Annotated in this window: 60 protein-coding genes, 1 other RNA gene and 3 pseudogenes (1 of these 64 only partly in view); 37 read left to right on the top strand and 27 right to left on the bottom strand. The window is 33.4% G+C overall.

What is annotated here, in order from left to right; genetic code table 11:
- Together ACQ0RB_RS08365 and glgB are read right to left on the bottom strand one after the other, a co-directional pair.
- A protein-coding gene (locus ACQ0RB_RS08365) for a glycoside hydrolase family 31 protein (RefSeq protein ID WP_430497768.1) crosses the window boundary here: on the bottom strand, positions 1-2,211 show its 5' portion. 195 nt of this gene lie to the left of the window's left edge; 2,211 of the gene's 2,406 nt are visible here — the first part of the coding sequence; the start codon lies at positions 2,209-2,211; its stop codon lies off the left edge, out of view.
- Positions 2,212-2,306: 95 nt separating this feature from the next.
- On the bottom strand, positions 2,307-4,220 hold the full coding sequence (glgB, locus tag ACQ0RB_RS08360) for a 1,4-alpha-glucan branching protein GlgB (RefSeq protein ID WP_430497766.1): 1,914 nt from the start codon (positions 4,218-4,220) through the stop codon (positions 2,307-2,309).
- Positions 4,221-4,344: 124 nt separating this feature from the next.
- On the opposite strand from glgB, the gene msrB reads away from it, so the two are divergent.
- Both msrB and ACQ0RB_RS08350 read left to right on the top strand, forming a co-directional pair.
- Positions 4,345-4,833, top strand: coding sequence for a peptide-methionine (R)-S-oxide reductase MsrB (gene msrB, locus ACQ0RB_RS08355; protein WP_430497764.1), 489 nt, complete (start codon positions 4,345-4,347; stop codon positions 4,831-4,833).
- Positions 4,834-4,869: 36 nt separating this feature from the next.
- Positions 4,870-5,400, top strand: a complete 531-nt coding sequence (locus ACQ0RB_RS08350; RefSeq protein WP_430497762.1) for a DUF1572 family protein — start codon at positions 4,870-4,872, stop codon at positions 5,398-5,400.
- Here ACQ0RB_RS08350 and ACQ0RB_RS08345 read toward each other — a convergent pair.
- On the bottom strand, positions 5,397-6,701 hold the full coding sequence (locus ACQ0RB_RS08345) for an NAD(P)/FAD-dependent oxidoreductase (RefSeq protein WP_129760766.1): 1,305 nt from the start codon (positions 6,699-6,701) through the stop codon (positions 5,397-5,399). The two genes, ACQ0RB_RS08350 and ACQ0RB_RS08345, sit on opposite strands and share 4 nt — an antisense overlap.
- A gap of 116 nt (positions 6,702-6,817) precedes the next feature.
- Here ACQ0RB_RS08345 and lpdA point away from each other — a divergent pair, with 116 nt between their 5' ends.
- Positions 6,818-8,194 carry a dihydrolipoyl dehydrogenase gene (lpdA, locus tag ACQ0RB_RS08340; RefSeq protein ID WP_430497760.1) on the top strand — a complete coding sequence of 459 codons (1,377 nt, stop codon included), beginning with the start codon at positions 6,818-6,820 and terminating at the stop codon, positions 8,192-8,194.
- Between the two features lie 53 nt (positions 8,195-8,247).
- Here lpdA and ACQ0RB_RS08335 read toward each other — a convergent pair whose 3' ends face one another.
- The 5 genes from ACQ0RB_RS08335 to ACQ0RB_RS08315 form a co-directional block, all read right to left on the bottom strand.
- Positions 8,248-8,679: a hypothetical protein gene (locus ACQ0RB_RS08335; RefSeq protein ID WP_430497758.1), complete on the bottom strand. Its 432-nt coding sequence runs from the start codon at positions 8,677-8,679 to the stop codon at positions 8,248-8,250.
- A 76-nt stretch (positions 8,680-8,755) separates the two neighbouring features.
- Positions 8,756-9,265, bottom strand: coding sequence for a hypothetical protein (locus tag ACQ0RB_RS08330; protein ID WP_430497756.1), 510 nt, complete (start codon positions 9,263-9,265; stop codon positions 8,756-8,758).
- Between the two features lie 107 nt (positions 9,266-9,372).
- Positions 9,373-9,792 (bottom strand): type II 3-dehydroquinate dehydratase, encoded by a 420-nt coding sequence (aroQ, locus tag ACQ0RB_RS08325; protein ID WP_134200010.1) that lies wholly within the window; start codon positions 9,790-9,792, stop codon positions 9,373-9,375.
- 78 nt (positions 9,793-9,870) lie between these two features.
- Entirely contained in the window at positions 9,871-10,416 is a 546-nt protein-coding gene (locus ACQ0RB_RS08320) for a hypothetical protein (protein WP_134200013.1), read from the bottom strand.
- A 156-nt stretch (positions 10,417-10,572) separates the two neighbouring features.
- A complete protein-coding gene (locus ACQ0RB_RS08315; RefSeq protein WP_430497754.1) occupies positions 10,573-11,115 on the bottom strand; it encodes a hypothetical protein in 543 nt (180 codons plus the stop codon).
- 221 nt (positions 11,116-11,336) lie between these two features.
- Between ACQ0RB_RS08315 and xerD the strand changes: the two genes are divergently transcribed.
- Together xerD and ACQ0RB_RS08305 are read left to right on the top strand one after the other, a co-directional pair.
- The gene (gene xerD, locus ACQ0RB_RS08310; protein WP_134200015.1) at positions 11,337-12,248 is read left to right on the top strand and encodes a site-specific tyrosine recombinase XerD; all 912 of its coding nucleotides are present in this window, start codon (positions 11,337-11,339) and stop codon (positions 12,246-12,248) included.
- A gap of 97 nt (positions 12,249-12,345) precedes the next feature.
- On the top strand, positions 12,346-13,506 hold the full coding sequence (locus ACQ0RB_RS08305) for a sensor histidine kinase (RefSeq protein ID WP_430497751.1): 1,161 nt from the start codon (positions 12,346-12,348) through the stop codon (positions 13,504-13,506).
- A gap of 50 nt (positions 13,507-13,556) precedes the next feature.
- Here the strand turns inward: ACQ0RB_RS08305 and rny are convergent, their stop codons facing one another.
- The 4 genes from rny to ACQ0RB_RS08285 all read right to left on the bottom strand — a co-directional run bounded on the left by rny (position 13,557) and on the right by ACQ0RB_RS08285 (position 15,954).
- The gene (rny, locus tag ACQ0RB_RS08300) at positions 13,557-15,134 is read right to left on the bottom strand and encodes a ribonuclease Y (protein ID WP_129760757.1); all 1,578 of its coding nucleotides are present in this window, start codon (positions 15,132-15,134) and stop codon (positions 13,557-13,559) included.
- A 54-nt stretch (positions 15,135-15,188) separates the two neighbouring features.
- Positions 15,189-15,296, bottom strand: a non-coding RNA gene (gene ssrS, locus ACQ0RB_RS08295) — 6S RNA.
- A 56-nt stretch (positions 15,297-15,352) separates the two neighbouring features.
- Positions 15,353-15,646, bottom strand: coding sequence for a cell division protein ZapA (locus ACQ0RB_RS08290; protein ID WP_129760756.1), 294 nt, complete (start codon positions 15,644-15,646; stop codon positions 15,353-15,355).
- Between the two features lie 17 nt (positions 15,647-15,663).
- Positions 15,664-15,954 (bottom strand): hypothetical protein, encoded by a 291-nt coding sequence (locus ACQ0RB_RS08285; RefSeq protein WP_129760755.1) that lies wholly within the window; start codon positions 15,952-15,954, stop codon positions 15,664-15,666.
- Between the two features lie 181 nt (positions 15,955-16,135).
- Here ACQ0RB_RS08285 and ACQ0RB_RS08280 point away from each other — a divergent pair, with 181 nt between their 5' ends.
- From ACQ0RB_RS08280 to ACQ0RB_RS08270, 3 genes are read left to right on the top strand one after another with little or no spacing between them, the layout of a single operon-like run.
- The gene (locus tag ACQ0RB_RS08280; RefSeq protein ID WP_430497748.1) at positions 16,136-17,827 is read left to right on the top strand and encodes a M23 family metallopeptidase; all 1,692 of its coding nucleotides are present in this window, start codon (positions 16,136-16,138) and stop codon (positions 17,825-17,827) included.
- Positions 17,828-17,881: 54 nt separating this feature from the next.
- A complete protein-coding gene (locus tag ACQ0RB_RS08275; protein ID WP_430497964.1) occupies positions 17,882-20,305 on the top strand; it encodes a TonB-dependent receptor in 2,424 nt (807 codons plus the stop codon).
- A 6-nt stretch (positions 20,306-20,311) separates the two neighbouring features.
- A complete protein-coding gene (locus ACQ0RB_RS08270; RefSeq protein WP_430497747.1) occupies positions 20,312-20,935 on the top strand; it encodes a hypothetical protein in 624 nt (207 codons plus the stop codon).
- 48 nt (positions 20,936-20,983) lie between these two features.
- Here the strand turns inward: ACQ0RB_RS08270 and ACQ0RB_RS08265 are convergent, their stop codons facing one another.
- Positions 20,984-21,724, bottom strand: a complete 741-nt coding sequence (locus ACQ0RB_RS08265; RefSeq protein ID WP_134200026.1) for a DUF6263 family protein — start codon at positions 21,722-21,724, stop codon at positions 20,984-20,986.
- A gap of 160 nt (positions 21,725-21,884) precedes the next feature.
- Here ACQ0RB_RS08265 and ACQ0RB_RS08260 point away from each other — a divergent pair, with 160 nt between their 5' ends.
- The 4 genes from ACQ0RB_RS08260 (at position 21,885) to ACQ0RB_RS08245 (ending at position 24,243) form a co-directional block, all read left to right on the top strand.
- The gene (locus ACQ0RB_RS08260) at positions 21,885-22,286 is read left to right on the top strand and encodes a hypothetical protein (RefSeq protein ID WP_343797605.1); all 402 of its coding nucleotides are present in this window, start codon (positions 21,885-21,887) and stop codon (positions 22,284-22,286) included.
- Between the two features lie 199 nt (positions 22,287-22,485).
- Positions 22,486-23,085, top strand: coding sequence for a hypothetical protein (locus ACQ0RB_RS08255; protein WP_430497745.1), 600 nt, complete (start codon positions 22,486-22,488; stop codon positions 23,083-23,085).
- A 168-nt stretch (positions 23,086-23,253) separates the two neighbouring features.
- A complete protein-coding gene (locus ACQ0RB_RS08250) occupies positions 23,254-23,718 on the top strand; it encodes a hypothetical protein (protein ID WP_430497743.1) in 465 nt (154 codons plus the stop codon).
- A 63-nt stretch (positions 23,719-23,781) separates the two neighbouring features.
- The gene (locus ACQ0RB_RS08245; RefSeq protein ID WP_430497741.1) at positions 23,782-24,243 is read left to right on the top strand and encodes a hypothetical protein; all 462 of its coding nucleotides are present in this window, start codon (positions 23,782-23,784) and stop codon (positions 24,241-24,243) included.
- A 26-nt stretch (positions 24,244-24,269) separates the two neighbouring features.
- Here ACQ0RB_RS08245 and ACQ0RB_RS08240 read toward each other — a convergent pair whose 3' ends face one another.
- Together ACQ0RB_RS08240 and ACQ0RB_RS08235 are read right to left on the bottom strand one after the other, a co-directional pair.
- The gene (locus ACQ0RB_RS08240; protein WP_430497739.1) at positions 24,270-24,896 is read right to left on the bottom strand and encodes a CHAP domain-containing protein; all 627 of its coding nucleotides are present in this window, start codon (positions 24,894-24,896) and stop codon (positions 24,270-24,272) included.
- Positions 24,886-26,031 carry a cysteine desulfurase family protein gene (locus ACQ0RB_RS08235; RefSeq protein ID WP_430497737.1) on the bottom strand — a complete coding sequence of 382 codons (1,146 nt, stop codon included), beginning with the start codon at positions 26,029-26,031 and terminating at the stop codon, positions 24,886-24,888. The genes ACQ0RB_RS08240 and ACQ0RB_RS08235 overlap by 11 nt, the downstream gene beginning before the upstream one ends.
- A gap of 89 nt (positions 26,032-26,120) precedes the next feature.
- On the opposite strand from ACQ0RB_RS08235, the gene ACQ0RB_RS08230 reads away from it, so the two are divergent.
- Positions 26,121-27,053, top strand: a complete 933-nt coding sequence (locus tag ACQ0RB_RS08230; protein WP_430497736.1) for a hypothetical protein — start codon at positions 26,121-26,123, stop codon at positions 27,051-27,053.
- Here ACQ0RB_RS08230 and ACQ0RB_RS08225 read toward each other — a convergent pair.
- Complete coding sequence (locus ACQ0RB_RS08225; RefSeq protein WP_134200036.1) at positions 27,050-27,601, bottom strand: Smr/MutS family protein; 552 nt, start codon at positions 27,599-27,601, stop codon at positions 27,050-27,052. The genes ACQ0RB_RS08230 and ACQ0RB_RS08225 overlap by 4 nt on opposite strands.
- Complete coding sequence (locus ACQ0RB_RS08220) at positions 27,598-27,807, bottom strand: hypothetical protein (protein WP_430497735.1); 210 nt, start codon at positions 27,805-27,807, stop codon at positions 27,598-27,600. Before ACQ0RB_RS08220 ends, ACQ0RB_RS08225 begins: the two co-directional genes overlap by 4 nt.
- Positions 27,808-27,956: 149 nt before the next feature.
- Here ACQ0RB_RS08220 and ACQ0RB_RS08215 point away from each other — a divergent pair, with 149 nt between their 5' ends.
- The 4 genes from ACQ0RB_RS08215 to ACQ0RB_RS08200 all read left to right on the top strand — a co-directional run bounded on the left by ACQ0RB_RS08215 (position 27,957) and on the right by ACQ0RB_RS08200 (position 29,330).
- Positions 27,957-28,238 (top strand): DUF2752 domain-containing protein, encoded by a 282-nt coding sequence (locus tag ACQ0RB_RS08215; protein ID WP_129760746.1) that lies wholly within the window; start codon positions 27,957-27,959, stop codon positions 28,236-28,238.
- A gap of 14 nt (positions 28,239-28,252) precedes the next feature.
- Positions 28,253-28,585: a CCC motif membrane protein gene (locus ACQ0RB_RS08210; protein WP_430497733.1), complete on the top strand. Its 333-nt coding sequence runs from the start codon at positions 28,253-28,255 to the stop codon at positions 28,583-28,585.
- Between the two features lie 69 nt (positions 28,586-28,654).
- The gene (locus tag ACQ0RB_RS08205; RefSeq protein WP_129760744.1) at positions 28,655-28,930 is read left to right on the top strand and encodes a CD225/dispanin family protein; all 276 of its coding nucleotides are present in this window, start codon (positions 28,655-28,657) and stop codon (positions 28,928-28,930) included.
- A 49-nt stretch (positions 28,931-28,979) separates the two neighbouring features.
- Entirely contained in the window at positions 28,980-29,330 is a 351-nt protein-coding gene (locus ACQ0RB_RS08200) for a DUF2752 domain-containing protein (protein ID WP_430497731.1), read from the top strand.
- A gap of 53 nt (positions 29,331-29,383) precedes the next feature.
- Here ACQ0RB_RS08200 and ACQ0RB_RS08195 read toward each other — a convergent pair whose 3' ends face one another.
- On the bottom strand, positions 29,384-29,833 hold the full coding sequence (locus ACQ0RB_RS08195; protein ID WP_131507327.1) for a DUF5362 family protein: 450 nt from the start codon (positions 29,831-29,833) through the stop codon (positions 29,384-29,386).
- A 4-nt stretch (positions 29,834-29,837) separates the two neighbouring features.
- Positions 29,838-31,081 (bottom strand): annotated as a pseudogene (gene rocD / locus ACQ0RB_RS08190) (ornithine--oxo-acid transaminase).
- Between the two features lie 239 nt (positions 31,082-31,320).
- On the opposite strand from rocD, the gene rlmD reads away from it, so the two are divergent.
- From rlmD to ACQ0RB_RS08165, 5 genes are read left to right on the top strand one after another with little or no spacing between them, the layout of a single operon-like run.
- Positions 31,321-32,772 (top strand): 23S rRNA (uracil(1939)-C(5))-methyltransferase RlmD, encoded by a 1,452-nt coding sequence (rlmD, locus tag ACQ0RB_RS08185; RefSeq protein ID WP_430497729.1) that lies wholly within the window; start codon positions 31,321-31,323, stop codon positions 32,770-32,772.
- Between the two features lie 51 nt (positions 32,773-32,823).
- A complete protein-coding gene (locus tag ACQ0RB_RS08180) occupies positions 32,824-33,348 on the top strand; it encodes a DUF6452 family protein (RefSeq protein ID WP_262733001.1) in 525 nt (174 codons plus the stop codon).
- Positions 33,314-34,069 carry a DUF6048 family protein gene (locus ACQ0RB_RS08175; protein ID WP_165353694.1) on the top strand — a complete coding sequence of 252 codons (756 nt, stop codon included), beginning with the start codon at positions 33,314-33,316 and terminating at the stop codon, positions 34,067-34,069. Before ACQ0RB_RS08180 ends, ACQ0RB_RS08175 begins: the two co-directional genes overlap by 35 nt.
- Before the next feature lie 37 nt (positions 34,070-34,106).
- Positions 34,107-34,631: a DinB family protein gene (locus ACQ0RB_RS08170; RefSeq protein ID WP_430497726.1), complete on the top strand. Its 525-nt coding sequence runs from the start codon at positions 34,107-34,109 to the stop codon at positions 34,629-34,631.
- Between the two features lie 18 nt (positions 34,632-34,649).
- Positions 34,650-35,117: a hypothetical protein gene (locus ACQ0RB_RS08165; RefSeq protein WP_129760737.1), complete on the top strand. Its 468-nt coding sequence runs from the start codon at positions 34,650-34,652 to the stop codon at positions 35,115-35,117.
- Here the strand turns inward: ACQ0RB_RS08165 and ACQ0RB_RS08160 are convergent.
- The gene (locus ACQ0RB_RS08160; protein ID WP_430497724.1) at positions 35,114-36,271 is read right to left on the bottom strand and encodes a THUMP domain-containing class I SAM-dependent RNA methyltransferase; all 1,158 of its coding nucleotides are present in this window, start codon (positions 36,269-36,271) and stop codon (positions 35,114-35,116) included. The genes ACQ0RB_RS08165 and ACQ0RB_RS08160 overlap by 4 nt on opposite strands.
- 99 nt (positions 36,272-36,370) lie before the next feature.
- Between ACQ0RB_RS08160 and ACQ0RB_RS08155 the strand changes: the two genes are divergently transcribed.
- Both ACQ0RB_RS08155 and ACQ0RB_RS08150 read left to right on the top strand, forming a co-directional pair.
- Positions 36,371-37,039 carry a ZIP family metal transporter gene (locus ACQ0RB_RS08155; RefSeq protein ID WP_131507344.1) on the top strand — a complete coding sequence of 223 codons (669 nt, stop codon included), beginning with the start codon at positions 36,371-36,373 and terminating at the stop codon, positions 37,037-37,039.
- Between the two features lie 5 nt (positions 37,040-37,044).
- Positions 37,045-37,473: a DUF4268 domain-containing protein gene (locus ACQ0RB_RS08150; RefSeq protein WP_430497721.1), complete on the top strand. Its 429-nt coding sequence runs from the start codon at positions 37,045-37,047 to the stop codon at positions 37,471-37,473.
- Position 37,474: 1 nt separating this feature from the next.
- Here the strand turns inward: ACQ0RB_RS08150 and ACQ0RB_RS08145 are convergent, their stop codons facing one another.
- From ACQ0RB_RS08145 to ACQ0RB_RS08135, 3 genes and pseudogenes are all read right to left on the bottom strand, one after another.
- Positions 37,475-37,963 carry a GNAT family N-acetyltransferase gene (locus ACQ0RB_RS08145; protein ID WP_430497719.1) on the bottom strand — a complete coding sequence of 163 codons (489 nt, stop codon included), beginning with the start codon at positions 37,961-37,963 and terminating at the stop codon, positions 37,475-37,477.
- Between the two features lie 10 nt (positions 37,964-37,973).
- Positions 37,974-38,603 (bottom strand): PAQR family membrane homeostasis protein TrhA, encoded by a 630-nt coding sequence (gene trhA, locus ACQ0RB_RS08140; RefSeq protein WP_430497717.1) that lies wholly within the window; start codon positions 38,601-38,603, stop codon positions 37,974-37,976.
- Positions 38,600-39,288: pseudogene (locus ACQ0RB_RS08135) on the bottom strand (DUF4294 domain-containing protein). The gene trhA and the pseudogene ACQ0RB_RS08135 overlap by 4 nt, the downstream one beginning before the upstream one ends.
- Before the next feature lie 130 nt (positions 39,289-39,418).
- On the opposite strand from ACQ0RB_RS08135, the gene ACQ0RB_RS08130 reads away from it, so the two are divergent.
- From ACQ0RB_RS08130 to ACQ0RB_RS08085, 10 genes and pseudogenes are all read left to right on the top strand, one after another.
- Positions 39,419-40,507 carry a M42 family metallopeptidase gene (locus tag ACQ0RB_RS08130; RefSeq protein ID WP_430497716.1) on the top strand — a complete coding sequence of 363 codons (1,089 nt, stop codon included), beginning with the start codon at positions 39,419-39,421 and terminating at the stop codon, positions 40,505-40,507.
- A gap of 152 nt (positions 40,508-40,659) precedes the next feature.
- Entirely contained in the window at positions 40,660-41,217 is a 558-nt protein-coding gene (locus ACQ0RB_RS08125) for an NUDIX hydrolase (protein WP_430497714.1), read from the top strand.
- Between the two features lie 21 nt (positions 41,218-41,238).
- Positions 41,239-41,916, top strand: a complete 678-nt coding sequence (locus ACQ0RB_RS08120; RefSeq protein ID WP_430497712.1) for a PrsW family intramembrane metalloprotease — start codon at positions 41,239-41,241, stop codon at positions 41,914-41,916.
- A gap of 36 nt (positions 41,917-41,952) precedes the next feature.
- Positions 41,953-43,872: a DUF294 nucleotidyltransferase-like domain-containing protein gene (locus ACQ0RB_RS08115; protein ID WP_129760727.1), complete on the top strand. Its 1,920-nt coding sequence runs from the start codon at positions 41,953-41,955 to the stop codon at positions 43,870-43,872.
- A complete protein-coding gene (locus ACQ0RB_RS08110; protein ID WP_430497711.1) occupies positions 43,872-44,534 on the top strand; it encodes a 3'-5' exonuclease in 663 nt (220 codons plus the stop codon). The genes ACQ0RB_RS08115 and ACQ0RB_RS08110 overlap by 1 nt, the downstream gene beginning before the upstream one ends.
- A gap of 75 nt (positions 44,535-44,609) precedes the next feature.
- Positions 44,610-45,092 (top strand): biotin/lipoyl-containing protein, encoded by a 483-nt coding sequence (locus tag ACQ0RB_RS08105; RefSeq protein ID WP_430497709.1) that lies wholly within the window; start codon positions 44,610-44,612, stop codon positions 45,090-45,092.
- Between the two features lie 142 nt (positions 45,093-45,234).
- Entirely contained in the window at positions 45,235-46,704 is a 1,470-nt protein-coding gene (accC, locus tag ACQ0RB_RS08100) for an acetyl-CoA carboxylase biotin carboxylase subunit (RefSeq protein WP_430497962.1), read from the top strand.
- A 268-nt stretch (positions 46,705-46,972) separates the two neighbouring features.
- Entirely contained in the window at positions 46,973-47,275 is a 303-nt protein-coding gene (locus tag ACQ0RB_RS08095; protein ID WP_191860097.1) for a GIY-YIG nuclease family protein, read from the top strand.
- A 274-nt stretch (positions 47,276-47,549) separates the two neighbouring features.
- On the top strand, positions 47,550-49,091 hold the full coding sequence (locus ACQ0RB_RS08090; RefSeq protein ID WP_335975167.1) for an acyl-CoA carboxylase subunit beta: 1,542 nt from the start codon (positions 47,550-47,552) through the stop codon (positions 49,089-49,091).
- 42 nt (positions 49,092-49,133) lie between these two features.
- Positions 49,134-49,693 (top strand): annotated as a pseudogene (locus tag ACQ0RB_RS08085) (DUF1579 domain-containing protein).
- Positions 49,694-49,749: 56 nt separating this feature from the next.
- On the opposite strand, the gene ACQ0RB_RS08080 reads toward ACQ0RB_RS08085, so the two are convergent.
- From ACQ0RB_RS08080 to ACQ0RB_RS08070, 3 genes are all read right to left on the bottom strand, one after another.
- A complete protein-coding gene (locus tag ACQ0RB_RS08080) occupies positions 49,750-52,308 on the bottom strand; it encodes a T9SS type A sorting domain-containing protein (protein WP_430497706.1) in 2,559 nt (852 codons plus the stop codon).
- Positions 52,309-52,424: 116 nt separating this feature from the next.
- The gene (locus ACQ0RB_RS08075; RefSeq protein WP_430497704.1) at positions 52,425-53,108 is read right to left on the bottom strand and encodes a helix-turn-helix transcriptional regulator; all 684 of its coding nucleotides are present in this window, start codon (positions 53,106-53,108) and stop codon (positions 52,425-52,427) included.
- The gene (locus tag ACQ0RB_RS08070; RefSeq protein ID WP_430497702.1) at positions 53,083-53,943 is read right to left on the bottom strand and encodes a hypothetical protein; all 861 of its coding nucleotides are present in this window, start codon (positions 53,941-53,943) and stop codon (positions 53,083-53,085) included. Before ACQ0RB_RS08070 ends, ACQ0RB_RS08075 begins: the two co-directional genes overlap by 26 nt.
- 273 nt (positions 53,944-54,216) lie before the next feature.
- On the opposite strand from ACQ0RB_RS08070, the gene ACQ0RB_RS08065 reads away from it, so the two are divergent.
- The 3 genes from ACQ0RB_RS08065 (at position 54,217) to ACQ0RB_RS08055 (ending at position 56,717) form a co-directional block, all read left to right on the top strand.
- Positions 54,217-55,428, top strand: coding sequence for a multidrug effflux MFS transporter (locus tag ACQ0RB_RS08065; protein WP_430497700.1), 1,212 nt, complete (start codon positions 54,217-54,219; stop codon positions 55,426-55,428).
- Between the two features lie 72 nt (positions 55,429-55,500).
- Positions 55,501-56,280 carry a S1/P1 nuclease gene (locus ACQ0RB_RS08060; RefSeq protein ID WP_430497698.1) on the top strand — a complete coding sequence of 260 codons (780 nt, stop codon included), beginning with the start codon at positions 55,501-55,503 and terminating at the stop codon, positions 56,278-56,280.
- 152 nt (positions 56,281-56,432) lie between these two features.
- On the top strand, positions 56,433-56,717 hold the full coding sequence (locus ACQ0RB_RS08055; RefSeq protein WP_430497696.1) for a helix-turn-helix domain-containing protein: 285 nt from the start codon (positions 56,433-56,435) through the stop codon (positions 56,715-56,717).
- 274 nt (positions 56,718-56,991) lie between these two features.
- On the opposite strand, the gene ACQ0RB_RS08050 is transcribed toward ACQ0RB_RS08055, so the two are convergent.
- Positions 56,992-57,297 (bottom strand): GIY-YIG nuclease family protein, encoded by a 306-nt coding sequence (locus ACQ0RB_RS08050; RefSeq protein ID WP_129760718.1) that lies wholly within the window; start codon positions 57,295-57,297, stop codon positions 56,992-56,994.
- Positions 57,298-57,348 lie beyond the last annotated feature (51 nt).

Raw genomic sequence — 57,348 nt, 5'->3', positions numbered from 1 at the left:
AATAAGTTGATTTGGCTTTCCTGTTAACTTAAACGTTCTAAAACTATAACGTCCTTTTATGTAGTCGTAACCATCATGCGCATCATCATAAAACAGAGAATCTTCTTTACCTTCTTTATAATATACATCTAATACTACTTGGTCTATTTCTTTTTCGTCTACATACTGCTGAACAGGGTATTTTGGGATAATTGCTCCTTCTTTTACAAAAATTGGCATACTATCAATATCAGCATCAACCCACATTTCCTTTCCTCCATTAACAATTTCATTTGTCCAGAAATTGAACCATTTTCCTCTAGGTACAAACATGCGTCTGCCTCTTGCATTTTGTTCTAAAATTGGACAAACCAATATTTTTTCACCAAAAATAAACTCGTCATTTCTGTAATGTGTGTGAACGTCTTCTTGATCAAACAACATTAATGATTTTAACATTGGAATCCCTTCTTCAACATACTGCCAAAATGTAGTATATAAATATGGAAGTAATTGGTAGCGAAGTTCAATAAACTTTCTAACAATATCTGTTACGTCTTCATCAAAAGCCCATGGTTCTTGATCGCCATGATCACCAGAAGAATGTACTCTACAAAATGGGTGAAATACTCCTAACTGAATCCAACGAGTAAAAAGCTCACCTTGTGGCTGTTCTGCAAATCCACCTATATCGCTACCAGCAAATGAAAAACCAGACATTGCCATACGTTGTGCTTGTATGTTTGCTATCCATAAATGCTCCCATGTTGCAACGTTATCACCTGTCCAAGTTGATGTATATCTTTGAGTTCCTGAATAGGCTGCTCTTGTAATTACAAATGGTCGTTTTGGATAAGAGTACTTTTTTAATCCTTGATATGTAGCTCTCGCCATTTGCATACCATAAATGTTATGCGCTTTTCTGTGGCTACAAGGGTTACCATCATAATCGTGTCTTACATCGTTAGGGAAAGTTTTATTAGGAACTTCCATAACTGCAGGCTCGTTCATATCGTTCCAAACTCCTTTTACACCAATGTCTTCAACAAGCTCTTTGAATAAACCTGACCACCATTCTCTAACTTCAGGATTTGTAAAATCAGGGAAATAACATTCCCCAGGCCATACTTTACCTTTCATGTATGGTCCATCAGCACGTTTACAGAAGTAATCTTTATCTAAAGCTTCTTTAAACACACTGTATTCCATATCTATTTTAATTCCTGGATCAATGATAACAACAGTTTTAAAACCATCGTCTGATAGTTCTTTAACCATTTTTTTAGGATCAGGAAAATAGTCTTTATTCCAAGTAAAACATCTAAAACCATCCATATAATCAATATCTAAATAGATAGCGTCACATGGTATTCTTAACTCTCTAAATTTTTGGGTGATTTCTTTTACCTTACTTTCTGGATAATAACTCCATTTACATTGGTGAAAACCTAAGGCCCAAAGTGGTGGCAATTGATGTGGTTTTCCTGTTAAATCTGTATAATTAGCAACAACATCGCTCATTTGAGGACCATAAATGAAATAGTAGTTCATTTCGCCTCCTTGAGCCCAAAAACTAGTGACGTTGCGTCTTTCATTAGCAAAGTCAAAAAATGACCTAAAGGTATTGTCAAAGAAAATTCCGTAGGCTTTTTTATTGTGCAATGCTGTATAAAACGGTATTGTTTTATAGATTGGGTCTGTATTTTTACCATAAGCGTAAGAATCAGTTACCCAATTTTCAAAACGTTTTCCTTTAAGGTTAAGCTTTGCAGGTTTATCTCCAAGACCAAAGTAACTTTCACCATCATGAGAGGCTTTGCTCATTTTTACAATATTGCCTCCAAACTCATAGCTTTCTTCCCAATGAAACCCTAATTCGTCTTCGTTTATCAAACTTCCATCAATAGCATCAAACAATGACACTCTAAGGTCTAGTTTTGAAATTTCACAAATTAGTTTTGAAGTTGTGACTTTATAAACTTCCTTCTCCTCTTCAATCTCAAGTTTATTATATCCTCTACTTGCATATTTAGTTATAGCATAGGAAAAATCGTTTTCAAAATTGCCTGTTGTTGTAAACCTAAATCTCAACACACTATCTCTAACCACTGTTAATTCTAAAACAACATCATTATCGGTTTTAAAATACAAGGTATCAACATCTTTGCTATACGAAACAATTTTTGAAGGAAATAAGTTTCCTTTATATTCTAATTCAGTATTTACAATCATAAGTCAAGGTTAATATACATAACAAAAAAACGTATAAGTTACCACATATAAAACATTAGTTTATAAGAATTATTAACTATAACGTTTTCGAAAATTTATTTTGAATATTTAAACGCCACCATACCTAAAGGCGGAATAGTAATCTTTACAGAATGCTTTCTATACTGCCAATCTTTTTTCTCTGACTTAAGCGTTTTGTTTTGATATTCACCTGTACCATTGTATGACTTTAAATCACTATTGAAGATTTCTTTAAGTGTCCCTTGTTTGGGTAATCCTATCCTGTAATTTTCCCTAGGAATTGGCGTCATATTACACACCACAATAATGTTATCTTTTACTAGCTTACCTTTTCTTATATAGACAAGTACCGAGTTTTCAGAATCGTTATAATCTATCCATTCAAAACCGTCGTTTGAAAATTGCTTTTGGTGTAAAGCAGGTTCACCTTTGTACAGTGCATTCAAGTCTTTTATAAGCGTTTGAATACCTTTATGAACATCATATTGTAATAAATGCCAATCTAAACTTTGTTGAAAATTCCATTCTTCGCTTTGCCCAAATTCGGCTCCTTGAAACAGCAAGTTTGCTCCAGGATGTGTAAACATGTAACTATACAGCAATCGTAAATTTGCAAAGCGTTGCCATTCGTCTCCTGGCATTCTACCTAGTAAAGAACGTTTACCATACACAACTTCGTCATGTGATAAAGGCAGCATAAAATTCTCTGAAAATGCATAGGTCATTGAAAACGTTAAATCATTTTGATGATGCTTTCTATAAATAGGTTCTTTTGCAAAATATTGAAGTGTATCGTGCATCCAACCCATCATCCATTTCATACCAAATCCTAAACCTCCTAAAAAAGTTGGTTTTGATACCATTGGATATGCTGTAGATTCTTCTGCAATGGTTTGTACATCAGGAAACAAACTATAAACGGCTTCATTCATTTCTTTCATAAAATCAATAGCCTCAAGGTTTTCTCTACCTCCAAACTTATTGGGTTCCCACTCTCCTTCTTCTCTTGAATAGTCTAAAAACAACATAGATGCTACAGCATCAACCCTTAAACCATCTGCATGATAATGATCTAACCAAAAAATAGCGTTACTAATTAGAAACGATTTTACTTCATTACGACCATAGTTAAAAATTAGGCTTTTCCAATCAGGATGATAGCCTTTTCGCTTATCAGGATGTTCGTACAAATGTGAGCCTTCAAAAAAACCGAGTCCGTGAGCATCTTCTGGGAAATGTGATGGTACCCAATCTAGAATAATTCCTATATCATTTTGATGAAGTTTATCTACCAGAAGTTTAAACTCTTCAGGATACCCAAAACGCGATGTTGGTGCAAAATATCCTGTAATTTGATATCCCCAACTTGGGTCATAAGGATATTCCATTACTGGCATTAACTCTACATGTGTAAAGTTCATGTCCTTTACATAGCTTACCAACTCGTCAGCTAATTCTCGATAAGACAAAAACCGATTGTGTTCTAGCTTTCGTTTCCAAGATCCTAAATGCACCTCGTATACTGAAAATGGAGCATCCAAAGCATTATTAGCTTTACGCTTTTTCATCCATTTGGCATCATCCCAAGTATAATTTTCATCATCCCAAACTATTGAAGCTGTTTTTGGAGGATGTTCGCATCGTCTTGCGTAAGGGTCAGCTTTTTCAGTTATTATATCAGCATTATTACTATGTATTTTATACTTATACACACTGCCTTTCCCAACATTGGGTATAAAGCCTTCCCATATTCCGCTAGAATCCCAACGTACATTAAGTTGGTGTTGTTCATCTTCCCAAAAGTTAAAATCACCTATAACCGAAACAGCCTTAGCGCTTGGAGCCCAAACAGCAAAATACGTCCCTTTTACTCCATTTAAAGTAGTAATGTGAGAGCCAAACTTTTCATAAAGTCTGTAATGCTTTCCTGCTTTGAAAAGACCAATATCAAATTCTGTAAACAAACTATGGGCTATTACCTTTTCCATATTGAGAATTAAACACTAAATGTACATAATTAAATACACTGTAAAAGTATTATTTCTTTTAAATAAATGTAATTTTAAGCTAATGGTCTCGACCAAGACCATAAAAAATTGAAAATTTAGAATTATGAAAAAGCTCTTTTTATTATTTGTTGTAGGAATGTTGTTTAGCTGCAATACTGTAGCGCAAAAAACAAAAACCACAAAAAAGGACGTTTACAAAGTGAACAAAACTGATGAAGAATGGAGACGCGTTTTAACTGATGAACAATTTTATGTTTTAAGAGAAAAAGGCACTGAAAGACCTCACACAGGCAAGTACAATTTACACTTTGAGAAAGGAACTTATGCTTGTGCAGCTTGTGATGCTCAATTATTTGAAAGCGGAGATAAGTTTATGTCAGATTGTGGTTGGCCTAGTTTTGACAATGCCATTGAAGGTACTATAAAATACAAAGAAGATCGCTCTTTAGGAATGGTTCGCACCGAAATACTATGCGCCAATTGTGGAGGACATTTAGGACACATTTTTAACGATGGACCTACTGAAACAGGAAAGCGTTTTTGTGTAAACTCAGCGAGTTTAAACTTTGACGCTAAAGCTGAAAAAAATTAGCACCTAGTCATTGACATAAGTGTTATCTTTACACTTATGGAAAACACAATAATTTCTGGCGTAATCAAACAGTTTGAATACTACAAAACTGCTGCTGACAAAACATTTGACCAACTATCTTTTGACGATATGAATTGGCAACCCAATGATACTTCAAATAGTATTTCTATAATTGTTAAACACATGGTAGGAAATATGTTGAGTAGGTGGACCAATTTTTTAACAGAAGATGGTGAAAAAGATTGGAGGCATCGCGAACAAGAATTTGTGGCAACTTACACAACTAAAAACGATGTATTGCAAGCATGGGAAATGGGTTGGGACTGTTTGTTTGACGCTATACAACCACTTAAAGATTCTGATTTAGAACGTATAGTTTACATTAGAAATGAAAAGCATACTGTAGCTGAGGCTATCTTTAGGCAATTAGGACATTACCCTTATCACATCGGTCAAATTGCTTACATAGGAAAATTGCTAAAAGAGAATCATTGGAAATCATTATCTATTCCCAAAGGGCAATCTGAAGCATTTAACAAAGAAAAATTCAACAAAAACAGAAATTAACTTTTTTTCACTTCAGATTTTACAATGTGATGTTTTTTATAAGGCCTAATAATTAGTCGTGCTTCCCTATCAAAACGAATGTAATTATACACCCAGTTTATAAAAACAATTGCTCTGTTTCTAAATCCTATTAAAAAGAATAAGTGAACAAACATCCAAACAAACCATGCAAACACACCTTGAAATTTAAACGACTCTAAATCTACAACCGCTTTATTACGGCCTACTGTTGCCATTGATCCTTTATCGTTATACTTAAACGGTTTCATGGGTTTACAATCTATTAATCTCACCAAGTTATCTCCAAGTTGTTTTCCTTGTTGAATAGCAGGTTGAGCCATCATAGGATAACCTTGCGGAAAATCTTCGGTTTGCATACAAGCAATATCACCTACAGCAAAAATGCTATCAAACCCTTTTACTTGGTTAAATTCGTTTACCACTATTCTATTACCTCTTGTAATGTAATCTTGAGCGTCTAATCCTTTTATAGTAGCACCTTTAACACCTGCAGCCCAAACAACAGTTGCAGTTTCAAAAGTAACATCGGTATTTGTGGTTACCGTTTTGCCATCATATCCTGTAACTCTTAAATCCTTCCAGATGTTAACACCTAGTTCTTCAAGAAAATCTTCAGCTTTTTTAGAAGCCTTTTCACTCATTTCTTTCAACACTCTGTCACCAGACTGCACAAGATTTATTTGTGCTAAACGCGTATCTAAATCAGGATAATCTTTAGGTAAAATGCCTTTCTTTATTTCGGCTAAAGCACCAGCTAACTCCACTCCTGTTGGTCCTGCTCCTACAATTACAAAATTCATTAAAGCATTACGCTCATCAAGGTCTGATGTGAGTAACGCATCTTCAAAATTTTCTAAAATTAAGCTTCTAAGGTTAAGCGATTGCGGTATGCTTTTCATAGCCATACTATGCTTTTCAATCGATTGGTTACCAAAATAATTGGTTTCAGAACCTGTTGCAATAACTAGATAATCGAACTTTAAATCTCCAATATCAGACTTAACTATTTTATTTTCGGCATCAATCTCCTTCACATTTGCCATTCTAAAGAAAATATTAGGAAAATTCTTCAATATTTTTCGCAATGGATATGCAATAGAATCAGGTTCTAATCCACCTGTAGAGACTTGATATAGTAAAGGCTGAAACGTGTGATAATTGTGTTTATCCAATAAAACAACTTGTGCTTCTTTTTTTGATAATCTTCTGGCAAGAGAAATGCCTGCAAATCCACCACCAATAATAACAATGCGAGGATAACTCACTCTAGGTATATTCATAAAGCTTAACTTTCAATACAAAGGTAGCAAAACATATAATTTTTTGTTAGCTAAATTCATATTTCAATTTAGGTTTTGTAAATTCGTAGCTTCAAAATAAGACAAAACAAATTCTCATGAGTAAATACGATATTATTGTTCTTGGAAGTGGTCCTGGAGGCTACGTAACTGCTATTAGAGCTTCTCAATTAGGTTTTAAAACTGCAATTGTTGAAAAAGAAAGTCTAGGTGGTGTGTGCTTAAATTGGGGTTGTATTCCAACAAAAGCATTGTTAAAATCTGCACAAGTATTTGAATACTTAAAACATGCTGAAGATTACGGATTATCAGTTAAAGATGCTGATAAAGATTTTGATGCTGTTGTAAAACGTAGTCGTGGTGTAGCAGATGGTATGAGCAAAGGTGTTCAGTTTTTAATGAAAAAGAACAAAATTGACGTTATTGAAGGGTATGGAAAAGTAAAACCTGGAAAGAAAGTTGAAGTTGACGGTAAAGACTACAGTGCTGACCATATTGTAATAGCAACTGGAGCACGTTCTAGAGAGTTACCTAGCTTACCACAAGATGGTAAAAAAGTAATAGGTTACCGCGAAGCAATGAGCTTAAAAGAGCAACCTAAAAAGATGATTGTTGTAGGTTCTGGAGCTATAGGTGTTGAGTTTGCTTACTTTTACAACTCTATGGGAACTGAAGTAACTATAGTTGAGTACTTACCTAATATTGTTCCTGTTGAAGATCAAGACGTATCTAAACAACTAGAACGTAGCTTTAAGAAAAGTGGTATTAAAATCATGACTTCAGCCGAAGTAACTAAAGTTGACACTTCAGGAAAAGGTGTTAAGGCTACTGTAAAAACATCTAAAGGAGAAGAAGTTCTTGAAGCTGATGTAGTATTATCTGCAGTAGGAATTAAAACCAATATTGAAAACATAGGATTAGAAGACGTAGGTATTGTTGTTGATAGAGATAAAATTTTAGTAAATGATTTCTACCAAACCAATATACCTGGTTATTACGCTATTGGAGACGTTACTCCTGGTCAAGCATTAGCTCACGTAGCCTCTGCTGAAGGAATTCTTTGTGTTGAAAAAATTGCAGGAATGCATGTTGAAGCTTTAGACTACGGAAACATTCCTGGTTGTACATATTGTACTCCAGAAATTGCTAGCGTTGGTTTAACCGAAAAACAAGCTAAAGATCAAGGTATCGATATTAAAGTTGGAAAATTCCCGTTCTCAGCTTCTGGTAAGGCAAGTGCTGGTGGAAATAAAGAAGGCTTTGTAAAAGTTATTTTTGATGCCAAATATGGTGAGTGGTTAGGATGCCACATGATTGGTGCTGGCGTAACTGATATGGTTGCTGAAGTTGTTTTAGGTAGAAAACTAGAAACTACAGGTCATGAAGTATTAAAAGCAGTACATCCTCACCCAACAATGAGTGAAGCAATTATGGAAGCTGTTGCAGATGCTTATGATGAGTGTATTCATATCTAAACAAAACAAACTAATAGATATAAAAAGCAATCCTTAATTTGGGTTGCTTTTTTTTATAATACAAGTCCCATTCCTATGAACAATCCATTAGGAGCTATTTCTTCAAATCCTATGGTGTATTTCATGTGAGCATCTAATGAAGGTGTGATGTTATAAGACGCACTTATATCTGCTCTTACTTTAAATTTACTGGAGAAAAAATCAAAAAAGTAATTAAGACTAGGTCCTGCAAGTAAGCTAAAATTGTTAGCCACTTCATATTTAGCATAAATAGGAGCATTTATAAACTTAAAATCACTAAGCCCAATGTATAACACTTCAGGTTGCAAAGAAAAGGTTTCGTTAATTTCAAACTCAGTAAAAGCACCTAAATAAAACCCTGTTTCAGTTTCAGTGTTCGCTCCAAAATTAGCTTCTTCTACATTAAAAAACGTAAGGTTTAAACCTCCTTTAACTCCAAAATTCACTTCATTTTGTGAATGCATTGTAAACGTTGAAATACAAAAAAATAGTAATAGATTAAATCTCATGGTTAGTTATGTAATTGGTTAAATTATGTATCTAGAACTTAAATCTAGAGCCTAAATTAAATGAAGAACGTGATTTACCTTGATAATGTTGTGTATTAAAACCTTCATTCTCAAACTGATCAGTCATTAACAAATTAAATCGCGCATAAATATTCAAATTATCATTAACATCATATTGAACTCCAGTAGTCATGGACATGGAGTATTCTCGTGGAACTCCTGTATTATCTGTGAGAATATTAACTTTTGGACCAGCCATTACACTAAATTTATTTGTAACTCCATATTTTAAAAGAAAAGGATATTCTAAATAATTAAAATGCGGTGTAATGGTTTTATGCAGTTCTGTTCTCAAGGTCCAATTATCTCCAAGTATGTCGTATTCTGAAAAATAACTACCATAAAAGTAATTAATCCCTAAATCTGAATTCAAGACTTCGTCACTTTGTGTAAAAGAATCTACTGGTTGAGTGCTCGTTTCTTGAGCGTTAATAGTTTGAAAAAGACCAACTAATAACAGGCTAGAAATTAATCGTTTCATATGGTTGAGTATAGTATTTTACACTAATTTACAACAACATAGAATAAGTATTTCACAAAAGAACCTTAAATTATAGCTTAAAAAAAGTTAATTAACTAATCATAACTTTATAAAAAACTTTGAATACCAAGCTCATAGCTTTGCAAACCAAAACCAACTATTACACCTTTTGCATTAGGAGACACATAGGATACATGTCTAAACTCTTCCCTATCAAATGTGTTGGAAATATGAACTTCTACAACAGGAGTTTCAATGGCTTTTACAGCATCACCTATACCAACAGAAGTATGTGTATAAGCAGCAGCATTTAATACAATACCATCATAAGCACCATAACCAGCTTCATGAAGTCTATTAATAATTTCGCCTTCAATATTTGACTGAAAGTATTCTATGTTTACGTTTTTATACTTTTCTTGTATTGTATCAAAAAACTCATTAAAGGTTAAGCTACCATATATATTGGTTTCACGTTTACCTAGCAAATTTAAATTAGGTCCATTAATAATAATTAGTTTCTTCATATAGTAAAGATATTAAAAAAAGGTATAAAAAAAGCCGAAGCAACTGCTTCGGCTTTTTATAACTATTATTTCTTTTAATTAGAAATGTAAAGCAAATCCAATTCTGAATTCAAAGATTCCTTCATCAGTGAAATCTTCGTTCATTGAAAGATTGTATCTTAAACCTGGCTCAATGCTGATGTTATCAGCTACAAACCAAGCATATCCACCTTGTAATCCAACCCATAATGGAGACTCATCACCATAAACATCATCACCAGAAGCACCAGTTAAATCAACTTGTACTGGGAATTGGCTAGCGATATAGTACTTAGCACCTAACTTATAGCTGAAAGAAGAAGCTCCATCGTAATCGTTGTATCCTAAACCAACTTTTACAGCTAAATCATCCATAACAAAATAACCACCTTCAGCACCTATTGACCATATTGTAGTTCCATCTACAGATAATAAACCAAAACCTGTATTAGCACTGTGTCCATACATGTCAGCACCAAAACCAGTGTTAGCTTCAACAAGGATACTTCCTTTAGATAAAGCAGTTGATCCGTTATCAGAATCTTGAGCGTTTACATTAGATAATCCTAATACTGCAGCAGCAGCAAATAAAAATAATTTTTTCATAATTGATTAAGTTTTTTTTAATTGAGTTTGCGAAAGTATGTAGAAGTTTTTTATCTACACAACATTTTAACAAGAATTTTCTTAACCTTTTAAGTATCAGAACATAAAAAAAGCCGAAACGAATGTTTCGGCTTCATAAATACTAATTTCTTTAATTTAGAAATGTAATGCAAATCCTATTCTGAATTCAACCATACCTTCATCAGTGAAGTCTTCATTCATTGAAAGGTTATATCTTAAACCAGGTTCAATAGAAATATTATCTGCAACAAACCAAGCATAGCCACCTTGTATACCTAACCATAATGGGCTTTCGTCTCCAAAAACATCATCTCCTGAAGCACCTGTTAAATCTACTTGCACAGGAAATTGGCTATCAATGTAATATTTAGCTCCTAATTTATAACTAAAAGAAGAAGCACCATCAAAATCATTGTAACCTAATCCAACTTTTACAGCTAAATCGTCCATTACAAAATAACCTGCTTCACCTCCAATAGACCAAACAGTTATTCCATCAATTGAATATAATCCAATTCCAGTGTTAGCTGAATGTCCCCATTGACCAGCACCAAAACCAGTGTTTGCTTCAATAACCCAACTTCCTTCTGATAGTGCATTTCCACCATCATCAGAACCTTGCGCTTTAGCAGTAAATCCAAAAGCTACCATAGCAGCTAATAACATTAATTTTTTCATAATATTTAAAGTTTTTAAATTGATTATTAGCAAACTAAACACTTTTTTTTGAATTTTTCACATTTTTATCGCTAGTTATTAACAATTTTATAAACAAAAAATTTTAAAACCCTAACTAACAGCAATTTAAAAAACACGTTATTAACAATTTTTAAGAAATATACGACATATGACGTACTGATTTTGACTAATTTACAGTAAAAAAGTACTATTTTTACCCAATGAAATGGCTAAATGCACTCAACGATTATAAACATTATCTCAAAATTGAAAGAGGATTGTCTGATAACTCAATTACTAATTATGAGTATGATGTTCAAAAACTTATCATCTATTTAGAAGAAAATAACATTAATCAATCACCTGACGTAATTGATTATGATACTATACAACCATTCATTTACGAATTATCAAAATCTCTTAATGCTAGGTCACAATCGCGTTTAATATCTGGTTTGCGTAGTTTTTTTAGCTATTTGGTATTTGAAGATTACAGAACCACAAATCCTTTAGACCATATAGAGTCGCCTAAAATAGGCCGAAAACTACCAGACACTTTAAGTATTGAAGACATTGACTCGCTTATAGCTGCTATTGATATTACCAAAGAGTATAATGGAATACGAATTGGTGAACGTGATAGAACTATACTAGAAACACTTTACAGTTGCGGATTGCGTGTAAGCGAACTTACCAACCTAAAGCTGTCTGACCTTTATTTTGATGAAGGATTTATAAAAGTAACAGGTAAAGGTAATAAGCAACGGTTTGTGCCTATTGGAAAAAACACTCAAAAGTACATTAACATCTATAAAAACGAAGTGCGTACAACTATTAATGTTCAAAAAGAGTTTAAAGACACTTTATTTTTAAACAATAGAGGGAAACAGCTTACTCGTGCTATGATATTTACAATTATTAAACAGCTAGCAAAGAAAACTGGTCTTCAAAAAACTATTTCTCCACATACATTTAGACATTCGTTTGCTACTCATTTATTAGAAAATGGTGCCGATTTAAGAGCTATACAACTTATGTTAGGTCATGAAAGTATTACCACTACCGAAATTTATATGCATGTTGATAGAACTCACTTAAAAGACGTACTTACTCAGTTTCATCCAAGAAAATAACCTTCTTTTAATTTTTTTCTAAAAATCAGCCCTATCTTTGTGACCCTTTTTTAGATTATGTGTCTTAACACAAAAGCCCTTACATCAATCAAAACCTATGGAAAACAGCAAGCTACTCTACATAGAATGCTTAAATAATGATAAATACCTCGAAGAATTAATTACCGATAGTTATAAATGGCGTTTTGCTTTAGAAAACTCAAATATTGGTGTTTGGGATTGGAATGCAAAAACTAACGAAGTCTTTTATTCTGAAGAGTCTAAACAAATGATAGGCTATGAAGATTATGAAATTGGAAACACATCAGACGAATGGGACAAAAGAGTTCATCCTGAAGATAGAGAAGCCTATTACAGAGACTTTAATGCACACTTAAGAGGCGAACTTGACATCTATATAAACGAACATAGAATACGCTGTAAAGACGGAAGTTATACGTGGATTTTAGATAGAGGTAAAGTTGTTAGTAAAGATAACGATGGTAAACCTACAAGAATTATTGGTACGCACTCCAATATTACCAAACGTAAAGAAGTTGAAGAGGCATTAAAAATAAATCTTGACCTTATAACTAATCAAAACGATAGATTGCACAACTTTACTCATATTGTATCTCATAACCTACGCACACACGTTGGTAACTTTGAGAGTATTTTAGAGTTTTATGACCAAGCTAGTTCTGAAAGCGAAAAGGAAGACATGGTTAATCATTTAAAAACTATTTCAAAATCTTTAACTGAAACCATTACTGATTTAAATTCTATCATTAGTATTAAATCAAAGTCAGATACCAAAGCACTTAATCAAAGAGTAAACTTGAGAGAGGTTGCAAAAAAAGTTGTGGAAAGCTTAGTACTTGATATTAAAAAACATAATGTTTTAATAGAAAATATTATCCCTGAAACAATTTATATAAATACCAACGTAAGTTACTTAAATAGCGTTATACACAATTTAATTTCAAACAGTATTAAATACAGTAGTAAAACACGTCAACCCTTAATAACATTAAATTGCGATGTAACTATTAACACTATTCAACTTACTGTTAAGGATAATGGTATTGGTATAGATTTAAACAAACATGAAGACAAGATTTTTCAGCTTTACCAAACATTTCATGGCACACAAAGAGAAGACTCCAAAGGCATAGGTTTATATATCACAAAAACCCAAGTAGAAGCTCTTGGAGGGACTATTGAAGTTGATAGCACTCCTAACCAAGGTACTTGCTTTAAAGTCACATTAAATACATAAAAAAAGCACCATTTTAGGTGCTTTTTTTATGTTGTAATAGTTTATATATTCTATTTAGCAATATTAACTGCTCTTGTTTCTCTAATTACAGTAACTTTTACCTGACCAGGATACGTCATATCTGTTTGGATTTTTTGTGAAATCTCAAACGATAAGTTTGCTGCTTGATCATCAGATACTTTTTCACTTTCAACAATTACACGAAGCTCTCTACCTGCTTGTATTGCATAAGCCTTGTTTACTCCTGTAAATCCAAAAGCAACGTCTTCAAGGTCTTTTAATCTTTGAATATAAGAATCTAGCACTTGTCGTCTTGCTCCTGGTCTTGCTCCTGAAATAGCATCACACACCTGAATAATTGGCGATAATAAAGTAGTCATTTCTATTTCGTCGTGGTGCGCTCCAATAGCGTTACATACTTCTGGTTTTTCACCATATTTTTCAGCCCATTGCATTCCTAAGATAGCGTGAGGCGTTTCGATATCAGCTTCACTATCTGGTACTTTTCCTATATCGTGTAATAAACCAGCACGTTTAGCTAATTTTGGGTTCAAGCCTAATTCTGCAGCCATTACACCACATAACTTAGCAACTTCACGAGAGTGTTGTAATAAGTTTTGTCCGTAAGACGAACGGTACTTCATACGTCCTACAAGCTTTATAAGTTCAGGATGTAATCCATGAATTCCTAAGTCAATTACAGTACGCTTACCTACTTCAATAATCTCCTGCTCTATTTGTTTTTGCGTCTTTTTAACAACCTCTTCAATACGTGCAGGATGAATTCTACCATCAGTTACCAATTTGTGTAACGATAAACGCGCTACTTCTCGTCGCACAGAGTCAAAGCACGATAAAATGATTGCTTCAGGTGTATCATCAACAATAATCTCTACTCCTGTTGCAGCTTCAATAGCTCTAATGTTTCGACCTTCACGACCAATAATGCGTCCTTTAACGTCATCAGATTCGATATTGAAAACCGATACACAGTTATCAATAGCTTCTTCAGTACCTATACGCTGAATGGTGTTAATAATAATTTTCTTTGCTTCTTGTTGAGCGGTAAGTTTAGCTTCTTCTATTCTATCTTGAATAAATGCCATTGCATCAGTTTTAGCTTCACCTTTAAGTGACTCTACCAATTGTGCTTTAGCATCTTCAGCAGAAAGTCCTGAGATAACTTCTAATTGCTGAATTTGGCTTTTATGCGCTTTTTCGAGTTCTACTTTTTTCTTCTCTAAAAAGTCTAAACGAAAATCATAATCTTTGATTTTCGCGTCTAGTTCTTGATTGGCTTTTTTACTTTTTGAAAGCTCGTTAGATACTTGAGACTCTTTATCTCTAGTTCTTTTTTCGGCTTCAGCCATTTTTTTATCTCTAGATAAAATCACCTTTTCGTGTTCAGACTTTAGCTCGATAAACTTTTCTTTTGCCTGAAGTATTTTATCTTTTTTAATCGATTCTCCTTCGGAGTTTGCTTGCTTTATAATTGAATCCGCTTCACTTTTAGCATTCTTTATAAGCTTTGATGCGTTGCTTTTTTCTAATGATTTTGCAACTATATATCCCAGTATTACTCCTAATACTATTCCTCCAACAATTAATAAAATTGTGTTCGTTTCCATGTTTAGTTAGTGTTTATATATAAAAAAAGCCTACATCAGTTGAGCATTTTGTATAAACTCCTTAAAAACAAGTTTAGGGCTAACAAGCTGATCAAGGATCCATTCAAAGATGGCTTGCTTTTACAACTTAAACTCACCCTTTTTAAAGAATTAACGTTGAGTTTATCAAAAAAAATAACTAATGTAGGCAGTAACCTTATGTTTTATTTAAAAGAACGTTAGGCTGATAAATGTTTGTGCAATAGTTCATCAAGTGCTGATAACTTGTTTTGAACTTCTTCACTCACATTTGCCTTATCTATTTGTTTTTGCTCTACCTGAGACGCAAACTGTAACGCACACATGGCTAATACATCTTGCTTATCTCTGACAGAATAATTCTGCTCAAACTGAGAAATCATGTCTTCAATTTTCTTTGCAGCTCTTCTCAAACCTTCTTCTTGGCTTGGAGCAATCGTTAAAGGATATACTCTATTTGCTATTGAAAGCTTTATTTTAAGCTGTTCTGCCATGATTTATTTTACTAACATTATTCAGATAATTGCGCTATACAATGGTCAATATCCCTGATTAATGTATTTATTTTGAGCTTAGTTTCTCTATTATCTTCGCCACTGCCAAGTAATGAATTTGCCATTTTTAGAGCTTCATACTTTTCAACCCAAGAACTTATTTCTTCTTGTTGTTGAATATTTTTTTGTTGTTGTATTGCTAATTCTTCTGAAAGTTTAGCATTGGTTTGCCTTAAAACCTCTAGTTTGTGCAAAACCTTGCTAATTTTATTCTCTAAAGAATCTACAATATCTTCAATTTTACTCATTTACAAATTTCAATACTGTTGAAACAAAGTTAACATACCAAATCAAAAATTACAATTGTTTTACAATAAATTTTAAAATATTTAATTAATAGTATGATAAGCAATCAATATTTTATGAATAACTCTTTATGCTTTTGAAGATTACATTCAAATTAATATTTTAGCTATTATAATTCCATATATGAAATACCTTTTTTTAATCCTTTTTTGCTCGCAATTCTATAGTGCTTACGCACAATACCCTCAAGATTACTTTAGGAATCCTTTGGATATTGACCTTGTTTTATCTGGTACATTTGCTGAGTTGCGTTCTAACCACTTTCACTCAGGATTAGACATTAAAACACAACAACGCACAGGCTTAAAGGTTTATGCTGCTGCTGAAGGTTATGTGAGCAGAATTAAAATTTCACATTATGGTTATGGTAAAGCGTTGTACATTACTCATCCTAATGGATATACTACGGTTTATGCACATTTAGAGAAATTTTCGCCAAGAATTGAAGAATACATCAAGCAGTGTCAATACCAAAAAGAAACTTATGAAGTAGAGGTCTTCCCTACTCCTGACGAGCTTCCCATTACAACTGACGAAATGGTTGCTTTCTCAGGAAACTCAGGATCTTCTGGCGGACCACATTTACACTTCGAAATTAGAGATAATGCTGAAAGACCTATAAACCCAATGCTCTTTGGCATGGATGTAAAAGATTCTAAAAAGCCTTTAATTTCTGGTATTTATGCGTATCCTAAAGACGAAAATTCGCATGTGAACAATTCAAAAAAACGTGTTGAACTAAGATTAATACCAAATAAAAATGGTGATTATTCCGTTGAAAGTGTTGAAGCTTATGGAAATATTGGGTTTGGTATAGTAAGTTATGACCAATTAGATGGAGCCAATAATAAAAATGGTGTTAGTAATATTCAAACCTTTTTTAATGGCAACAAGAGTTTTGAAATGGATTTTAAGCGTTTTAGTTTTAACGAAACCAAACACATCAATCGTTATATAGATTTTGAAATCTATAAAACCAAACGCTCAAGAGTTCAAAAATTATTTGCACAATCTGGTAATACACTTAGTATGCTTAAAGATTTAGATAATAATGGGTATTTAATTGTTGAGGACAGCACCTCTTCGGTTTATAAAATAAGGGTTAAAGATTTTAAAGACAACGATGCGTGGATTACCATTCCTATTATTGGAAAAAAAGAAGTCAAAAAAGAACAAGAAGAACTCAACGATATTAAACCGTTACACTTTGCGTATGCCAACCAAGTAACTACTTTAGAAAAAGGTAATGTTTCAGTTTATATTCCTAGCAATACGTTTTACGACGACCTTCACTTAGATTTTAATGTTAGTAGCGACACACTATTAATGCATAAAGATGTGGTACCATTACTTAAAAGCTACACCATAAATTATGACATAAGTAATTATAACGATGTTGATAAAGACAAACTGTTTATTGCTGAACTTGTTGGGTATTACCAAAGACCATCTTATGTGTATACAACCCGAAAAGGAGATGTGCTTTCAGCTAGAACAAAATCACTAGGAACATTTGCTTTACAAAGCGATTTAGTAGCTCCTACTATTACTCCTGTTAATTTTACCGATGGTAAGTGGATGAGTAAATCTTCCGAATTGAAAGTAAAAATAGCCGATGATCTTTCAGGTATTAGTAATTACAGAGCTACTGTAAACGGAAAATGGATTTTAATGGAGTATGAATACAAAACAGGTGTATTAATCCATAATTTTGACGATGGTATTGTTACTGATACCGAAAATAAATTAAAAGTAATTGTTACTGATAATGTAGGAAATAGTTCTACTTTTGAAGCAACCTTTTTCAGAAAATAAAATTTACAGCATTTGAAACCACTTACCAACTATCTACTTTTGTTTTTCTTCGCCATGTCTACAATGGCTTTTTCACAAAACGCTACCATTAGAGGTGTAATATTGGATGAAAACGATACTCCTATTTATGATGTAAATATCAAAGCAGGTGATTTAGGAACAGCAACAAACATAAACGGGTTTTACGAACTAAAAATACCAGCAAACCAAGATATAACCATTGTTTTTACACATTTATCGCACAAGTCAATAACACAAACTTTTAACCTGAAAAGTGGTCAAGAACTAGAATTTAACCCAGTAATGAAAGTTGATGTAGAGCAAATAGGTGTTGTTGTAATTAACACAAATACAAGACAATCAGTAACTGGAGTAACCACAATAGCTCCCGAAATGATTAGAACCATAAAAGGTGCGCAACCAGGAGTTGAAAACATCTTAAAAACATTACCAGGTGTAAATATTTCCAATGAACTGAGTACACAATATTCAGTAAGAGGTGGAAATTTTGATGAAAACTTGGTATATGTTAACGAAATTGAAGTGTATCGTCCGTTTTTAATTCGTTCTGGTCAACAAGAAGGGTTGAGTTTTGTGAATACTGATTTGGTTCAAAATGTAGATTTTTCAGCTGGTGGTTTTCAAGCAAAGTATGGAGACAAATTATCTTCGGTATTGGATATTACATATCGAAATCCTATAAAGTTTGGTTTAAGAGCAGACTTAAGCTTACTTGGAGGAAGTATTGCTGCTGAAACTGTTAGTAAAGACTCTAAGTTTTCAGGTATTGTAGGGTTGCGCTATAGAGACAATAGTCTTTTAATAAACTCTTTAGAAACTGAAACTAATGTAGTTCCTGTTTTTGCAGATGCTCAAACCTATTTAACGTATAAGTTTTCTGATAAATTTCATTTAAATTTCCTTGGAAACCTTTCACTTAACAAATACGACTTTAAACCTCAAAATAGACAAACCAACTTTGGTACTATAGATAATCCTGTAGCTTTATTGGTGTTTTATGAAGGTCAAGAAAAAGACCGTTACCAAACCGCTTTTGGAGCATTTAAAGCTAATTATTTTGTAAATGATGACCTAACCTTAAAACTCATTTCTTCTGCATATCACACGACTGAAGAGGAATACTTTGATATTTTAGCGCAATACAGACTAGGTGAAGTCAATAGCAATATTGGTGACGAAGACTTAGGTGAAGTGGAGTTTAGCGAAGGTATTGGCTCTCAACTTACGCATGCTAGAAATAACCTTGATGCTGTAATAGTAAACGTTGAGCACAAAGGAGACTATAAAATTGATGAAGAAAGCACACTTGAGTGGTCAGCAAAGTATACTCATGAAGATATTAGAGATCGTCTAGTAGAATGGGAAGTTATTGATAGTGCAGGTTTTTCAATAAACCCACCAAATATTGATGCGTTTAACGATCAACCTTACTCGCCTTACGAAGGACCACTTGTTGCATTTCAAAATGTAAGAGCAACCAACAAAGTACTTATTGACCGCTTACAGGCCTATTTACAATACAGCAAGCGTACAAAACTAGGAGAACACGACGTGTTTTATAATGCTGGAGTACGTGTGCACAACTGGAATGTTAGTGGTGACGCTATTGAAAGTAAAAGTCATACCGTATTTAGCCCAAGAGCTCAATTTGCCATAAAACCAAATTGGGAAAAAGACATGCTATTTAGGTTTGCTGCTGGTATGTACTACCAACCTCCTTTTTACAGAGAATTAAGAGACTCTTCTGGTGTAGTACAACCAGATGTAAAAGCACAAAAATCAGTTCATTTTGTATTAGGAAACGAATACAGTTTTGAACTTTGGGACAGACCGTTTAAACTTGTATCTGAAGCCTATTACAAAAGTCTGTCTGATGTAAACCCTTACACTTTAGAAAACGTTCGTATTCGTTATAGAGCAAAAAACAATGCTAAAGCCTATGCTTATGGTCTTGACTTAAGACTTAATGGTGAGTTTGTAAAAGGTACTGAAAGCTGGTTTAGTTTTAGCTACCTTAAAACCGAAGAAAACATTGAAGACAGAGGGTATATTGCAAGACCAACAGATCAACGTTTAAAATTTGGAGTACTGTTTCAAGATTATGTCCCAAGCATTCCTGATTTAAAAATGTACCTTAATTTGGTTTATAACACAGGTGTTCCAGGAGGTTCACCAAGTTATGCTGACCCATACGACTACCAAAACAGATTGAGAGACTACAAACGTGCCGATTTAGGTATAAGCTATGTGCTTGTTGACCAAAACAAAACCTATAATAGTAGTTGGAAACGTCATTTTAAAGAACTTACCATAGGTTTTGAAATCTTTAATATGTTTGACGTACAAAACTCAATTACCAATACTTGGGTTAGAGATGTGTACAGTAAGCGTCAATATGCCATCCCAAATTACTTAACACCAAGAGTATTTAACGTAAGGTTGTCTACTCGATTTTAGAGGAATATGATGCGGAAAATATTGTTTCCAATAATAGCATTAATACTTTTATCTAGCTGCAAATCAGAAAGTAAAGAAAGAGAAAACACATTAGAAAGTAATAAAAAAACTATTTCTAAAGCATCTAAGCTAACTGAACAATACAACCTATTTGTTGAGCAATTTCCAATAATTAAAACTCCTATTAAAATAAAAGCTTGTGATGATGATTTTAGTGAGTTTATCCAATTAAACGACACAAACAACATTCTTGACAGGGAAGAATTCAATTACATCTATGGAAAAATTAAAATTAATGAAGAGTATATTGCTGTAATTACACTAGAAGAAGCTGAGTGTTTTATGCCAATATTAACAACTTTCAAGATTACTGGTGAAATAGTTAATTCAAAAGAATTGATGATTGGACGTTGTGGACCTGACCCATGTTTTGAATGTGAAGAATTAATGGAAATAGATAATGATTTAAATATTTACGTTGCATTTAATTCTCGTTATTTTAATTGTGATGAAAATGGAAACGAAATAGTAGGAACTGATAAAAAAGAAGTTATTTACAAAACAGGAAAAATCACAAAAGAAGGAATTATTGAGTTAACAAATGAAGTAAAAAAACAAAACCCTGATTAAACTATAACCAAGGTTTTTCTATTAGTACTAGGTAAAAATTTAATGCCTTTAAATTTTAGTAAATTTAGCAGTCATATCGGTTGTAGATTTTTGACCTTCAATACTCATCGTCATATTGATTTTTGATAATGTAGGCATACCAGAATCTCTATCTATATCCATAGTTCCTGTAATATCACCAGAAGCAGTACCCGAAATACTACCAGAAATATCAACTAAAACATTATTACGATTGATAGCTTTCACTTTGTATATAAAGTTAAACGTCATTGCGTTATCAACTTTAGTTTTTGTCCAAGTATCACCAACGGCAACTTCCTCTTTAGGGTAAATTACACTACCTGATTGATCTGCAAAGTCTGCAGCACCTTCAATGTCACTCGGCTCAACTCTAGTTTCTAAAATATTACCTAAATTATCACCTTTAGTTATAATTGTTGCCGATAACATAGGTTCCAATCGAGTCTTCATCATTTGTCCTGTTTCATCTAATTCATCATGTTTTTTATTTGTATCATAAGATACTGCCAATTGATCTTGTCTCATATCCATTGCCATTCTAGTAATTTTCGCATTACTTTCATAGGTATCACCAGTGACTTTAGTTATATCATACTGCATATCTATTTGCATATCATTGGTTATAATATCATCACCAATTACTTGCGACATGCTCATACTCATAGCATATTTTTGTCCTTCAACATAATTTAAACGAAGTAACACTTTTTCTTGCGCAGCACTTAGCATGCTTACACCTAACAAAAGCAGTATTAAAATTTTTTTCATCTTTATTGATTTGTGGTTAATTATTTGAAAGCTAATATAGATAAAATAAAAAGACTACTTACAGTAATGTCTTGTAACAACTTAATTGAAAAATAGTATCTTTAATCCAAGTAACTGACGGTTATACGAGACTATTACCCAACATTTGACAAAATCAACAGTGAAAAGAAAAAGATTACAGCATCATACAGATATATTTTGTGATATGTTTTATGGTTGGAGATTAACAAACGATTTAGACTCATTAATTGAATTACAAAAAGGAATTATTGAGTTTGACTTCTTAAATAAAACTCAAAAATTAAATAACGAAATTTCGGAAATTGACTTTAACATGTTTTATGAAATTTCAAAATGGTTTTTTGATGATTTAAAAAAGTACAAAATTGAAACTAAATTAATAAAAGAGGCAAAACTGAATGTAGAATTTGGAGTTGAAGTAATACTTGACAAAAAAAAATCTGGTACAATACGAAACATAAAATTAAATCTGATTTTAACCTCATGGATTTTGACTGACGAAAAAAAATATCAATCAAAAAAGGAATACAAAACTGAATAAATTAACCGAATTAGTAGTGGAAAGAAAAAAAAGCTACTAACAACAATGTATAAATGAAATAACGGAGTCCCGAGGTTTCGAGAGACTATGTTCAAATCTACTCGGAATTGTTAACGTCAGTACTTAACAGAAAATCATTAACTTTAAAACCATAACTGACGGTTATACGAGACCGTTGGCATAATTTGACCTCAATATTATGAAAAGAAAAGTTTCGATGTTTAGGCAAAATGGAAAAAATTATATCCATCTTGACGACACTGAGATTTATTACAAAAATCTTGAAAGCTTATATAGTTATATTGAAAGTGAATATGATATAAACTATATGAATTTTGCTTATGTAACTTTATGTTCTAGCACTCTTGAGGCTTCATTGAATTACATAATTTTTCATTATTACATAAACGAATTTGGACCTATAGATTACAAAAATTTTGCAGACAGCCTTATTAATATTGGATTTAAAAATAAATTGCATTCCACGCCAAACATTGTAACTGAATCTAAATACTATTTTAATTCTGATTGTTTTACAATAAAAACTCTTGAAAAGCTAATCTCATTGAGAAATAAGATATTACATAAAAAGCCTTTACTTCAATCAACCGAATTGGATTTAGAAAAGGATTTGAAGCTTGGAAAAAGGATTGAATTAAGAAACAATAATCATATTGAATTAATTACTAAAAACGAGTGTCAGAATTTCCATAAGGCGATTATGAACTTTAGAAATGAATTTATGAATCCATTTATCGAAAAAGAGTTAATAATTACTGATTTAGTTAAAGAAAAATAAAAACTATTGCCAACAACGTGTATAATTAATTGCTTCTGAAATTCCTCGCACTTTGCTATCTTGGTTTCTTAATCGGAAAATCCTCGCGGATTTTCTATTCGGTTTTAATTTGATATTTTCGTTGCTTAAGCAACGAAACTTATTACAGCCAAAACCTTTGCAAATAATTTGACCAAACCAAGAAAAATAGAATTAAATTTAGGAAGTCCAAAAAATGGATGGCTTCCGATTGGATTAAAATCTGAGGATTTTGAATTGGAATTTAATACTTCAAATATTCCTGAAAATCCGACTGACAAACTTTGCGAAACTCTGATTTTAGTAATGGACGGAATTAAAACGGAAATATGTTGGAATTTGGAACCAGAACGTTATTTCTTTGAATTAAAACAAATAGGAAAAAGAATTGAGCTAAATATCTTAAAAAGTGATGGAATTTCAGAAAGCCGAAATCTGATTTATAAACTAACTGGAGATTTTGAGTCTGTGATTTTACCAATGTATCGAAGTTTGAAAAAGTTCAATACGTTGGAATTTAACAAAGCTGATTGGAAAAAAATTGACCAATCAAAACTGAATAAATTAACCGAATTAGTAGTGGAAAGAAAAAAAGGTACTAACAACAATGTATAAATGAAATCAATGTAAATAATTATGAAAAAACAAGTTCTGATAATATTTTTACTTCTGATTTCAATGAAATCTTTTGCTTGCTCTTGCGAATGCAATTGGAATTGTCGATTTGGAGCAATCTCTGATAATCAAGAGTTTGTTGCACTAATCAAAGTAATTGAATATTCGGACTTTCTAGAAGAAGAAACCTACGGTTACGATGGAAAAATGCCTTATTCAATGACAGTTGAAGTGGTTAAAAAGTATAAAGGTTCTGAATCTCGAAAAAGATTTAAAGTTTGGGGAGATAACGGAATTCTATGTCAACCATATATTACAGAATTTGAAGTTGGAAAATATTATTTAATTGCACCATCCAAAATAGAAAATGATTTAGATGATGAACAAAATGGAGATTATGATTTTTTCTCTTGTTGGAACGATTATTTGAAAGTAGATTATGACAAAAAAATAGCTTATGGAGAATACTCTTGGTGGCGGAAAGAAATAACTCTTGAGAAGTTTGAACAGAAACTCGAAAAATAACTGTTTATGATATAGTTAACTACTTCTCAATCTTTCCTTAACCAACCCAATATGTTAGTTTCATCAATAATCCATTTTCCGTTCACTTGTTTTAAACCTAATTGGTCTCTAGATTGTTTTCCAACGTTTTGTTGTACAATTTCAACATAACTATCTTCTACTCTACTCACAATAGCTACATGTCCATAAGGGTTAAACATATTTCCTTTAAAAACAACCAAATCATTAACTTTTGGTTTGCTACTACTAGCATTAGTGTATTGTAATAAATTCCTATCTCTATTGATGCTGCCATCTGCTATTTCAGTATTAAAAAAATCAACAGCATGTCCATAACTATTAGGCATTTTATGGTTGAGATGTTGGTAGTAGTAACGTTTTACAAACTCTACACACTGCCATTTTAAACCAAGATTATAACCGTCTTTGGTTAAATGCCTACCAGAAGTATTTCCCATACTTTTATTGTAAATAACATACACTTCGTTAAATACATCTAAGGTATCACCAATGTTTTTAACCTTAAAGGTTTTAGGAGATTTAGCTGTTAGTTGTTGCAACTCTTGAGTAATCACAACGTCTTGCCTAGGTTCTTGTTTACAAGACACAAGCAATAAAGCAACAATAACTACTACAATTGGGTTAGTTTTCAACAAAATCTTTTAAAACCTCTATAACGTAGTCTACTTCGTCTTTAGTATTAAAACTACTGAACGAAAAACGTACCGAAGGTTTTTTTAGTTGTTCTTCATCTAGTATTTGAGACAACACATGAGAGCCTAAAGTACTTCCGCTTTGGCAAGCACTTCCTTTAGAACACGCAATTCCTTTTAAATCCAACTGAAAATGTAACATTGGTGCTTTTTCTGGTGCAATTGGTAAGCATACATTAACCAATGTGTATGTGCTGCTTTCAAAACACTTACTAGCTCCATTAAAGCTTGCTTGTGGTAAAACGTCTTGCAGCTTAGTAATGAAATAATGCTTTAAATCTGATATATAAGCAGTTTCTTCTTCTAGAGTGTTGTAGCTTATATTAAGAGCTTCTTCCATACCTACAATATCGTGTATAGCTTCAGTACCTGCTCTAAAACCTCGTTCTTGTTCACCTCCAAATACTGATGCTTTTAAACCAGAGTTTTTTCTTATGTAAGCGAACCCTACACCTTTTGGACCATGAAATTTATGCGCACTAGCCGTAATAAAATCAACAGCTACATCTTGTAAATCTATTTTATAATGTCCAACAGATTGCACAGTATCACTATGAAACAGAGCTCCATTGGCTTTGCACAATTGCGCAACACGCTTTAGGTCTAAAATATTTCCTATTTCGTTATTAACATGCATTAAAGACACTAAAGCTTTTTCAGTAGATGTTAATACCGTTTCTAGATGTTCAATATCAATATTACCATCGTCTAACAATGATACAAAATGAAGCGAAACGTTATACTCATTACTCAATGCTTCTAATGTATGTAGTACAGCATGATGCTCTATTTTGGACGTTATAATATCGGTTACTCCTAAATCTCTTACAGCACTTCTAAGTATTAAATTATCGGCTTCAGTACCACCTGCAGTAAATACAATTTCTGATGCTAAAGCATTAAAATGTTTAGCAATTGATTTTCTTGAATTTTCAATTAAAGCTTTAGATGACCTACCAAAACTATGTGTAGATGAGGCATTTCCAAAGTTACTCATCATCACTTCTGTCATCTTATTCACAACCTCTGCACGCATAGGCGTGGTTGCAGCATTATCAAAATACACTTTCTTCATGCTGCAAAAATACTTCAAATAAAATTATTTGCATCTTACTGCGTTATAAGTTTATCAAATCTTTTATTTTTGTTTCCAAATCAAATACAATGCGAAAAATACTCTATATATTTTGTCTAAGTTTACTGTTAACAAGTTGCGATGATGGCGATATTCTTGAAATTGAATTAGACTTTGAAGATGACCTTACCTTGTGCGATCAATTTGAAGATGAATACAGCTTATATAAGATTAAAGCAGACCCTTATGAATCGTTGAGCATTGTTTTTCCTTCCAATACTAATAATGATCAAATTTTCAATCCTCCAACTGATGAAATTCCTTTTGAAGGTACTATAACTGGAAGTGTTAGGTTTATTTACAGAACTTATGATGGAAATCCAGAAAATCTTTTCTGTACTCTTGTTCCTGGTTCAGACGTTAATATTATTAGCGATAATGAAAGTGAATCAATAGATATAGATTTCACCTCTACTTTTGTGGATGATGATGATGATGGAATTCCTTCTGAATTTGAAGATTTAAATGGTAATGGTAATTATGATGACGATGACTTTGATGGAGATGGTATACCAAACTATATCGACCAAGATGATGATAATGACAATGTATTAACCATTAACGAAAATCATAATTTTAGTACTGAAGATGGCTTAGCTAACGCTGTAAACACTGATAACGACACGTACGACCACGATAACGATCCTACAACTCCTGAAATACCTTTACCTAACTATTTAGATAATGACGATGATGGTGATGGTGTATTAACACGTTATGAGGATGAAGATATGGACAAAAACCCAACTAACGATTTTGCTATAGATGCAACTATTGCAAGGTATTTAGACGCAGATGCTGCTGATACTTTTGTGGTTGATGAGTTTATAGACAATACTTACACTAGAACAGTAACCACGAATTTTGAAATTAATGATCCTTTCAATTTAGGTGCTTTAAGTATGGATTATTACTTCTTTGGAACTTATGAAACTATAATTACGTTTCCTGAAGAAGACTAATTCACATTTTGGTAAATATAAACCTCAGTAGCTCCTAAACCGTATTTTTTGTAGTCTGCGTCGTAAAACTTAATGTTGTCATAGCGTCGAAACAATGTTTCTAACTCCATTTTTAGAACGCCTTCTCCTACGCCATGAATAAATACGATTTTTTGAATTCGCTTTTTTATTGCAAATTCTAGTTGTCGTTGAGCTGTATCTAACTGTAAAGTTAACTTTTCATGACTAGTCATTCTAGAGTCATGATCAGTAAGCTTGTGTATGTGAAGATCAACTTCCATTGCAGGATTATTACGCTCTTTAGGCTTTATCTTAGGAAGTTTTCGTCTTTGTTGCTGCTCTTTTTCTTGAATAACAGCACTAGCACTTTGTGTAGAAAACAATTCAGATTGTATTGAAGCATCAGTTTTTATAAGTTCGCTTGCAGGAAATTCAAACACAAAACCATCAGGAGTTTCAATACTCACTTGTGCATCTGAAGTTTTTAAAACAACACCAGAAATGTCTTCATCTAATACTGAAACTTTATCGCCTTTTTTAAATTTCATTGTGCAGTATTATTATCAGAGTCGTTAGTGTCATCGTTTTTATATTTACTAGGAATATTACGAGAAGTCCTGTAAATACCCATCATTAATAGTACAATTCCTGCCATTAGCAAATAAACACTTTGTCCATCACCTGCTTTGGCATAAATTGCAATAATTCCGCCAGATAAAATCAAAATAAAATTTATGGTTCTTGATAAACTCATGTGTTTGCCTATTAAAAATATGTTATCTATAAAGTAATAGATACAAAAGTAAAGCATTAAGCTAAATCGTTCAAATTTTCACTAAAAAACAAAGAAACCTTAGTTTCATTTTTAACTTTTTTTACATTTGTAAGAACTAAAACAGTACCATGTCGCAATACGAAGACTATATGTTACCTTGCTTAAACAAAAAGTTGTTTGGCTTTGAGTGTATGGGTTGTGGCATGCAACGATCGGTTGCACTTATTCTTGAAGGCGACTTTATTGGTGCATTTTTTATGTATCCTGCTATTTATACACTTATACTCCTTTTTGGGATGCTAATAGTAAATGCGCTTAAGATTTATGAGATTTCTCAAAAAATTATTCTTACATTGGTAATCATTAACATTGTTATTATTGTAGGTAACTTTTTACTAAAAATAATCTAATCAAAACTAAAATTATGGAACAACAAAAACTCAACCCAACTATTGTTTATGTATTAGCAATTCTAGGATTACTATGCTGCTGCATAGGAGGTTCAGGATTTATCCTTGCTGGTATTGCTTTTTTTATTGCACAAAGTAAATTAAAGCAAGCTCAAGCAGCCCCTGAAAACTACGATCATGATAGTGTTAAAGCAATGAACACTGCCAAAATTGTAGCAATGGTAATACTAATAATAAATATAGCATACTTAATTTTTACTATATACCGAATTTCAACAGTTGGTTGGGATGAGATGATGGAACAGTCCAGAGAAATAATGGAACAGTACCAACAACAAAATCAATAAATGAGAAAAGCGACCAAATGGTCGCTTTTTTTATTACATTTGAACACTAACTAAACAAAAAATTATTACATGGAACAAAAACCTACAAGACCTAATAGTTACTTAGCCTTAGCTATAATAAGTACCATTTTATGCTGTTTACCTTCTGGTATTGTGAGCATTATTTACGCTACAAAAGTTAATTCATTATATGAAGACGGAAAGTATGATGAAGCAGTACGCGCTTCTAAGAATGCAAAAACTTGGGGAATTGTTTCTGTGGTTATTGCACTTGTAGGATGGTTACTTTATATTTTAATCTTTGGAGTTGCAATGCTTGGAGCAATTGCTAATGGTGGTTACTAAGTCAAAAAAAATAGTAATATATACAAGTATAGTGATAGTATTTTTAGGAATGCTATCACTATATTTTTTTTGGAATCCGTCTAACCACGCTTTTTTTCCTAAATGTCCTTTTTATGCTCTTACTGGCATTTTCTGTCCTGGTTGTGGTAGTCAAAGAGCAATACACAAGTTAATTAATGGTGAAATTGTTGAAGGTATAAGACACAACTATCTAATACTTCTTTTATTTGTAGTTTTAGGGTATCAGTCTATCTTATTTTTGCTTAACAAATTCACCACAACAACCTATAAAAACCTAACTCATAAACCAATTACTACAAAAGTAATTTTAGTAATTGTTATTCTGTTTTGGATACTTAGAAATATTAGTGTTTTTCCGTTTACCGAGTTAGCACCTTAACAAAAAAAAGCAACCAAATGGTCGCTTTTTTTCTTATAAATTATTGTCAGTTTTTAAAATAAGGAAGCTCCAACTACTGCTCCTATTAAAATTAAAGCGTATAAAGAAATAACTACAATAGTAAAAATCCCGATAAACTTATAGTGAGATTTTAGGTTTGCAAACGCCTTTTTAAAGTCTTGATTATTGCTTAGTCTTAACGCACTTTTCATGTTTTTAGAAAACCTAAATAAGTATAACACAGGAAACAAATAAACAAGCGCTAAAACAACATATACAAACGCTACACCTACTGCGTATCCTGCTCCATACGCTCCATCAAATCCACTGTTTGCAATGCCTCCTGAAATGGCCATAATCAATGCTCCAATAAGCATAAAACCTATTCCTACAAATCCTAATATTGATAAAATATAAGACCATTTAGATGTTTCTTTTAAATAATCAATAATCTCTTGATTAACGTCTAGTTCAAAGCTTTTAAAAGCCGATTGCTGTTCCATAAATTTAGTTTTCAAATTGTTGTAATGTCTTTGTTATAATTGACACACAGTCTAAAAGTTGCTCCTTGTTCATTACTAAAGGTGGAGCAAATCTAATAATATTACCATGTGTTGGTTTAGCTAAAAGACCATTATCTCTTAATGCCAAACAAATGTTCCAAGCTGTATCGCTATCTTCATCATCATTTATAACAATAGCATTTAGCAATCCTTTTCCTCTAACTAAATTAACGGTAGAACTTGTTGCAATGTATTTATTCATTTCCTCACGGAATAATTGTCCTAGTGTTTCAGCGTTTTCAGCTAGCTTCTCGTCTTTAACCACTTCTAAAGCAGCAATAGCAACAGCAGCAGCAACAGGATTACCACCAAAAGTACTTCCGTGGTTTCCTGGTTTAATCACATTCATAATGTTATCGTTTGCTAACACAGCCGAAACAGGATAAGCACCTCCAGATAATGCTTTACCAAGAATTAACACATCTGGTTTTACATTTTCATGGTCTACAGCTAACAACTTTCCTGTTCTAGCAATACCAGTTTGCACTTCGTCTGCAATAAAAAGTACACCATGGGCTTCACATAACGCCTTTGCTTTGGCTAAATACCCATCACTTGGCACATAAACTCCTGCTTCTCCTTGTATTGGCTCAACCATAAAACCTGCTACGTTAGGATTGTTTTTTAAAGCAGTTTCTAAAGCTTCTAGATTATCGTATTCAATTTTTATAAACCCTTTAGTATAAGGTCCAAAGTTTTTACGTGCTACAGGATCGTTACTAAACGAGATAATTGTAGTAGTTCTTCCGTGGAAATTGTTTTCGCAAACAATAATTTCAGCATCGTTTTCGAAATACCTTTTACTTCATAAGCCCATTTTCTACAAAGCTTTAAAGCCGTTTCAACAGCTTCAGCTCCTGTATTCATTGGCAACAATTTATCAAACCCAAACATCTCAGTTGCAAACTGCTCATACTTTCCTAGCATGTCGTTATAAAACGCTCTAGAAGTTAAGGTTAATGTTTTTGCTTGAGATACCATGGCATCTACAATTTTTGGGTGACAATGTCCTTGGTTAACTGCTGAGTAAGCCGATAAAAAATCATAATATTGCTTACCTTCTACATCCCAAACATGGACACCTTCTCCTCTACTCAACACTACAGGTAACGGATGGTAATTGTGTGCACCATACTTGTTTTCTAAATCTATCGCTTGTTGCGATGTTAATTGGTCTAAAACAGCCATTTTAAAAAAATTTTAATTGTGAAAAAATAACCATTCCTGCTCTACCTTTATTCTTTCATAAGCGTTGCGCAACCATTTTTGAAGTTATGGTGACGCTTAGAAAAAGCAGCGTGGGAGAGAAATCATCCCTAGAGGATGTAAATTTAGTAATTTCTGCACGATTTATAAATAATCACTATCAATTTTAAGTGTAGAATTTTATAAAATGCCACTATCTTTGCAATCAAAATTTTAAGTACATGGCAAGACGAGAACGCAATAAGTTTGTAAAACGTGGCGAAACGATAGATATCTTAATAGAAGATTATGCTTTTGGTGGTAAAGGTATAGGACGTATTAGAAATGAACATGGTGAGTTTGTTGTTTTTGTGCCTAATACTTTACCTGGTCAGTTAGTGAAAGCTCAGGTTAAAAAATCGAGTAAAAAATATGCCGAATGTAAGTTGCTTGATGTTTTAAAACCTTCTGAAGATGAAGTAGAAACTCCTTATCAAGATATTCCTGGTGCACCTTATATTCAGCTGCCAATAGACAAACAGCATGACTATAAAACGCAAAGTACATTAGAACTTTTTAAGCGTATTGGAAAAGTAAAGGATATAGAAACCAAGTTTGATGAGTTTGTAAGTTCACCTAATACATTTCATTATCGTAATAAAATGGAATATGGCTTTTCAGCTATTGGTTATAATCGTGAAGCTAAAACTGACGTAGACGAGTTTACACTTGGGTTTAAACGTCGTGGTCTTTGGTGGTGTGGTGATAACTTAAATAGCGATTCTGGTTTATTCGATGCGCAGTTAGAAAACCACCTTAAAGACATTAGAGCGTATTGCGAAAACACAGGATTAGCACCATGGCATGCTCCTAAAAAAGAAGGGTTTTTCCGTTTTTTTGTGGTTAGAAAATCCTATAAAACCAATAAGCTGCTATTCAATTTAGTGACTACTTCTTATGATTTAGACCAATTTGATTTAGATGCATTTGCTAACTATTTAGTAGAATTGTTTGGAGATAGAGTTGCTGGTTTATTACATACCATTAATGACGAAATTGGAGATAGAACCATTGCTACCACTGGAAGCATACGCTTAGTTTATGGTGAAGATAAAATAGTTGAAGAACTACTAGGCCTTAATTTTGAAATTAGCATGAAAAGCTTCTTTCAAACCAACCCAAAATGTGCTGAAAAACTATACTCTAAAGTAGTTGATTATGCTTTAGAAAATAAAGACGCTATAGACAATACCGTTGTTTTAGATTTATTTTGTGGTACAGGAACCATAGGACAAATAGTTGCTAGCAAATCCAACAATGCTAAAATTGTTGGTGTAGATATTGTAGCTTCAGCCATTGCAGATGCTAAAGAAAATGCAAAACGAAACAACATTAAAGGCTTAGAATTTTATGCTGCTGATGTTGGTAAATTCTTAACCGAGCATCCTGAGTTTAAAAACAAAATAAGAACCATTATCTTAGATCCTGCCAGAGCTGGTATTGCGCCAAAAACTTTAAATAAAATAATAAACCTAGGCGCAGAACGTTTGGTTTATGTATCTTGCAATCCAGCCACACAAGCTAGAGATACTGAGCAATTAATGCAGTCAGGATATGAAATAAAAAAGCTTAGTCTTGTGGATCAATTTCCACATACAGCACATATTGAGACTGTGGTTTTATTTGAAAAGTAAGCTATTACAAAAAATCTTGTGTAGACTATCACTGAAAAAAGAAAAATTATAATGATAAAAAAAATTAGCGTCTTAGTCTTTTTAATTGCTGTCCTATTTTTAGGCTGCGAAAGAGATGACATTTGTGCTGAAGCAACAGCAACTACGCCACATTTAATCATACGTTTTTATGACGTTAATAATCCTGAAGAAACAAAATCTGTAAGGCGTTTGTCTGTAAAAGGTCAAGGTGTAGATGAAGAAATTGTCACTAACACCAATACTGATTCTATCTTGCTTCCATTAAGGTTTCAAAATGAAGGTGAGACCATTTCAACTTTCTTTGAATTAAAAAAAGACACCGACTACGACACTAATGGTAACGATAGTAACGCTTCAAACACTGATGTTATTGAAGTAAGCTACACACCAGAATTTATATACGTATCAAGAGCTTGTGGTTATAAAAGTATATTTGCAGGTACTGAAATTGACGTCATTGAAGCCGATGACGATGACGTATGGATTATAAACGCATTAACCGTAAACACTACAATTGAAGATGAAAAAGCAGCACACATCAATATCTATCATTAGTCTGGTATTTTTGATGTTATGCTCCATAACATCATTTTCGCAAAATACAAGTGAACAAGAAGACAACGAAACATCTAATGACACTCTTGTTTTTAAACAAAAATATGGATTGAGACTAGGTATAGACCTTAGCAAACCTGTGCGTTCTTTTTTAGATGACGATTATACTGGGTTTGAAATAAATGCCGATTACAGACTTACCAAAAGACTCTATCTAGCAGGAGAACTTGGTACTGAAGAAAACAACTTAGTTACTGATTACCTCGATGTCACTTCAAAAGGAAGTTACTTTAAAGCTGGAGTTGATTACAACATGTACCTAAACTGGTTAGACATGGAAAATATGATATATGGTGGACTTAGAGCTGGAGTGAGCACCTTTAGTCAAACATTAAACAATTACACCATTTACAATCCTGACCAATACTGGAATGAGCCTTTTTCTCCTTCAGATACTAAAGAGTTTGATGGTTTGTCAGCTATTTGGGCTGAACTTATTATTGGTATTAAAGCCGAAACTTTAAACAATTTATATGTTGGATTAAACCTTCAACTAAAAGGGTTAGTAAGCGAAAATGCACCTAGCGATTTTGAAAATCTTTACATTCCTGGATTTAACCGAACCTATGACAGCGGACGTTTTGGAATAGGATTTGGATACAATATATCTTACCTAATACCTATCTACAAAAAAGATAAGAAAGTCGCTAAAGAAGACTAAAAATTGTGTATCTTTTCAATGAAAATGATCACAATTTATGGACAAGGAAAGCATTGCTGAACTTTTAGAATCGAAGCATCAGATTTTAATTGATGTGTTAAGTTCTCAAGATGATGAAAAATGGCAGCAAGGTCCTAAAGGAAAATGGACTTCTGGCCAGCAAGCATTACATTTACTTCAAAGCATAAAACCACTTAACGATGCGTTAAGTCTTCCTAAGTTTATTATAAAATATCGGTTTGGAACAGCTAATAGAGCTGTGAGAGATTACGCAACTGTTGTAAATAGATACCAAGAGCGATTACAAGAGTCTAAAGGTATCGTTTATGGTCCATCAAAAAACATGAAAGTTCCTTTGCTAAAAGACAAAAACTACATTTTAAACCGCTTACAGGTTGAAAACAAAAAACTACAATACAAGACTCGAAAGTTATCTGACAAACATTTAGACACACTTATATTGCCTCATCCTTTAATGGGAAAAATGCCTTTACGAGAAATAATAATGTGGACTGCTTATCACGTAGAGCACCACACTAAACAGTTACAAGAAAACTATTAATCAATTAACTATATACTTATGAAAAAAACACTTCTATTTATCGCATTTTTAACACTTTCACTTAATGCCAATGCACAATACGTTAACGTTTGGAAAGATGGTAAACTCACCTTTGAAACAAAACAAAAAATTGATACTGAAGGAGATGAAGATGAAACCGATTATGATGGAGAAAATGATGTTTTAGGCATAAATATGCAAATTGTTACTATTAACCAAAACGTTGATAAAAATTCAAACACTCTTAAACTTGTGAGCAGAGAAGGTTGTAAAAATATGTATATGGATATTATTGAAGATGGTCGTCCTTTTTTACCTAACTATATGAGCCACTACACAGTTTGTCGTGATGGTGAAGATTATGTTTTAAATGCTGTAATTTATAGAGAGGACAATAAAAAAGCATATGATATAAACCTATATTGCTATGATATTAGTGTAAAACAAGGTGTTAAAATTCTGGAGTCCTTCAAGTTTTTAGACTAGTCCATATATTTAGCTTTCTTACTGCCTTCATACATTTCGTATTTTACTAAACGAGATTCTAATTTAGCATTAAACAGTTTTATTTTTCGTGAAGGTCGTAAGCCTACAAACTTTAGCGCATCTAAGTTAGAGGTAATAAACCAAGCGTGAGTTCCTGGGTAACCTTGTTTTAGGGTATCACCAATATTGGTATAAAATTTCTCCATGTCAATATCTAAACGTTCTCCATAAGGCGGATTAAAAACCATGTGCAGCTTTTTATCTCCTGCTTTTTGGGTCTTAAAAAAGTCTTCATGCTGAATGCTTATAAACTCGTCTAAGTGCGCGTTTTTTATATTGTCTTTAGCTTTTTTAACAGCACTTGGTGACTTGTCGTAACCTATAATTTTATGATGAAAATCTCTGGTCTTTTTCAATAAAGACTCTTCAATGGTTTCAAATAAATCCACATCCCAATCCTGCCATCTTTCAAAAGCAAATTCTTTTCGCATTAAATTAGGCGGAATATTACAAGCTATCATTGCTGCTTCGGCTAAAATGGTTCCACTACCACACATTGGGTCCATAAAATCACTCTGTCCATCCCAACCTGATAGCATAATCAATCCTGCAGCTAGCACTTCGTTTATTGGTGCAATGTTGGTAGCTGTTTTATAGCCTCTTCTGTGTAACGATTCTCCTGATGTATCTAACGAAATGGTACATTGTTGCCTATCGATATGGACATTTATTTTTAAATCAGGAAAACGTAAATCTACGTTAGGTCGTTCCTGAGTAGTATCTCTAAATTTATCTACAATAGCATCTTTTGTTTTTAATGCAATGTATTTTGAATGTGTAAACACATTAGAATGTACTGTAGCATCAATTGCCAAAGAACCTGTAGGTTTCATGTAGTTTTCCCAAGGCATTTTGTACACCTTATCATACAAATCTTGCTCATTAACAACTCGAAAGGTTTTTATGGGTTTAAGAATTTTTATGGCTGTTCTTAATCCTAAATTGGCTTTGTACATAAATCCTTTATCACCAACAAAGCTTACATTTCGCACTCCTTTTTTAATGTCTTGTGCTCCTAATTGCAATAGCTCCTTTTCTAGTAAATCCTCAAAGCCAAATAAGGTTTTGGCAACCATTTTAAAATTATTCTCCATACATAAATGCCTTATAGTACTTTCAAAATTCAAAAATACTTTATTTTTGCCAATGCTTATAAACTGTAAGACGATATTCTTAGAAAATTCCACTAGTTGATGAACAAATATTTATTTCCTGTATATGCAGTAATTTTGGGTGTTTTAATCGTATTGATTTACAAAAAGAAGAACCTACACTCTAAATTACTACTATCCTTTAGTGGAGCATTTTTATTAGCTTTAACGCTTTTTGAGTTACTCCCAGAAGTTTATCATCACTTAGAAGCCAAAAAAACAGGCTTACTTATAATGACAGGTATTCTTATACAGGTTATTTTGGAGTTTTTCTCAAAAGGCGCTGAACATGGTCACGTACATCATGAAGACACCAAGGAATTTCCATGGTTACTTTTTATAAGTTTATGTATTCATAGCTTTTTAGAAGGGTTCCCAATACATCAACATAACGATATTGTTTATGGTGTATTAGTACACAAAATCCCAATAGCTATAGTAATTACAGGGTTTTTACTAGAATCAAGATGTAATAAATTACAAGTAGTTCTGTTTTTAATTTTGTTTACTGCAATGACGCCTTTAGGAACATTTATTTCTAATCATACAAGTATGCCTGCCAATTATGTAAATGCAATTAACGCTATTGTAATTGGTATATTTTTCCATATTTCTACAGTTATTCTTTTTGAAAGTGATGAAGGACATAAATTTAGTTTAACCAAACTAGTTGCCATATTACTAGGTATTGGAATGGCTTATGTAATTTAAAAGGTATGTTTAGTAAAGAAGAATCAAGACGACTACGTCAAGACTTTTGGATAAGCTTTGGAAAATCATTTCCAAGAAAATGGACGCTATACGATACCAAAATAAAAGGCTTTAGCTTTAAATTTCATTTTGACACCAAAAAAGCACTTATAGCGCTAGACATTGAAGACGATTTAGAAAACCGAATCACTTACTGGGAAAAACTTATATCACTTAAATCTATTTTAACCCAAGATTACTTACCTGACGTTATTTTTGAAGAAGAATACTTTCTAGAAAATGGTAAAGAGATATCAAGAATTTATCTTCCATTAGAACAAAAGGTGTCTATTCACAATAAAAATACATGGCAAGATGTAATGGTGTTTTTCAATGAAAATATGAGCAAGTTTGAAGATTTCTTTGAAGATTACAAAGAGGTAATCAAGGATTAATTTATAGGTTTTTAACCATTCGGTAATCGTCCATCACAAAACCATTACCTATATCCATTACCAGTGCTTCAACAGTTTTAAACCCTAGTTTTTCATAAGCTTTAATAGAATTGACATTGTACTTATTCACTGTCAACTCAATGCTATTGCAATGTAACATATTAGCTCTACGTTCAACAAACTGCATTGCTGTTTTTCCTATTTTTTTTCCTCTGTAATCAGAAAGCACATAAATCTTACTTAAAAACAAAGCGTCTCGCTTTTTCTTAATGCAAATATATCCTACAGGCACAGTTTCAAAAGTGATTAAATAATACTCAAAACCTTCTTTTACTTGCTGATGTATAGCTTTTTCTGATTGAAACTTATCTAGCATATATGCTACTTGTTCCGCACCAATAATAGGTGCATAATGTTCGTTCCAGATGATAAAACCTAAATCGGCTATCTGTTTGTAATCGTTGGGTGTTGCAAGTGTAATTTCTGTCATCTATTAAAAACTAAAGCACGTAAAAATAAATCATAAAAAAATGACAAATGGCGCCTCCAAGAACAAAAAGATGCCAAATCACATGGTTATAAGGAATACGCTCAACAGCATAAAACACAATACCTATAGTGTAAAACAATCCGCCAGCAAATAATAATAACACTCCATTGCTTCCTATAGCGTTTGAAACATTAGAAAAATCGAACACAATTAACCAACCCATAACCAAATACAGTAAGGTTGAAAACACTTCAAACTTTCCTGTAAAGAATAGTTTTAGCACAACGCCAAAAGCAGCAATTCCCCAAACAACCCAAAACAAAAGCCAACCAAGACTATCTGGTAATGCAATGAGCAATACAGGAGTATAAGTTCCTGCAATGAGCATGTAAATACTAATGTGATCTACTATCCTGAAATAATGCTTTCGCTTTTCTCCTTTTACAGCATGATAAAAAGCTGATGCACTAAACAGAACAATTATTGAAATGCCATAAACTATTACGCTAAATAAACTCCAAGGCAACTTCACTTGTAAGGCTGAGAGAATAAGTAAAACCAATCCTGCAATTCCCAACAAAGCACCAAGTGCATGACTCCATGTGTTTAGACGTTCTTCAAAAGGTGATTGTATTCTCATTCTTTATCAACAGTAGGTTTTGGGTTTAACCATTTATCGGTAAGATCATAAAAATCAATATCAACAGCAGGTTTTTGACGCACTAATAATCCATTTTGAAACGCACGTTCTAAAATATCTTCAATAAGATAATCCTCTTTCACATTCAAAGGGTCAAACTCTTTTTTAAGCGAAATATCAAACAGTTTTGCAGTGTTTTGAAACCAGAAAGCTCGCCAACCACTTCTAAGGTCTTTAATGAGCTCAAAAGTTGTTTTACCAGTCTGCCTATGAATTAGCTTTATGAGTATTTGCCCTTCGGTTCGAGTGAGTTTTTTTAATTCTGCTGAAAACTCTTCTTCAATATATCGCTGAATTATCTTTGCATACTGCCTACGTTCTCGTTTAGAATCTAGAGTTGCTAAACGTTCGTTTAAGGTTTCTAATCGTTCAGCAGCTAGTTTTGCATAAGGATATACTTTTATAGTTTTTCGTTTTAAAATAAGATAGCGTTTCGGTCTTCACTACTATCAAACTTTAATTTATTGAGCAGAATAACTTCATCTAAATCAATTGTTGTTCTTGGAACCGAATCACCTTCAATTATAATCCATTCAACCTCTGTTGTATCTTTCTCTACAACAGGTCGCAATTGGGCAAATGCCAAAAACGGAAACAATATAAAGATGTAGGTTATTTTATGCATACACAGTATATAACTAAAAGTATTCCAAACTTTTAGGTACTTAAAACGTACTGACCAAAATTAATAATTTACAACCTCTAAAACCTTAAAATCGTATTAATATTATTATTTTAGTCCAAAATAATTGAATATGGCAAAAAAGAGTGTACTGAATAAAAAGTCAATGGACTTTTTAGAAAAATATTTAAACAATGCGTCTCCAACTGGTTATGAATGGGATGGACAAAAACTATGGATGGAGTACTTAAAACCGTATGTTGATGAGTTTATTACTGACACCTACGGAACTGCTGTTGGTGTTATAAACCCTGAAGCAGAATACAAAGTAGTTATTGAAGGTCATGCTGATGAAATTTCGTGGTATGTAAACTATATTACTGACAACGGATTAATCCATGTAATTAGAAATGGTGGTAGCGATCACCAAATAGCACCAAGTAAAATTGTAAACATCCATACCAAAAAAGGGATTGTAAAAGGTGTATTTGGTTGGCCTGCAATTCATACTAGAAACAAAGCAAAAGAGCAAGCTCCTACTTTAGAAAACATCACTATAGATGTTGGAGCAAAAGACAAAGAAGAAGTTGAAAAAATGGGTGTTCATGTAGGTTGCGTTATTACCTATCCAGATGAATTTCATATTTTAAACAAAGACAAGTTTGTATGTCGTGCGTTAGATAACAGAATGGGAGGTTTTATGATTGCTGAAGTTGCGCGTTTGCTTCATGAAAACAAAAAGAAACTGCCTTTTGGACTTTACATAACAAACTCAGTACAAGAAGAAATAGGACTTCGTGGTGCTGAAATGATTACACAAACTATAAAGCCTAATGTAGCTATAGTTACCGATGTAACTCATGATACCACTACTCCAATGATTGACAAGAAAAAAGAAGGTCATCTAGAACTTGGTTTAGGTCCTGTTGTAGCTTATGCACCTGCTGTACAGCAAAAACTACGCGATTTAATTACTGATACTGCAGAAGAAAAGAAAATACCGTTTCAGCGTTCAGCATTGTCAAGAGCTACAGGAACTGACACAGATGCTTTTGCTTACAGTAATGGTGGCGTTGCTTCTGCATTAATTTCTTTACCTTTACGCTATATGCATACTACAGTAGAAATGGTACATAAAGACGATGTAGAGAATGTTATCAAGTTAATTTATGAGTCTTTATTAAAGATTAAAAACGGAGAAACATTTAGCTACTTTAAATAAGATAGCAAATGTCATTGTGAGACCTTCAGGTCGTGGCAATCTTGCAGTTGAATAAAACATAAACTATGTCTGTTCGAGCGCAGTCGAGAACTTGAAAAAAGGGTATCTCAAAAAACATCTCGACTGCGCTCGATGGGACAACGCTTATTTAAATGGATGAATTAATCGACATTGTTGATGCCTCTGGTAACCCAACAGGAGAAACCGCTTTAAAATCTGTAATCCATACAAAAGGGTTTTATCATAATACTGCTCATGTTTGGTTTTACACTAAAAATGGAGACATTCTACTAGCGCAACGAGCAGCTTCAAAAACCATTTGTCCGTTACTATGGGATGTTTCCGTTGCTGGTCATATTGATGCAGGAGAAAGCATTACACAGGCAGCAGTTAGAGAAACCAAAGAAGAAATAGGTTTAGCTATTTTAGAACAAGACCTTAAAAAGATTGGTGTGTTTGAATGTTTTCAAAGTTATGACAATGGCATTATTGATAACGAGTTTCATCATACTTTTATAACTAAACTTGAAGTTCCTATAGAAGAGTTAAAGCCTCAACTAAATGAGGTTGAAGCCTTAAAACTTGTTAGCTTTTCTACATTTCAGTCCTTATTGAATAACAGTGAAACCAACAACCATTTTGTAGCTAGCAATAGAGCCTATTACACTACTATTTTTAATGCTATCCAAAAAAACTGTAGCAGGTTTTAATATTTTACTTAATTTTCAACTATGAATCTACTCCTCCTTGCGATAGCTCCTGTTATAATGATTATCCTTTATATTTATTTTAAAGATAAATATGAAAAAGAGCCCAAACGGTTAATCTTATATTGCTTTTTGTTTGGTGGTATTGGAAGTATAGCGATTACAACTTTTCTTTACCTTGTAACAGATAGTGTTATTCCAATACCTTTTAACACAAGTGTTTTTGACCAATTCATCAAAGCTTTTTTTATTGTTGGATTAGTTGAAGAGTTTAGCAAATATGTCATTGTACGCTATTTTGCTCAGCCTAAAAAAGACTTTAACGAGCCTTTTGATGGCATTGTATATACTGTGGTAGTTTCAATGGGTTTTGCAGCTACCGAAAACATTATGTATGTGTTTGAAGGTGGTTATAAAATTGCATTTTTAAGAGCCTTTACTGCAGTTCCTGCACATGCTACCTTTGGTGTATTAATGGGCTATTTTATGGGTAAAGCAAAGTTTTCTAATAACAGAATAAAACTAAATCTTATAGGTCTTGCATTGGCAACCCTATTCCATGGTGCTTACGATTTCTTTTTGTTTATCGACTTTATTCCTGGTATTTGGTTAGGTGCTTTTGTCTCGCTAGCTGTTGGATTATTCCTAGCTAAAAAAGCGATAAAACGCCATCAAAACGATTCGCATTTTAAACTAGATTAATTATGCAAATACAGGTTTGGTGCTTAACTTAGCAGTATGAAGAACACTATAGCCGAACGTATTGCCGATTTCCTTAAACGCTTCCCTCCTTTTGATTTGCTTAAAAAAAATCAGTTGTTGGAGATTGCTGTTCAGGTTACTATTAAGTATCTCGACAAAGGTCAAGTAATCTACAACCAAAACGACACATTACACCAGCATTTTTATATTATTCACAAAGGTGCTGTGTCGCTAAAAAAGACTATTAACAACACGTCTGAAGTGATTGATAAGTTTGACGAAGGCGATGTGTTTGGACTTCGTCCGCTTTTCGCACAAGAAAACTATGCCATTACCTCCATAACCGAAGAAGAATGTATATTATACAGTATTCCTATTGAGGTCTTTAAACCTATGGCCGAAAAAAACAAAGAGGTAGGTAAATACCTTTTGGAGAGTTTTGCTTCCAATACCGAAAACCCTTTTTCTAAAGAACATCAACTGCGCTTTTTTTCGGATACCGAAATTGTCTTAAACCCAACCGATAACTTATTTGAGCTACAACCAGTAAGCTACATTAAAAAAATTGTTACTGCTAAGCCTACTTCAAAAATTAAAACCATTGCAAAACTAATGAGCTCCAAAAACATTGGCTCAATAATTATTGAAGACAATGGTTTGCCCTTGGGTATTGTTACCGATAAAGACCTTAGAAATAAAGTTGCTACTGGCTTACATACCATTAAAGAGCCTGTTAAAAATGTAATGAGTGCTCCTGTGCTTTGTTATCCTAAAAACTTAACCATTGCTCAAGCACAAATTACCATGATGAAACATAAAATTGGGCATTTGTGTATTACCGAAGATGGCACACCAAACTCTAAACTCATTGGTTTAGTCTCTGAGCATGATATGACGCTTATGAAGGGAAATAACCCTTCTGTGTTAATGAAAGCGATTAAACGTACTAACAGCACCAAAGACCTTAAACGTGTACGAGAAAAAATAGCCATTTTACTAAAAGGCTATATCCTACAAAATATTCCATTGACACATACAAGCAAGATTATTTTTGAATTAAATGATGCCACAATAAAGCGAATTATTGAACGATGCCTTGAGAAAATGAAAGAAGAGCCTCCTGTTAAGTTTGCGTGGATGTCTCTTGGCAGTCAAGGACGTAAGGAACAGCTTTTACAAACCGATCAGGACAATGCTATTGTGTTTGAAAATGTCCCAAAAGAAGAACTTGAAACCGTTAGAGACTATTTTTTAAAACTGGCAAAAAAGGTCAACAAGCGTTTAAACACTATAGGTTTTGAGTTTTGTAATGCAGATATGATGGCTAAAAACCCTAAGTGGTGTTTAAGTCTTGATGAATGGAAAGCACAATTCAGTAACTGGACCTCCAATACAGGAAATGATGAAATCCTACTCTCTTCTATTTTCTTTGACTTTGATATTAGTTATGGCGAAGCATCACTCACCAATGCCTTGTCAGACCATGTATTAAGTATAACCAAAACCAATTCGGTGTTTTTAAGCAAATTGGGTGTAAATGCTTTAAGAAGTGCGTCACCACTTGGTTTCTTTAGACAGTTTCTTGTTGAAAGTGATGGTAAGCATAAAGACTTTTTCGATTTAAAAAAACGTGCACTTATGCCTTTAATTGATGCTGGTCGTTTGCTAACACTAACGTATCAAATCAAAAACATCAACAATACTGCTGAGCGATTTGAAAAACTTGCTGAACTGTTTCCTGAAAACAAGGAACTTTACTTATCGTCTTCTTATGCGTTTAAGGCTATCCTTAAGTTTAGAACCAAACACGGACTTCTAAATAACGACAATGGAAGATTTATAGCTCTTGAAGTCTTAACCAAAGAAGAAAAGATGAAACTAAAGCGTTGTTTTAAAACCATAGCAACACTGCAAGAGTTTATTAAAATAAGGTTTAACCTAAGTACTCTAGTATAATGTTATCTTTTTTTAATAAAAAACCAACACCTGAATATCCAAAGTATTGGTTAGACTATGAGGCTTTGTTTGCTACCACTAAACGCAGTGAATTGCACAATACACGCTTTGTTGTTCTTGATACTGAAACTACGGGTTTTGATTATGAAAAAGACCGTGTACTATGCATTGGTGCTGTTGATGTTTTTAATAATGAAATCAATGTTGCCAACGCCTTTGAAGTATATATTAAACAAGAACATTTTAATGAAAACACCGTAGAGATTCACGGAATCATAAAAAATGAACGTATAGAAACCACAACCGAAGAAGATGCCTTAAAGCTGTTCTTAAATTATATTGGCAATAGCATTTTAGTGGCGCATCATGCACGATTTGACATCACTATGATTAACAAAATGCTTCTGCGTCATAACTTACCCAAACTTAAAAACAGGGTTTTAGATACTGTAAATTTATATCGCGCGACACGCATTAAATCTAACCTTATTAAACAAGATAAATACACCCTTGACGAAATTGCAGAAAATTATGTGCTTGATGTTTCTGATAGACATACAGCTGCTGGAGATGCACTTCTCACTGCCATTATATTCTTAAAAACAACAACAATATTAAAGAATAACAAAGGGTTAACTCTAAAAAAAATGTTCAAACTATAAGCTTTCGTTAAAAAACTAGTAGCTTTTCTCAAACGTTTTAGTTTACGTATCTTTACAGCTCTAAAACATCATTTCATGAAAACATTTAAAGCATCTGTAAACAATACAGATCATTTTGAAATTTCAAACGAAAACATCCAAAACCTTGATGTCGTTCCTACAAAAGCAAATACATTTCACATTCTAAAAAATAATCAATCTTTTAATGCTGAAATCATAAAAAAAGATTTCAATAACAAAACCTATGCTGTGAAAGTAAACAACACAGTATATAATGTTGCAATTGCTGATTATTTAGATCAACTTATTAAAGACATGGGATTTGAAGTAGGTGCTTCTAAACATGTAAACGATATAAAAGCGCCAATGCCAGGGCTTATCCTAGATATTAGCATATCACAAGGTCAAGAAGTTAAAGAAAATGACACATTGCTTATCCTTGAAGCTATGAAGATGGAAAACGTATTAACATCTCCTCGTGATGGTGTTATAAAAACCATTTCTGTAGCAAAAGGCGATGCTGTTGACAAAAACCAACTATTAATAGAATTTGAGTAGAACTCAAGAGGTGAGAAAAGAGATAAAAGAAATGATAAAATAGAGATCAAATATATACGTCTTTATTCTCTATTCTCTGCTCTCTATTCTCTGCTCTCTATTCTATCTTCTATTATCTAAAAAGAACATCTAAAACATGAATATTAAAAAAATATTAGTAGCAAACCGAGGCGAAATTGCCATTCGTGTCATGCGAACTGCAAAAAAAATGGGTATAAAAACGGTTGCCGTTTATTCCACTATAGATAGACATGCGCCACATGTAAAGTATGCTGATGAAGCTGTTTTAATTGGTGAAGCACCTTCTAATCAATCGTACTTATTAGGTGATAAAATTATACAAGTCGCTAAAGACCTTAACGTAGATGCCATTCATCCTGGTTATGGATTCCTTTCTGAAAATGCTGACTTTGCCGAATTATGCGAAGCCAACAACATTACCTTTATAGGGCCAAAAAGCAAAGCCATAAAAATTATGGGAAGCAAGCTAGCAGCCAAAGACGCTGTTAAAGCTTATAACATTCCTATGGTTCCAGGAACCGACGAAGCTATTACAGATATTGCTGAAGCCAAAAACATTGCCACAGGCATTGGGTTTCCTATCTTAATAAAAGCCTCTGCTGGTGGCGGCGGAAAAGGCATGCGTATTGTTGAAAAAGAAGCCGATTTTGAATCACAAATGGATCGTGCCATTAGTGAAGCCGTTAACGCCTTTGGTGATGGTTCGGTATTTATTGAGAAATATGTAGCATCGCCTCGTCATATTGAAATTCAGGTGATGGCAGATACACATGGCAACATCATTCATTTATTTGAGCGCGAATGTAGTATTCAACGTCGTCATCAAAAAGTGGTTGAAGAAGCGCCATCATCTGTACTAACTCCAGAGTTACGTGCTAAAATGGGTGAAGCTGCTGTAAAAGTGGCAAAAGCCTGCGATTATATTGGTGCTGGAACAGTTGAGTTTTTGTTAGATGAAAACCACAACTTCTACTTCTTGGAAATGAATACGCGTTTGCAAGTAGAACATCCTGTTACCGAATTAATCACAAAAACCGATTTGGTTGAACAACAAATTCGTGTGGCTCGTGGTGAAGTTTTAGCCATAAAACAAGCCGATTTAAGCATTCATGGTCATGCTTTGGAACTACGTGTTTATGCTGAAGATCCGCTAAATGATTTCTTACCAAGTGTTGGTCATTTAGATGTGTATCAATTGCCAGTTGGTGAAAACATTCGTGTAGATAACGGTTTTGAGCAAGGTATGGATATTCCTATTTATTACGACCCTATGCTTTCTAAATTAATCACTTACGGAACGACGCGTGATGAGGCTATTCAACTTATGATAAAAGCGATAGAAAACTATCAAATTGAAGGTATTCAAACCACTCTTCCATTTGGAACGTTTGTTTGTGAACACGATGCTTTCCGTTCAGGTGATTTTGACACTCATTTTGTTAAAAAACATTACTCTCCAGAAGCTATTAAAGCCAAACAAGAAACTGAAGCAAACATTGCAGCACTTATTGCTGTAAAACAGTATCTGGAAGACCAAAAGGTATTACGAACTTGTCATTCCGCACTTGATGCGGAATCCAAGAGAAATTGACAAAGTGGATCCTGCGTCACCCAATCGAGTTGAGCACAAGCGTAGCGCAGGATGACAAAGAACAACAATACTGTCATTCCGCACTTGATGCGGAATCCATAAAATAAACGCAGTGGATCCTGCGTCGTAGCGCAGGATGACAAAGAGAATGGTAAAGTGCATCGAAAGAAATTTAAAACAGTAACTCTGTCATTCCGCACTACGATGCGGAATCCATTTACAAATCGAAATGTTTAAATAAAAAAGTGTCAATGTAAATATTTCAAAAATGAAAGGAAATTATTACCAATTTTATGTTTACATATTAACAAATAAAAAGAACGGAACACTTTACATTGGTATGACAAATGATTTAGAACGAAGAGTATTTGAGCACAAAGCAAAACTTATAGAAGGTTTTACTAAAAATTATGGATTAGACAAATTAGTGTACTTTGAACAATTTCAATATGTAAATGATGCAATAAAAAGAGAAAAGCAATTAAAAAATTGGAATAGACAATGGAAGATTGACCTAATTGAAGCTGAAAATAAAAACTGGAATGATTTAGCAGAAGATTGGATATATTAAATAGATCCTGAATCAATACTGAATCAAGTTCAGCACAAGGTTCAGGATGACAAGAATAGCAATACTGTCATTCCGCACTGCGATGCGGAATCCATAAAACGAAAGCAGTGGATCCTGCGTCGTAGCGCAGGATGACAAAGAAAATGATACAAGTACAACGAGATAAAATCAGAACAATTACTCGTCATTCCGCACTTGATGCGGAATCCTAGAAAAATCAACGTAGTGGATCCTGCGTCGTAGCGCAGGATGACAAAACAAAAACATACATGCTATGCAAGACAAAATAAAAGACTTAAACGAAAAATTAGCCCAAGCCTATTTAGGTGGTGGCGAAAAACGTATAGAAAAACAACATGCCAACAAGAAACTAACGGCTCGCGAACGCGTGCAATATGTATTAGATGAAGGCTCGTTTGAAGAAATTGGTGCTTTAGTGACGCATCGTACCAAGGACTTTGGTATGGACAAACAGCAATTTTATGGCGATGGCGTTGTAACAGGTTATGGTACTATTGATGGTCGCTTGGTGTACATTTTTGCGCAAGACTTCACCGTATTTGGTGGTTCGCTTTCTGAAACTCACGCCGAAAAGATTTGTAAAATTATGGACCTTGCTGTTAAAGTTGGTGCGCCATTAATTGGATTGAATGATTCTGGTGGTGCACGTATTCAAGAAGGTGTGCGCTCGCTTGGTGGTTATGCCGATATTTTTTACAGAAATGTACAAGCATCAGGTGTTATTCCGCAGTTATCTGCCATAATGGGACCTTGTGCTGGTGGTGCTGTTTATTCCCCTGCCATGACCGATTTTACCCTTATGGTTGAAAACACCAGTTATATGTTTGTAACTGGACCAAATGTGGTTAAAACTGTGACGAATGAAACTGTAACTTCTGAAGAACTTGGTGGTGCATCTACACACGCATCAAAATCTGGCGTGGCTCATAAAACGTCAACAAATGATGTGGAATGTTTGGAAGACGTCAAAAAACTATTGAGTTACTTACCTCAAAACAACCAAGAAAAGCCAAAAGCCTTACCGTTTGAATTAGGTGATGAATTGAGAGAACAATTATCTGACATTGTTCCTGATAATGCCAACAAGCCTTATGATATGCACGAGGTTATTTCTGGTATTATTGACGAAGATTCATTTTACGAGATTCATAAAGACCATGCCGAAAACATTATTGTTGGTTTTGCGAGATTAGGCGGAAAATCTATTGGTATTGTTGCCAATCAACCTATGTTTCTAGCAGGTGTATTAGATGTCAACAGTTCTAAAAAAGCAGCGCGATTTGTACGTTTTTGTGACGCATTCAATATTCCATTGTTAACGCTAGAAGATGTTCCTGGTTTCTTACCTGGAACTGACCAAGAATGGAATGGTATTATTGTTCATGGTGCTAAATTATTGTATGCTTTTAGCGAAGCCACTGTACCAAGAATAACGGTTATCACCCGAAAAGCTTATGGTGGTGCTTATGACGTGATGAACTCTAAACACATTGGTTCTGATATGAACTTTGCATGGCCTAGTGCTGAAATTGCTGTAATGGGTGCCAAAGGTGCTGCGGAAATTATCTTTAGAAAAGAGATAAAAGACGCTGATGACCCTGAAGCCAAATGGAAAGAGAAAGAAGCTGAATATGCTGAAAAATTTGCTAATCCTTACAGTGCTACCGAACGTGGTTTTATTGATGAAGTGATTTTACCAAAAGATACACGACGTAAATTGATAAAAGCCTTTGCGATGCTTGAGGACAAACATGTAGACACGCCAAAACGTAAACATGGTAACATTCCGTTGTAATTTTTAGTATCTTTATGATAATCAACTTTTAATCATACTATTATGAAAAAATTACTGATATCACTAACACTATTGGTGTCTTGCGTAACAGGGTTTGCGCAGACTCCAGAAGAAATGAAAGCATGGCAGGACAACATGACTCCTGGCAAATACCATAAATGGTTAGCTGCTATGAATGGTGAATGGAACGCTACTGTAAAAATGTGGATGGATCCTTCGCAACCACCTTCAGAATCTAAAGCAACTACCACTAATGAAATGATCATGAATGGACTGTACCAACGTTCATCGCATAATGGTGAAATGATGGGAATGCCTTTTATGGGAGAAAGCATTACAGGCTATGATAATGCTAAAAAAGAATTTATTCCACTTGGATTGATAATTTTGGAAGCAGTATCATGCTCATGAAAGGACAGTTGGATGAAAAAACCAACACCTTAACCCTTGAAGGCAGTATGCTAGATCCTGCAAACGGACAAGACATGCAAGTCAAAGAAGTGTTTACTGTATTATCTGAAACCTCTCACAAATTTGAAATGTTTATCGTTATGGGAGACCAAGAAATGAAAAGCATGGAAATAGTTTACACAAAAAAGTAACAATAAAAAAGGAGTCTTCATAAGACTCCTTTTCTTCCCTCATAACTAATTGTTACTTACTTAATAACAACTTTTTGTGTTGACACATAATTACCACTAGTCATTCTTACAACATAAATTCCTGATGCAATATCATTTACTTTAATTAGGTTATCTCCAGAACTTAGTTTTCCTTTTTTCACTAAGCCTCCTACTACGTTATAAATAACATAATCATAATCAAACTCAGTTGGTATATTAATATATAGCAACCCATCTGTTACAGGATTAGGATATAACTTTGGAGCATTACCATCTATTGGTGATGTTTCATCAATACCTAATGTATTATTATTAATACTTATCTCCCAAAGACCTCTTCCGTACGTTCCTGCAATTAATTTATCAACTGTATAGTTTATTTCAATATCGTTTATGATAACATTTGGTAAACCTTGACCTAATGGTTGCCAATCATTGACTCCTGTTTTGTAATAAACACCTAACTCTGTACCTAAAAACAAAATTTCTTCACTTTGATTTTGCTTCAAAACAACTTGCTTTGCCAAAATATTAGGTAAACCAGAAGATATGTTTGCCCAAGTCAATCCTCCATCTGTTGATTTGAAAACCTTAGAACCATCTACATACCCTTTAATTGTAGCATAAACAATATTGGGGTTAGATTGATTAAAAGTTACTGAATTCATATCAGCAGATACAGATGGTTCTACTATAGCTGACCAAGACACTCCATCATTTAATGATTTTCTTCCTCCATTCTCACCAATAACAAATAAGCTATTACCAAAGGTTTCAATAAACTCTATTTGTCCAGCTCCAGAGTTTAGGTTAGTCCATGTATCTCCTTTGTTTGTAGATTTATATATTTCACCAAAACCACCATATAAAGTTGTGGATACTGTTGAATTCATTTTCATTGTCCACACAAATGGCGCTCCAGAAGGTGTTGTAATATCAACATCACCAGCATAATTATTGGCAAAACCAGAATCTGTTCTAATGAGAGAGCCATTTTGTCCACCTAAATATCTAATAGAAGGGTTAGTATAGTCAATAGCAGTACAAGTTCCATCACCTGCTAAGGCAGACACCCACTTTAAAGTACCGTCTTTCATCTCCAAACTATAACCGTCATTATCTTGGTTTCCTATTATTTTATGATCTTCACTTTGAGGAGAAATAGCTACCGAATATAATTGTGTAATTAATACACCATCTGACATGTACTCAACACCTGGTTTTTCTTCCGAAACTGTTGGATAATTAAAGTAAATTAATCCTCCATCATTACATGCCCAAAATGAATACCCATTGTCTAAATACCCCATTTCATGTATATCTGCATGTCCATAAGATCCTGCCGAACTATTGTCTTCCCATGCATTATTAAGAGTAGTATACCACACGCCTCCATTATTATCAGAGTTTATAGCATCTACGCTTCCACTAATTATTAAACCATCTTTTACGACCAAAGCTTGATTGTATGCTCCTTGAGGGTTATAATTTGTTGTTGGATTTCCTAAATCGGTTAAAGCAGGAACTGATGCTGCAGGATTGTAAGTTGATATTTGTCCTGCTTTGTTTTGAACATAAAATATACCTGTTGCTAAATCTGATGTCACAGCATGTCTTTCATAGTTTATACCTACAGGTTTTATTATTGACCATGTGTTACCATAGTTAGATGAAAACAGTAATCCTCCCCAACTATCAGCACACATTATATTTGCTCCATTTCTGTGAAACTTTCCTATTTGGGCATCATTATAAACATGCGTATAAACGTTGGTCCATGTTGCACCTCCATCTGTTGTTTTCTTTATATATTGATTAGTTCCTACGATTACAGTGTTATCATTTATTACTATTAAATTAGACGTTGTCTCTTGTTGAGACAAACTAAATGTTAATCCTGTTGATTGAAATGTTTCTCCAAAATCAGTAGATTTTAATACTCCTATGGATTTTATATGGTCAGCATCATAATCGCCTGTAGACACATATATAGTTCCTGGTGCATTAGCATCAGTAGAACTACTTTTAATATCAGTCACTCCAATTCCTGCTATAAAATCTAACTTAGGTTCCCAAGTGATACCGTTATCTATAGATTTCCAAACTCCTCCATTAGGCGCACTTACAAAGAGTACATTTTCGGTTTCAGGTACTTTTTGAAATCTTAAAAAATTAGTGAGCCTACCCATTTGTGGATAATTAGAGTAACCATTAGCATCTGGCACTCCTTGAGGACCAACATTAACCCACGATTGAGAACTTTGAGTACTTCTAGACATTTGTCCTACAGAAGGTTGTATTACTCCATTTCTATCAATAATACCTGCATTGTAATATCCCAAAAGTTCATTTGGAAAATTACCGTTTGCATCTACTCTATCTTTCCAGTAATATGCCCAACGTTCAAATTGTTTAATTTTTTTAATATCGGTTTTTGAAGTACTGTTTTTTAGTGGTTCTAATTCTTGTCTTACAGTATTGACAATTTCAAAGTAATTACTTCCCTTTTTATTAGGAGCATTTTTGTAATTTGTAGTTTGCGAAAATACTACTGTAGTAAAAAAACACAGTAGAAAAAAGTAGCATTTTTTCATTTTTGATATTGTTTGATTAATAGTTGCACAAATATCAAAAACCCTGTATTTAAAATTGATTTTATAGGTACTCACCTACTACGCACCACACAATTTTACTGGCTTTTTTAAAACATTTACAATTGTGTAAGATAGTCTAATAATGAAACGCCTTTATCTTTAAGTTGTAGTTTTTTTCCTATACGATAGCGTTTACTTTCAATAGACCGTTCTGTAGTATTTAAAAAGACCGAAATTTCTTTGTTTTTAAATCCAGTATGTATGTAGTAACAGATAATTAAATCTGAAGAAGTCAATTTAGGATGTTTAGAACTCATCTTATTAAAAAAAGCAACGTTAAGCTCATTAATAAGTTCTAAATGATTTTCACTTTTATTAAGCAATGTTGATGAGTTTAAATGTATGCTCTTGTACATTTGTTTTATTTCATTTTTTTGGTCGTTTACATCGCTTATAGCAGCTATTTGCTTTATATTATGTTTTATATCTTCTATATAACCTTCTAAACCTTTAACTTTTACTTTTAGTTTTTCATGGTTAGACTGTAAATAGGCATATTCGCTATCTTTTTTTATAAATTTATTAATTCTTTTCTTAAAAGTATTATACTTTACAACTACTAAACTGATTAAACCTAATAACACTATTACAAGCCCTAAAATATAGTATCTGTTAACATATTTTTTCTTAGTCTCAAGACGTAACTGCCTTTCTGAATCTAGTAATGCTGTGTTTATTTCTAAGCTTGCATCAATATTTTCTACTAACTCATTTTCATGAAATAATTGTAAAGAATCCACATATTTTTTTTTTGTTTTTTAAATCTGTTTTAGAATCATAATAATTTAAAAAAACAGTGTAATAGTTTTCCAAATCAGCATCACTCATATAATTACGTAAAGGTTTAGCTTTATTTAAATATATAAATGAAGAGTCTATTTCTTTTTGTTTTAAATGTTGATCAGCAAGACAAGTATAAATAGTCACCAAATGAGCATCGTGTAATGGTGGAGAAATAGTTGTATCGTTTTTTATACGCTCTAAATGGTAAAGGTATTTATGTGCTTTATCAATATTATACAAGTGTGTGTAATTAGATGACAGCATAAACAGTGCATACATATAGTAATAACCATCATCTGTTATGTTTTTATACTCTTCAAGATGCTGTAACGTTAATTCATTACTTTTTTTAAAATTGTGATTATACATCTCAATGAAAGCGTACATTTGCTTAATTTCTATTAAGCCATTATAATTATTGTCGAGGGTATAAAAAGCTTTAGCTTTCTCAAGATATTTCACATCGGCTTTACCATCATTAATAATAAATATATTGTAAAACAGTTCAATACTACTCATGCCTGCAATATCATACTTTTGTTCTTGCTCAGCATATTTTAAAGCCAACATAAAGTTTTGAAACTCTTTTGCTCCTTCATTAAGTCTATCATTTATAAGTGCTTTTAATTGGTAATACTCTGCAAGTCTACCAGCTATAGACGTAGTTACTGGCTCTGGTATAGAATCTAAATACTGCTGCGCCAGTTTAGGCTTAATGGAGTAATAGATATCGGCAGAATCGATATACCTAAAAACATCTTGACTATTTTTATTTTGTCCAAATGAAACCATACAGCAACATAAAACACACAATATACTTTTGTAATAATTAGTCATTTATTCACTTTAAAATATGGAATAAATATAGCTATTAGTTTTAAAATTTAACACAGAGGTTTTTTTAATAACAATTACTAAGACGTAAATACACTTTTAGCATATTTATTTTAACAATTTCACAAAAAAAGAGCTCCTTATTTATCGATTAAGGAGTTTTTCTTTTTTTAAGATAGCTTTAAGACTTTACATTCAATTCAATACAGTAAAACAAGGTACTTTTGTAGCATGCGAAAAAAACCAGCTTTCAAAATTGAGTTTATAGCACTTATGGCATCTTTGATGTCTATTGTAGCCCTTTCCATAGATGCTTTATTACCTGCTTTACCGCAAATAGGTGATGCTTTGGGTGTAAGCGACCCTCATCAAAATCAGTATTTAATTACCATGATTTTTTTAGGTATTGGGTTTGGACAACTAGTATTTGGTCCACTATCGGATAGTTTTGGTAGAAAGCCCATGGTGTACTTTGGGTTTGCTGTGTTTGTTATAGCAAGTATCATTTGTGTAACCACCAATGATTTTACGGTTATGCTTATAGCTCGTGTGCTTCAAGGTGTGGGTCTGTCCTCTCCTAGAACCATTGCTGTCGCTATGACACGCGATACTTACAGTGGTGACTTTATGGCTAAGGTACTTTCCATAATTGTAATGTTCTTTATTTTGGTGCCTATTGTAGCGCCAACTTTTGGACAGCTCCTCCTCGACTTTTTCAATTGGCAATCTATTTTTAATGCCAACTTAATTATAGGTTTAATCATTGTGCTTTGGTTTTGGAAACGACAACCAGAAACCATTTCGCCTAAAAAACGTATTCCGTTTAAGCCTTCTATATTTATAAGTGGTACTAAAGAGTTTTTTAAATATAAAGATGCTATTGCCTTTACTCTAGTGTCTGGTTTTATTACAGGTTCGTTTATGGTGTATTTAAGCACATCTCAACAAATCTTTCAGGTGCAGTATGATCTTGGGGATATGTTTCCTTATATTTTTGCGAGTACTGCCTTTTCGGTTGGGTTTGCAACCTTTAGCAATAGCCAATTGGTTATTAGGTTTGGGTCGTTTAATATTGCTTATACTGCTGGTATTGCGTACACTATTATCTCATTGCTATATGTAGTCTTGTTTCACACAGGTGTTAACCCTAGTGTGCATGTTTTGATTACCTTTTTTATTCTGCAGTTTTTTGCTGTTGGTTTTCTTTTTGGAAACTTACGCTCTCTAGCTATGGAACCTTTAGGACATATTGCTGGTATTGGGTCGGCAATTAATGGTTTTGTATCTACCGTTATGGCTGTTCCTATTGCCAACTATATAGGAAGTTTTGTCACCACTTCTGCATTACCACTATTTATAGGGTTTTCGGTATTTGGAATATTATCAGTACTAGTGTTTGCATGGTTGCGTAACGCACAAAAAAAGACCTTAGCAACAGCTTAATCTTTATCGGTTGTTGGTCTTCTGTTTTAATAAATACAGTTATCTTTACTACATCATTTTAAGTTATACGTTATGAAACCAAAACACCTATTGCTGTTAAGCCTGTGCCTCGTCTTGTTAGTTCCTACCAATGCCAATGTGAAATGGGGAAAAACAGGTCATCGTACTGTTGGAGCCATAGCTGATAACTATTTAACAGCTAGGTCTAAACGTATGATTAAAAAACTGCTTAATCATGAGTCTTTAGCTTTTGTATCGACCTATCCTGATGAAATTAAAGCCGATGATCGTTTCAGCCAGTTTTACACTTGGCACTATATAAACATGCCACTAGATGCCGATTATGATGCCTCTAAACAACATCCTGATGGCGACTTGGTTTCTGGTATTGCTCACTGTAAAGCCGTATTGCAAAACCCTGATGCTACACCTGAGGATAAAGCGTTTTACTTACGTATGCTTGTGCATCTTATTGGCGATTTACACCAACCTATGCATATTGGTTTAGCCGAAGATAGAGGTGGCAACGATTTTAAATTACAGTGGTTTTATAAAGACACCAACCTGCATTCGGTATGGGATACTAAAATGATTGACGACTATGGCATGAGTTATACCGAACTTGCCGCTAATGCCAATTACCTTACCAAAGCCGAAGTAAAAGCCATACAACAAGGTACAGTTATTGATTGGGTCAATGAAACCCATATTCTTACACGAGAAGTATATGCCAATGTAGAACAAGGAGAAAACTTAAGACACAAATACTCTTATGCCTATTTGCACGTTGCTAGAACACAACTACAAAAAGCAGGTATTCGACTTGCAGAAGTGTTGAATAGTGTGTTGTAGCGCAATACTCTTAAAGTAATTACAATAATTTCATTACCAACTCATTAACAGGTAGTTATCAACATTACTTTGTTTATATTTTCAATACACGCAGGTTAAAACATTGTGTTTTAATGCTTTACTTTATTTGTATTAAATTCATTTTTTACGTTATGAAAAAACAAGCTAAAAACGTAACCCAGTCTCCCCAAAATTTACCTAACACACCTAACGGACTAATACTGGATTTAGCTATAGCCAATGAAGAAGAATGGTACACCACAGCAGATATGATGTACCACTTTAAGCTAAGCCGAAGCAGTATTTACCGTTTACGTATGAAGAACATTATACCTGCTTTAAAACTTGGTGGCACTGTGGTGTATCCTAAAACCTTAGTCAATAAGATTTTAATGAACATGGCATTGCAAAATGTAAATGGGTCAATTAAAGAATAACTGATACTGTTTACACTCCTGAATAAAAAATTAATAGCATTTTTAAAGTGAATAGTGATAACTCTTTATGTCTTTTGTCATTATAAAAACACAAGTGTCATTGCGAACCTTTAGGCTGTCGCTCAAGACAGGCTAAAGTGAAGCAATCTTTATGTTTAAAAAAGACTGCTTCGTTATACTCGCAGTGACAAAAAGGATGAGACTGCCACGTCGCTATGCTTCTCGCAGTGACGTTTGTGATGGTGTCATTGCGAAGCCTTTAGGCTGTGGCAATCTATCCTTCATACTCTAACAAAACTTTTTCATACAAATCTTCCCAAGCGGGATTCATACCTTGTATCAACGCTTCTTTTTTCGCTCTACTCCCTGCTTTCAATTGTTTTTCTCTTCCTATGGCATCACCAATCATTTGAAACGCTTCATAGTATACTAGTTTATTTATACGATAACGCGTGGTAAATGCCTTAGGATCACTTTGTGCTTTGTGCTGTTGCACACGTAATATCAAATTTGAAGTAACACCTACATATAATGTTGTATTATTATAATTGGTGAGTATGTAAATAAAGCCTGGTTTCATAAGACATTGATAACATATTAGTTATTAATACCAATATACTCATTTTTGAGA

Source organism: Gaetbulibacter sp. PBL-D1, from assembly GCF_050509525.1.
Lineage (GTDB): Bacteria > Bacteroidota > Bacteroidia > Flavobacteriales > Flavobacteriaceae > Gaetbulibacter_B > Gaetbulibacter_B jejuensis.
The sequence above is the reverse complement of the archived record's forward strand: the minus strand, read 5'-3'. Positions and strand labels throughout refer to the sequence as shown.

Coding starts and splice junctions, on each gene's coding strand:
- glgB (WP_430497766.1), bottom strand. CDS start 4,220: ATGGAAAAGGTAATAGCCCATAGTTTGTTTACAGAATTTGATATTGGT.
- msrB (WP_430497764.1), top strand. CDS start 4,345: ATGAAAAAGCTCTTTTTATTATTTGTTGTAGGAATGTTGTTTAGCTGC.
- ACQ0RB_RS08350 (WP_430497762.1), top strand. CDS start 4,870: ATGGAAAACACAATAATTTCTGGCGTAATCAAACAGTTTGAATACTAC.
- ACQ0RB_RS08345 (WP_129760766.1), bottom strand. CDS start 6,701: ATGAATATACCTAGAGTGAGTTATCCTCGCATTGTTATTATTGGTGGT.
- lpdA (WP_430497760.1), top strand. CDS start 6,818: ATGAGTAAATACGATATTATTGTTCTTGGAAGTGGTCCTGGAGGCTAC.
- ACQ0RB_RS08335 (WP_430497758.1), bottom strand. CDS start 8,679: ATGCATTCACAAAATGAAGTGAATTTTGGAGTTAAAGGAGGTTTAAAC.
- ACQ0RB_RS08330 (WP_430497756.1), bottom strand. CDS start 9,265: ATGAAACGATTAATTTCTAGCCTGTTATTAGTTGGTCTTTTTCAAACT.
- aroQ (WP_134200010.1), bottom strand. CDS start 9,792: ATGAAGAAACTAATTATTATTAATGGACCTAATTTAAATTTGCTAGGT.
- ACQ0RB_RS08320 (WP_134200013.1), bottom strand. CDS start 10,416: ATGAAAAAATTATTTTTATTTGCTGCTGCTGCAGTATTAGGATTATCT.
- ACQ0RB_RS08315 (WP_430497754.1), bottom strand. CDS start 11,115: ATGAAAAAATTAATGTTATTAGCTGCTATGGTAGCTTTTGGATTTACT.
- xerD (WP_134200015.1), top strand. CDS start 11,337: ATGAAATGGCTAAATGCACTCAACGATTATAAACATTATCTCAAAATT.
- ACQ0RB_RS08305 (WP_430497751.1), top strand. CDS start 12,346: ATGGAAAACAGCAAGCTACTCTACATAGAATGCTTAAATAATGATAAA.
- rny (WP_129760757.1), bottom strand. CDS start 15,134: ATGGAAACGAACACAATTTTATTAATTGTTGGAGGAATAGTATTAGGA.
- ACQ0RB_RS08290 (WP_129760756.1), bottom strand. CDS start 15,646: ATGGCAGAACAGCTTAAAATAAAGCTTTCAATAGCAAATAGAGTATAT.
- ACQ0RB_RS08285 (WP_129760755.1), bottom strand. CDS start 15,954: ATGAGTAAAATTGAAGATATTGTAGATTCTTTAGAGAATAAAATTAGC.
- ACQ0RB_RS08280 (WP_430497748.1), top strand. CDS start 16,136: ATGAAATACCTTTTTTTAATCCTTTTTTGCTCGCAATTCTATAGTGCT.
- ACQ0RB_RS08275 (WP_430497964.1), top strand. CDS start 17,882: ATGTCTACAATGGCTTTTTCACAAAACGCTACCATTAGAGGTGTAATA.
- ACQ0RB_RS08270 (WP_430497747.1), top strand. CDS start 20,312: ATGATGCGGAAAATATTGTTTCCAATAATAGCATTAATACTTTTATCT.
- ACQ0RB_RS08265 (WP_134200026.1), bottom strand. CDS start 21,724: ATGAAAAAAATTTTAATACTGCTTTTGTTAGGTGTAAGCATGCTAAGT.
- ACQ0RB_RS08255 (WP_430497745.1), top strand. CDS start 22,486: ATGAAAAGAAAAGTTTCGATGTTTAGGCAAAATGGAAAAAATTATATC.
- ACQ0RB_RS08245 (WP_430497741.1), top strand. CDS start 23,782: ATGAAATCTTTTGCTTGCTCTTGCGAATGCAATTGGAATTGTCGATTT.
- ACQ0RB_RS08235 (WP_430497737.1), bottom strand. CDS start 26,031: ATGAAGAAAGTGTATTTTGATAATGCTGCAACCACGCCTATGCGTGCA.
- ACQ0RB_RS08230 (WP_430497736.1), top strand. CDS start 26,121: ATGCGAAAAATACTCTATATATTTTGTCTAAGTTTACTGTTAACAAGT.
- ACQ0RB_RS08225 (WP_134200036.1), bottom strand. CDS start 27,601: ATGAAATTTAAAAAAGGCGATAAAGTTTCAGTATTAGATGAAGACATT.
- ACQ0RB_RS08220 (WP_430497735.1), bottom strand. CDS start 27,807: ATGAGTTTATCAAGAACCATAAATTTTATTTTGATTTTATCTGGCGGA.
- ACQ0RB_RS08215 (WP_129760746.1), top strand. CDS start 27,957: ATGTCGCAATACGAAGACTATATGTTACCTTGCTTAAACAAAAAGTTG.
- ACQ0RB_RS08210 (WP_430497733.1), top strand. CDS start 28,253: ATGGAACAACAAAAACTCAACCCAACTATTGTTTATGTATTAGCAATT.
- ACQ0RB_RS08205 (WP_129760744.1), top strand. CDS start 28,655: ATGGAACAAAAACCTACAAGACCTAATAGTTACTTAGCCTTAGCTATA.
- ACQ0RB_RS08200 (WP_430497731.1), top strand. CDS start 28,980: ATGCTATCACTATATTTTTTTTGGAATCCGTCTAACCACGCTTTTTTT.
- ACQ0RB_RS08195 (WP_131507327.1), bottom strand. CDS start 29,833: ATGGAACAGCAATCGGCTTTTAAAAGCTTTGAACTAGACGTTAATCAA.
- rlmD (WP_430497729.1), top strand. CDS start 31,321: ATGGCAAGACGAGAACGCAATAAGTTTGTAAAACGTGGCGAAACGATA.
- ACQ0RB_RS08180 (WP_262733001.1), top strand. CDS start 32,824: ATGATAAAAAAAATTAGCGTCTTAGTCTTTTTAATTGCTGTCCTATTT.
- ACQ0RB_RS08175 (WP_165353694.1), top strand. CDS start 33,314: ATGAAAAAGCAGCACACATCAATATCTATCATTAGTCTGGTATTTTTG.
- ACQ0RB_RS08170 (WP_430497726.1), top strand. CDS start 34,107: ATGGACAAGGAAAGCATTGCTGAACTTTTAGAATCGAAGCATCAGATT.
- ACQ0RB_RS08165 (WP_129760737.1), top strand. CDS start 34,650: ATGAAAAAAACACTTCTATTTATCGCATTTTTAACACTTTCACTTAAT.
- ACQ0RB_RS08160 (WP_430497724.1), bottom strand. CDS start 36,271: ATGGAGAATAATTTTAAAATGGTTGCCAAAACCTTATTTGGCTTTGAG.
- ACQ0RB_RS08155 (WP_131507344.1), top strand. CDS start 36,371: ATGAACAAATATTTATTTCCTGTATATGCAGTAATTTTGGGTGTTTTA.
- ACQ0RB_RS08150 (WP_430497721.1), top strand. CDS start 37,045: ATGTTTAGTAAAGAAGAATCAAGACGACTACGTCAAGACTTTTGGATA.
- ACQ0RB_RS08145 (WP_430497719.1), bottom strand. CDS start 37,963: ATGACAGAAATTACACTTGCAACACCCAACGATTACAAACAGATAGCC.
- trhA (WP_430497717.1), bottom strand. CDS start 38,603: ATGAGAATACAATCACCTTTTGAAGAACGTCTAAACACATGGAGTCAT.
- ACQ0RB_RS08130 (WP_430497716.1), top strand. CDS start 39,419: ATGGCAAAAAAGAGTGTACTGAATAAAAAGTCAATGGACTTTTTAGAA.
- ACQ0RB_RS08125 (WP_430497714.1), top strand. CDS start 40,660: ATGGATGAATTAATCGACATTGTTGATGCCTCTGGTAACCCAACAGGA.
- ACQ0RB_RS08120 (WP_430497712.1), top strand. CDS start 41,239: ATGAATCTACTCCTCCTTGCGATAGCTCCTGTTATAATGATTATCCTT.
- ACQ0RB_RS08115 (WP_129760727.1), top strand. CDS start 41,953: ATGAAGAACACTATAGCCGAACGTATTGCCGATTTCCTTAAACGCTTC.
- ACQ0RB_RS08110 (WP_430497711.1), top strand. CDS start 43,872: ATGTTATCTTTTTTTAATAAAAAACCAACACCTGAATATCCAAAGTAT.
- ACQ0RB_RS08105 (WP_430497709.1), top strand. CDS start 44,610: ATGAAAACATTTAAAGCATCTGTAAACAATACAGATCATTTTGAAATT.
- ACQ0RB_RS08095 (WP_191860097.1), top strand. CDS start 46,973: ATGAAAGGAAATTATTACCAATTTTATGTTTACATATTAACAAATAAA.
- ACQ0RB_RS08090 (WP_335975167.1), top strand. CDS start 47,550: ATGCAAGACAAAATAAAAGACTTAAACGAAAAATTAGCCCAAGCCTAT.
- ACQ0RB_RS08080 (WP_430497706.1), bottom strand. CDS start 52,308: ATGAAAAAATGCTACTTTTTTCTACTGTGTTTTTTTACTACAGTAGTA.
- ACQ0RB_RS08070 (WP_430497702.1), bottom strand. CDS start 53,943: ATGGTTTCATTTGGACAAAATAAAAATAGTCAAGATGTTTTTAGGTAT.
- ACQ0RB_RS08065 (WP_430497700.1), top strand. CDS start 54,217: ATGCGAAAAAAACCAGCTTTCAAAATTGAGTTTATAGCACTTATGGCA.
- ACQ0RB_RS08060 (WP_430497698.1), top strand. CDS start 55,501: ATGAAACCAAAACACCTATTGCTGTTAAGCCTGTGCCTCGTCTTGTTA.
- ACQ0RB_RS08055 (WP_430497696.1), top strand. CDS start 56,433: ATGAAAAAACAAGCTAAAAACGTAACCCAGTCTCCCCAAAATTTACCT.
- ACQ0RB_RS08050 (WP_129760718.1), bottom strand. CDS start 57,297: ATGAAACCAGGCTTTATTTACATACTCACCAATTATAATAATACAACA.